The 40,924-nt window shown below is 39.3% G+C and carries 49 protein-coding genes and 1 tRNA gene; 30 read left to right on the top strand and 20 right to left on the bottom strand.

The window, feature by feature from the left end; translation table 11 throughout:
* Positions 1-625: 625 nt before the first annotated feature.
* The 3 genes from MVE01_RS08420 to MVE01_RS08430 are packed head-to-tail and all read right to left on the bottom strand — an operon-like array spanning position 626 to position 3,034.
* Positions 626-1,789, bottom strand: a complete 1,164-nt coding sequence (locus tag MVE01_RS08420) for a DUF819 family protein (RefSeq protein ID WP_472561739.1) — start codon at positions 1,787-1,789, stop codon at positions 626-628.
* 20 nt (positions 1,790-1,809) lie between these two features.
* Positions 1,810-2,247 carry a methyltransferase family protein gene (locus MVE01_RS08425; protein ID WP_472561740.1) on the bottom strand — a complete coding sequence of 146 codons (438 nt, stop codon included), beginning with the start codon at positions 2,245-2,247 and terminating at the stop codon, positions 1,810-1,812.
* Positions 2,237-3,034, bottom strand: coding sequence for a patatin-like phospholipase family protein (locus MVE01_RS08430; protein ID WP_472561741.1), 798 nt, complete (start codon positions 3,032-3,034; stop codon positions 2,237-2,239). Before MVE01_RS08430 ends, MVE01_RS08425 begins: the two co-directional genes overlap by 11 nt.
* A gap of 82 nt (positions 3,035-3,116) precedes the next feature.
* On the opposite strand from MVE01_RS08430, the gene cls (MVE01_RS08435) reads away from it, so the two are divergent.
* From cls (MVE01_RS08435) to MVE01_RS08445, 3 genes are all read left to right on the top strand, one after another.
* Entirely contained in the window at positions 3,117-4,502 is a 1,386-nt protein-coding gene (cls, locus tag MVE01_RS08435) for a cardiolipin synthase (protein WP_472561781.1), read from the top strand.
* Positions 4,503-4,540: 38 nt separating this feature from the next.
* A complete protein-coding gene (locus MVE01_RS08440; protein ID WP_472561742.1) occupies positions 4,541-5,248 on the top strand; it encodes an endonuclease/exonuclease/phosphatase family protein in 708 nt (235 codons plus the stop codon).
* A gap of 62 nt (positions 5,249-5,310) precedes the next feature.
* A complete protein-coding gene (locus tag MVE01_RS08445; protein WP_472561743.1) occupies positions 5,311-5,472 on the top strand; it encodes a hypothetical protein in 162 nt (53 codons plus the stop codon).
* Positions 5,473-5,484: 12 nt separating this feature from the next.
* Here MVE01_RS08445 and MVE01_RS08450 read toward each other — a convergent pair whose 3' ends face one another.
* Together MVE01_RS08450 and MVE01_RS08455 are read right to left on the bottom strand one after the other, a co-directional pair.
* A complete protein-coding gene (locus tag MVE01_RS08450; protein WP_472561744.1) occupies positions 5,485-6,342 on the bottom strand; it encodes an RluA family pseudouridine synthase in 858 nt (285 codons plus the stop codon).
* Entirely contained in the window at positions 6,343-7,617 is a 1,275-nt protein-coding gene (locus tag MVE01_RS08455) for a DEAD/DEAH box helicase (RefSeq protein WP_472561782.1), read from the bottom strand.
* Positions 7,618-7,729: 112 nt separating this feature from the next.
* Between MVE01_RS08455 and MVE01_RS08460 the strand changes: the two genes are divergently transcribed.
* Positions 7,730-7,903, top strand: a complete 174-nt coding sequence (locus tag MVE01_RS08460; protein ID WP_472561745.1) for a hypothetical protein — start codon at positions 7,730-7,732, stop codon at positions 7,901-7,903.
* Between the two features lie 14 nt (positions 7,904-7,917).
* Here the strand turns inward: MVE01_RS08460 and MVE01_RS08465 are convergent, their stop codons facing one another.
* Positions 7,918-10,752 (bottom strand): helicase-related protein, encoded by a 2,835-nt coding sequence (locus MVE01_RS08465; RefSeq protein WP_472561746.1) that lies wholly within the window; start codon positions 10,750-10,752, stop codon positions 7,918-7,920.
* A 39-nt stretch (positions 10,753-10,791) separates the two neighbouring features.
* Complete coding sequence (locus MVE01_RS08470; RefSeq protein WP_472561747.1) at positions 10,792-11,157, bottom strand: hypothetical protein; 366 nt, start codon at positions 11,155-11,157, stop codon at positions 10,792-10,794.
* Positions 11,158-11,261: 104 nt separating this feature from the next.
* Between MVE01_RS08470 and MVE01_RS08475 the strand changes: the two genes are divergently transcribed.
* Positions 11,262-11,405 (top strand): hypothetical protein, encoded by a 144-nt coding sequence (locus tag MVE01_RS08475; protein WP_472561748.1) that lies wholly within the window; start codon positions 11,262-11,264, stop codon positions 11,403-11,405.
* A gap of 13 nt (positions 11,406-11,418) precedes the next feature.
* Here MVE01_RS08475 and MVE01_RS08480 read toward each other — a convergent pair whose 3' ends face one another.
* Positions 11,419-11,889, bottom strand: coding sequence for an HAD family hydrolase (locus MVE01_RS08480; protein WP_472561749.1), 471 nt, complete (start codon positions 11,887-11,889; stop codon positions 11,419-11,421).
* 468 nt (positions 11,890-12,357) lie between these two features.
* On the opposite strand from MVE01_RS08480, the gene selD reads away from it, so the two are divergent.
* From selD to MVE01_RS08495, 3 genes are all read left to right on the top strand, one after another.
* Positions 12,358-13,392, top strand: coding sequence for a selenide, water dikinase SelD (gene selD / locus MVE01_RS08485; RefSeq protein ID WP_472561783.1), 1,035 nt, complete (start codon positions 12,358-12,360; stop codon positions 13,390-13,392).
* Positions 13,379-14,536 carry a tRNA 2-selenouridine(34) synthase MnmH gene (mnmH, locus tag MVE01_RS08490; protein WP_472561750.1) on the top strand — a complete coding sequence of 386 codons (1,158 nt, stop codon included), beginning with the start codon at positions 13,379-13,381 and terminating at the stop codon, positions 14,534-14,536. Before selD ends, mnmH begins: the two co-directional genes overlap by 14 nt.
* A 65-nt stretch (positions 14,537-14,601) precedes the next feature.
* On the top strand, positions 14,602-15,075 hold the full coding sequence (locus tag MVE01_RS08495) for a hypothetical protein (RefSeq protein WP_472561751.1): 474 nt from the start codon (positions 14,602-14,604) through the stop codon (positions 15,073-15,075).
* Here the strand turns inward: MVE01_RS08495 and MVE01_RS08500 are convergent.
* Complete coding sequence (locus MVE01_RS08500; protein WP_472561752.1) at positions 15,062-15,391, bottom strand: hypothetical protein; 330 nt, start codon at positions 15,389-15,391, stop codon at positions 15,062-15,064. The genes MVE01_RS08495 and MVE01_RS08500 overlap by 14 nt on opposite strands.
* 220 nt (positions 15,392-15,611) lie before the next feature.
* Here MVE01_RS08500 and MVE01_RS08505 point away from each other — a divergent pair, with 220 nt between their 5' ends.
* From MVE01_RS08505 to MVE01_RS08545, 9 genes are all read left to right on the top strand, one after another.
* A complete protein-coding gene (locus tag MVE01_RS08505; protein ID WP_472561753.1) occupies positions 15,612-16,163 on the top strand; it encodes an HdeD family acid-resistance protein in 552 nt (183 codons plus the stop codon).
* On the top strand, positions 16,156-17,502 hold the full coding sequence (locus MVE01_RS08510; protein WP_472561754.1) for an APC family permease: 1,347 nt from the start codon (positions 16,156-16,158) through the stop codon (positions 17,500-17,502). The genes MVE01_RS08505 and MVE01_RS08510 overlap by 8 nt, the downstream gene beginning before the upstream one ends.
* The gene (locus tag MVE01_RS08515; RefSeq protein ID WP_472561755.1) at positions 17,502-17,684 is read left to right on the top strand and encodes a hypothetical protein; all 183 of its coding nucleotides are present in this window, start codon (positions 17,502-17,504) and stop codon (positions 17,682-17,684) included. The genes MVE01_RS08510 and MVE01_RS08515 overlap by 1 nt, the downstream gene beginning before the upstream one ends.
* Positions 17,685-17,711: 27 nt before the next feature.
* Positions 17,712-18,638, top strand: a complete 927-nt coding sequence (locus tag MVE01_RS08520) for an EI24 domain-containing protein (RefSeq protein ID WP_472561756.1) — start codon at positions 17,712-17,714, stop codon at positions 18,636-18,638.
* A gap of 9 nt (positions 18,639-18,647) precedes the next feature.
* Positions 18,648-19,295: a MarC family protein gene (locus MVE01_RS08525; RefSeq protein WP_472561784.1), complete on the top strand. Its 648-nt coding sequence runs from the start codon at positions 18,648-18,650 to the stop codon at positions 19,293-19,295.
* Positions 19,292-21,136 (top strand): mechanosensitive ion channel family protein, encoded by a 1,845-nt coding sequence (locus MVE01_RS08530; RefSeq protein ID WP_472561757.1) that lies wholly within the window; start codon positions 19,292-19,294, stop codon positions 21,134-21,136. Before MVE01_RS08525 ends, MVE01_RS08530 begins: the two co-directional genes overlap by 4 nt.
* Positions 21,126-21,521 carry a YidH family protein gene (locus MVE01_RS08535; RefSeq protein WP_472561758.1) on the top strand — a complete coding sequence of 132 codons (396 nt, stop codon included), beginning with the start codon at positions 21,126-21,128 and terminating at the stop codon, positions 21,519-21,521. Before MVE01_RS08530 ends, MVE01_RS08535 begins: the two co-directional genes overlap by 11 nt.
* An 86-nt stretch (positions 21,522-21,607) precedes the next feature.
* A complete protein-coding gene (gene cls / locus MVE01_RS08540) occupies positions 21,608-22,978 on the top strand; it encodes a cardiolipin synthase (protein ID WP_472561785.1) in 1,371 nt (456 codons plus the stop codon).
* A gap of 104 nt (positions 22,979-23,082) precedes the next feature.
* Positions 23,083-23,787, top strand: coding sequence for a peroxiredoxin (locus MVE01_RS08545; protein WP_472561759.1), 705 nt, complete (start codon positions 23,083-23,085; stop codon positions 23,785-23,787).
* Between the two features lie 18 nt (positions 23,788-23,805).
* Here the strand turns inward: MVE01_RS08545 and MVE01_RS08550 are convergent, their stop codons facing one another.
* Positions 23,806-24,048 carry a DUF6858 family protein gene (locus tag MVE01_RS08550; protein WP_472561786.1) on the bottom strand — a complete coding sequence of 81 codons (243 nt, stop codon included), beginning with the start codon at positions 24,046-24,048 and terminating at the stop codon, positions 23,806-23,808.
* Between the two features lie 105 nt (positions 24,049-24,153).
* Here MVE01_RS08550 and MVE01_RS08555 point away from each other — a divergent pair, with 105 nt between their 5' ends.
* The 3 genes from MVE01_RS08555 (at position 24,154) to MVE01_RS08565 (ending at position 26,209) form a co-directional block, all read left to right on the top strand.
* Positions 24,154-25,059: a protoglobin domain-containing protein gene (locus tag MVE01_RS08555; protein WP_472561760.1), complete on the top strand. Its 906-nt coding sequence runs from the start codon at positions 24,154-24,156 to the stop codon at positions 25,057-25,059.
* Between the two features lie 46 nt (positions 25,060-25,105).
* Positions 25,106-25,333, top strand: coding sequence for a hypothetical protein (locus MVE01_RS08560; protein ID WP_472561761.1), 228 nt, complete (start codon positions 25,106-25,108; stop codon positions 25,331-25,333).
* A 90-nt stretch (positions 25,334-25,423) separates the two neighbouring features.
* Positions 25,424-26,209, top strand: coding sequence for a M90 family metallopeptidase (locus MVE01_RS08565; protein ID WP_472561762.1), 786 nt, complete (start codon positions 25,424-25,426; stop codon positions 26,207-26,209).
* Between the two features lie 6 nt (positions 26,210-26,215).
* Here MVE01_RS08565 and MVE01_RS08570 read toward each other — a convergent pair whose 3' ends face one another.
* The 7 genes from MVE01_RS08570 to MVE01_RS08600 are packed head-to-tail and all read right to left on the bottom strand — an operon-like array spanning position 26,216 to position 30,162.
* Positions 26,216-26,422, bottom strand: coding sequence for a hypothetical protein (locus tag MVE01_RS08570; RefSeq protein WP_472561763.1), 207 nt, complete (start codon positions 26,420-26,422; stop codon positions 26,216-26,218).
* Between the two features lie 10 nt (positions 26,423-26,432).
* On the bottom strand, positions 26,433-26,642 hold the full coding sequence (locus MVE01_RS08575; RefSeq protein WP_472561764.1) for a hypothetical protein: 210 nt from the start codon (positions 26,640-26,642) through the stop codon (positions 26,433-26,435).
* A 56-nt stretch (positions 26,643-26,698) separates the two neighbouring features.
* Positions 26,699-28,009 (bottom strand): APC family permease, encoded by a 1,311-nt coding sequence (locus MVE01_RS08580; RefSeq protein WP_472561765.1) that lies wholly within the window; start codon positions 28,007-28,009, stop codon positions 26,699-26,701.
* Positions 28,010-28,060: 51 nt separating this feature from the next.
* Positions 28,061-28,294 carry a hypothetical protein gene (locus MVE01_RS08585; protein WP_472561766.1) on the bottom strand — a complete coding sequence of 78 codons (234 nt, stop codon included), beginning with the start codon at positions 28,292-28,294 and terminating at the stop codon, positions 28,061-28,063.
* Positions 28,295-28,342: 48 nt separating this feature from the next.
* Positions 28,343-28,561 (bottom strand): hypothetical protein, encoded by a 219-nt coding sequence (locus MVE01_RS08590; RefSeq protein WP_472561767.1) that lies wholly within the window; start codon positions 28,559-28,561, stop codon positions 28,343-28,345.
* Positions 28,545-29,138, bottom strand: coding sequence for an HdeD family acid-resistance protein (locus MVE01_RS08595; protein ID WP_472561768.1), 594 nt, complete (start codon positions 29,136-29,138; stop codon positions 28,545-28,547). Before MVE01_RS08595 ends, MVE01_RS08590 begins: the two co-directional genes overlap by 17 nt.
* 25 nt (positions 29,139-29,163) lie before the next feature.
* Positions 29,164-30,162 (bottom strand): YfdX family protein, encoded by a 999-nt coding sequence (locus MVE01_RS08600; protein ID WP_472561769.1) that lies wholly within the window; start codon positions 30,160-30,162, stop codon positions 29,164-29,166.
* 159 nt (positions 30,163-30,321) lie between these two features.
* Here MVE01_RS08600 and MVE01_RS08605 point away from each other — a divergent pair, with 159 nt between their 5' ends.
* Both MVE01_RS08605 and MVE01_RS08610 read left to right on the top strand, forming a co-directional pair.
* Positions 30,322-30,801, top strand: coding sequence for a hypothetical protein (locus tag MVE01_RS08605; RefSeq protein ID WP_472561770.1), 480 nt, complete (start codon positions 30,322-30,324; stop codon positions 30,799-30,801).
* On the top strand, positions 30,794-31,516 hold the full coding sequence (locus tag MVE01_RS08610; protein WP_472561771.1) for a Crp/Fnr family transcriptional regulator: 723 nt from the start codon (positions 30,794-30,796) through the stop codon (positions 31,514-31,516). Before MVE01_RS08605 ends, MVE01_RS08610 begins: the two co-directional genes overlap by 8 nt.
* A 12-nt stretch (positions 31,517-31,528) precedes the next feature.
* Here the strand turns inward: MVE01_RS08610 and MVE01_RS08615 are convergent, their stop codons facing one another.
* The 3 genes from MVE01_RS08615 to MVE01_RS08625 form a co-directional block, all read right to left on the bottom strand.
* The gene (locus tag MVE01_RS08615) at positions 31,529-33,139 is read right to left on the bottom strand and encodes an oleate hydratase (protein ID WP_472561787.1); all 1,611 of its coding nucleotides are present in this window, start codon (positions 33,137-33,139) and stop codon (positions 31,529-31,531) included.
* Between the two features lie 61 nt (positions 33,140-33,200).
* A tRNA-Arg gene (locus tag MVE01_RS08620) sits at positions 33,201-33,276 on the bottom strand.
* Positions 33,277-33,297: 21 nt separating this feature from the next.
* Positions 33,298-33,603, bottom strand: coding sequence for a hypothetical protein (locus MVE01_RS08625; RefSeq protein ID WP_472561772.1), 306 nt, complete (start codon positions 33,601-33,603; stop codon positions 33,298-33,300).
* A 224-nt stretch (positions 33,604-33,827) separates the two neighbouring features.
* Here MVE01_RS08625 and MVE01_RS08630 point away from each other — a divergent pair, with 224 nt between their 5' ends.
* The 8 genes from MVE01_RS08630 to MVE01_RS08665 all read left to right on the top strand — a co-directional run.
* On the top strand, positions 33,828-35,285 hold the full coding sequence (locus tag MVE01_RS08630) for a DEAD/DEAH box helicase (RefSeq protein ID WP_472561773.1): 1,458 nt from the start codon (positions 33,828-33,830) through the stop codon (positions 35,283-35,285).
* Positions 35,285-35,593: a DUF6172 family protein gene (locus MVE01_RS08635; RefSeq protein ID WP_472561774.1), complete on the top strand. Its 309-nt coding sequence runs from the start codon at positions 35,285-35,287 to the stop codon at positions 35,591-35,593. Before MVE01_RS08630 ends, MVE01_RS08635 begins: the two co-directional genes overlap by 1 nt.
* A gap of 125 nt (positions 35,594-35,718) precedes the next feature.
* The gene (locus tag MVE01_RS08640) at positions 35,719-36,891 is read left to right on the top strand and encodes a BAR domain-containing protein (protein ID WP_472561775.1); all 1,173 of its coding nucleotides are present in this window, start codon (positions 35,719-35,721) and stop codon (positions 36,889-36,891) included.
* A 6-nt stretch (positions 36,892-36,897) separates the two neighbouring features.
* On the top strand, positions 36,898-37,809 hold the full coding sequence (locus MVE01_RS08645) for a DUF6384 family protein (protein WP_472561776.1): 912 nt from the start codon (positions 36,898-36,900) through the stop codon (positions 37,807-37,809).
* 9 nt (positions 37,810-37,818) lie between these two features.
* The gene (locus tag MVE01_RS08650; RefSeq protein WP_472561777.1) at positions 37,819-39,237 is read left to right on the top strand and encodes an AAA family ATPase; all 1,419 of its coding nucleotides are present in this window, start codon (positions 37,819-37,821) and stop codon (positions 39,235-39,237) included.
* 87 nt (positions 39,238-39,324) lie between these two features.
* Positions 39,325-39,834 (top strand): ORF6N domain-containing protein, encoded by a 510-nt coding sequence (locus tag MVE01_RS08655; RefSeq protein WP_472561778.1) that lies wholly within the window; start codon positions 39,325-39,327, stop codon positions 39,832-39,834.
* Positions 39,831-40,490, top strand: a complete 660-nt coding sequence (radC, locus tag MVE01_RS08660; protein ID WP_472561779.1) for a RadC family protein — start codon at positions 39,831-39,833, stop codon at positions 40,488-40,490. The genes MVE01_RS08655 and radC overlap by 4 nt, the downstream gene beginning before the upstream one ends.
* Positions 40,487-40,924, top strand: a 438-nt coding sequence (locus MVE01_RS08665) for a transposase (protein ID WP_472561780.1), incomplete at its 3' end; no start/stop codon positions are given. The genes radC and MVE01_RS08665, both read left to right, overlap by 4 nt.

Genomic DNA, 40,924 nt, shown 5'->3' on the forward strand with positions numbered 1-40,924 from the left:
GGGGCTTTGAGTGTATGGGTATGTATGTTTGTGATTTTCATAGGGTATTGTAACGCATTTTGGGTTATTTTTGAGCGTATGTCTATGTGTTTAAATATTTGGCACTTTTGATGATTTTCATATCTATCTATTGAGGATTTAGGGGGCTGTTTCCTAAATAATAAGTATGATTCTTATCTCGTTCCTATCTCTTTATCATACAGTCTATACAACGTGAAAATGAGTAAAAAGGTGGTATAATTTCTATACTCTTTTCCATCATCCTATATAGATTTGTATTATGGTCTATAATAAAGTCTTATTTTTTAGATAAAAGATACTTGTTGTGATGGAAGCTGTTATTTTTGAGGAATTACCATGCATAAAAAAGAACTAAAGACCTGTCCAAAATGTGGTGAACATTACTTCGGTGAGCATTGTGTAGGATGTCAGAGTAATCAGTACGCTCATTACAGCTCTAATACTTCAATTAAAAATAAAATACTCATCACTTTGGCTTTTTTAGTCATCGTTGTACTCGTTATAATCAAAAATTAATAAAATAGTACAAGACCATGGGTAGTGAAAGATATAAAGACTACTTCCCCTCGTTTGTATAATCAAAAATGTCTTGCTATTTGTAAAATTATCCTGCTATCATCTCCAAAATCTTCCCCACCATCAATCCGCCAAAGGTACCCAATATATACCCCATCATTGCCATAAGTACACCTATGGGGATGAGGGCTTTGGAGTAGGCTGAGGCGAGGATGGGTGCTGAGGCGACGCCTCCGATGTTTGCAAGCGATGCAACACCCAGGCTAAAGAGGTCAAGTCTGAAGAGTTTGGCAAAAATGACCATGACTGTGACATGAATGGCGATGATGACAAAGCCGGCTGCAATGTAGAGTGGAGCCTGGGTGAGTTCAGCGAAGTTGGCACGGCTGGCGATGAGGGCAACAATGAGGTAGAGCATGATATTACCCAGCTCCATAGAACCGGAGAGTTTGGAAAGCGGGCTCATTGCCATGGCAATCCCGGCAAGGGTGGCAAGTATAACCACCCATGTGGTGGTGCTAAGAAATGATGTCGTAGGCAGATACCCTGCAAAGTATTGGCTTAGTGCCGAGACAAAAAAAGCCGCACCAAGCAGAAGAAAAAGTGATTCGAAAGTGATGGGCTTTTTGCTCTCTTCTTTAGTGGCTAGTTTGCTACCCACTTCATCGATGATGCTTGTATCTGCCTTGCTCCAGAGATTGAAACGCTTGGCAAAAGGTACCAAAGCAAGGAGTACCATCACCCAGATGGCGTAGTCTATGGAGTCAATAAGCAGGGCATACCCCATTTTGGAGTCGGGTACGTTCAGTGCTCCCTGAATGGCGACCATATTTCCCGTACCGCCCATCCATGAACCGCTCAGTGCTGCAAATGCTTTCCATGCATCGACACCGAATGCGGTATGAAAGAGAGCGAACATCCCTACAAAACCCAAGGAAATACTTGTTGATGCCAAAAGAAAAGTAAGCAGCATCTTCTTGCCCAGTTTCAGGATCTCTCTCATGTCAGCTGAGAGAAGCATGAGAAAGATCATCGCAGGCAGGAGGTTTGATTTGACAGACTTGTATGCAGCCGTGACTGACTCTGTTTTGTGCCACAGTCCAAAGGTAGAAAAAAGCATCACTGCAAAATAGAGTATGACAATACCGGGCAGGTATGCAAAGAGTTTGTTATGTGTCTTCTTTTCGGTGTAGACGATGCCCGAAGCCAGCATCATTAAAACACTAAGGTAGGTAAATCCATTCTCGATCATCTAAAATATCCTTTTTGATATTATAAAATATATGGTATAAAGAGTTTTGTCTTTTTTCTGTACAGGGCATAGGCTTCATCATGATCCATCCAAAGTAACTCTTCTTTGGTTGCTTTGAGCACCAGTACACCTATGAGAAATGCAAACAGCAGGCTTTCGGTAAGTGTAGGTGTACTCACAAGCACACCCAACATCATAACTATGACCGAAGTGTACATAGGATGTCGTATGAATGCATAGATACCCGTAGTGACGAGTTTGGCATTCTTTTTAATGACCGGTCGCACATGAAAATTGCCAAGTTGGTTGTGGTTCAGTGCCCAAAGCCCAAAGCTTAGTCCCGCAAGGAAGAGAGGCAAAGCAATAGTATCGTGGATAAAAGCATGCAGACCTTTTGAAAAATAGACCATAAGAGCAATCAGTCCAAACTGCAGAAGCACTAAAAGTTTAGGATACATTTATACCCTCCAAAAGTCCAACTCCCAAGGCACGTATCTCATCAACTTTATGAAAGTGGTAGGTTTTGTAGTGTTTTGTTTCAGGCTCAAGAAGATAGATATTCTTATTTGCATTTCTTATGTGTGTCTGTGTCTGGTTGTAAATAAGCAGACGTATGGACTTTTCGAACATTTCAAGGACATTGGCTGTTTTAAAAAAGTTATCCGGCATCTCTTTTTCAAAAGAGTGTTCACCCAGAACATCCACTGCCAGTACTCTGTCAAAGGCCGCCTCGTTGATACCCAGATTTTCACAAAGAAATCCGTCACCATAGGTATTCCCGCCTATCACATGCTCATCAAATATACCTGGTATTGCCATCGTGGCAAGTACAGCATCCCTGATATAAACGTTATCGTTTGGAGCAAAAACCCTTTTATGCCCGTTGAGCAGGTTGGTTGCTATGAGCTTAAGGGGGATGATCGTCTCATTCATTTTCCTATCGCCGAAAAGTCTTTTGAATATGGCTTCTATCTTGCTGTTATCTACAAGGGCATTACCGGAAAATGAGAAGAGTATCCACTTTGAGACAGAGGCAAATGCTTTGATCTCTTCATGTATCTCTTTCTCTTTCATCCCCACAGCCATACAGGCACCGATGATACCGCCCATACTTGTACCGACAATTTCTTTGGGAGCAATAACATACTTTTCCAAGTCAGCCAAAACACCCAGATGGGCAATGCCCAATGCACCACCGCCTGAAAGTACCAATGAGAAGTTGTTTTCTTTGAGATTATGTATCATGAAGGTATTATAGCGTATCCCTTATGTTATAATTCATTATATTAAGGAGTCCACTATTAATGTTACGCCTTTAGAACAACTGATATTTACATATTTACTGATACTCATAGGCAGTATTCTCGTATTTTCTGCTGTGAGTCATATTCTCTACCAAAAACGTTCACCAAGTAGTATGCTCTCATGGATCATATCGGTTTTTTTTCTACCCTATATTGCAGTACCGCTCTATTTCCTTCTTGGTATACGCAAACGTGAATCCTCTCGTAAAAAAAAGTTTGTCACATTCCATGAGATTGACCAATATCGCCCCTATACACTCTATGATTCCCATCATGCACTGCAGAACATATTTAAAAAAAATGGTATTCCTCCTGCAACAAAAGGGAATACCTATACATTGATCACTGACAATACAGCAGCCTTTCATAGACTTTTAAAAGAGATAGAACAAGCCAGGCAGAGCATTGATATCTGTACCTACCTTTTTGAATTTGACAAAACGACTGAAATTATTTTAGATGCCTTGAGTAAAAAAGCAAAAGAGGGTGTAAGGGTAAGAGTGCTTATGGATATTGTAGGTTCGCTGGGTGCGTATTTTCACCAGAAAGGTTTCAAGGCATTAAAGGATGCTGGAGGAGAAGTTGCCTTTTTTACACCTATTTTGAAAAGACCGTTCCAAAACTATATCAATCTGAGAAATCATCGTAAGATCTATCTTTTTGATCAGCACAGTCTGCTTAGCGGCGGGATGAACCTCAGTGATGCATATATGGGAGAGGCTGACGGAACAAAGCGCTGGGAGGATCTTCTCTACTATCTAAAAGGTCCTGCCGTACATTATTTTTATCATATCTTTTATAATGACTGGGTTTATGCTACCAAAAAAGAGAAAATATCAGACAACCCTTCCAAAGAAGAAGCATATCATGGAGAGAGCATTGTGCAAGTTGTCCCTTCCGGTCCTGATATTCCTACTGATGCATTGTATGAATCACTGTTGAATGCCATCTATAATGCTAAAAAGCGCATATGGATCGTCACACCGTATTTCGTACCTGATGACAATATTGTTCAGGCGCTGGTGATCGCTCAGCATAAGGGGGTGGATGTAAAGCTTATCACCCCTAAAAGCTCAGATCATCTATTGGCAGATATGGGAAGAAGTCCCTATATGAGGGAACTTGATGAAATAGGTGCGGATGTCATGCTTTATGAAGGCAGGATGCTGCATGCAAAAGCCATACTCTTCGATGATGTAGGCGGTATGGTAGGGTCTGTCAATCTGGATAATCGCAGTCTCTTCCTTAATTATGAAGTTGTTGCATTTGTCTATTCATCACATTTTATAGAGAGTCTTGAATCATGGATGAATATATTGATGCAAAACACAACAAGAGGTATGAAAAAACCTTCCAAATTTCGTGAAGCCATGGAAAATATGATGAAAGTGTTTGCCCCTTTACTCTGATGTTCTTTCCTTCTATTCTTCATCATCGTTCATGTAGTTTGGCTTCTCATCGCACCATCCCAGACGTTTTTGGTGTACTTTGCTGGAATATTCACAAAAAGAACCGTAAAAATATTGGATTTAAACCTTATTTAAAACAACTCTTAGAAAAAAGTAAGATTGATCTTTTGCTTTTACAGGAAGCCAATTTTAGAGATGACAGACACTTTACACTGCCCGAACTCACCTTTGATGCTGCAGCCAATCTGGAATTCAGAGGAGAGTTCTACGGAGTACTGAGTGCGAGCAGGGTAGAGTCGAAGTATTCTCAGGCTTTTCTTTCAGAAGGCAGGGAGAGTCTTATCGGTCCGCACAAGAGTCTGCTTTTGAGTGCGTATCCTCTTACAGAGGGAAGTACACTTCTGGTACTCAATGTACATGCTATCAATTTTCGGGAAAATCAGCACTATCATAAGGAACTTGAACGTTTTTTGGAACTGATGAAAGACCATACAGGGCCGATGATCATCGCAGGAGATTTCAACAGCTGGAACAAGAAGCGTATGTCCAAACTGCATGAAGTACGAGAAAAACTTGGACTGCTTGCCGTACCATTCAGACAGACAGACAATGTAAAATCATTTATGGGAAATCATTTGGATTTCATTTTTTACCGGGGAATGGAACTACTGGAACATACTGTACTCCAGGAGCATGAACTTTCTGACCACAATCCTCTTGTGGCAAGATTTAAAAGAAAAAGTTGATTCTCTTCACATTTTCTTCACAATTATCCATTATCGTTAAAAAAACAGCAAAGGAGAATAGTATGAATGTCTATAGAAGAAAGTTTATGCAGTATCTATCAATATTAGGATTTGCAGGTCTCACAGGGGTGTCTCTTCAGGCACAAAGTCTAAAAAGTATAGAAGAGCCTGAGGTAGTAGAAGGGTACAATGACGATCTCTTTGATCCTGATGGTTGGCTTTAGAAAAGTAAACTACTATCTTAAAAGTCTGTAAAATTCTCCGGGAGCATCTACCTCAAAACATAAAGGTTTTTTGCTTTTAGGATGTACAATGCTCAGTCTTAGGGCATGAAGTCCCATCCTTACCCCTTTTGTTCCGTAGCGCTCATCACCCACAACACTGTGACCCAGCCACGCCATATGTGCACGTATCTGATGCTGTCTACCTGTCTCTAATTTCACTTCAAGCAAAGAGCTTTTGGAACTGCTCTGCTTTACGTTGTAGTGTGTTACTGCATGCTTTGCAAGAGGGTGATCCCCTACATGCATACGATACTCTTTTTCATCCAGTCTTAAAGGCTCACTGATCGTTCTTTTAGATACTTTAGGTGTTCCTTCTACAATAGCAAGGTATGTTTTTTCAGACTCTCCCCAGGTAGCCATCACCGCTTCTCTCATTTCTTTGGAGGTTGCAAAAAGCAACACCCCAGAGGTCTCTTTGTCAAGTCTATGCACAGGCCAGAGTTTTACACTGTGTTTTGGGCGTGAGAGTTGTGTACGGAGCAGGGCAAGCGCATGTTGTCTATTCTCTTTTGTCGTACCTACAGAAAGCAGTCCTGCAGGTTTGTTTACAGCAATGAGATCTTTGTCATGATAGATGATCTCCAGTTTGTTTGCTGTTTGTCCGGCTGTTGTACTTTTCTGTACCACACCCACTTCTATGATATCACCTTCATTAAGGAGGTAGTCATGTTTGGTTGTAACCACACCGTTTACAGCAACAGAAGCACCTTGCAGACGCTGCTTTACTTTCTTCTTCGACCAGCCAGACAGAGAGTCAAAAAGGAATACTAAAAGCTTTCCTCTCTCTTTTACAGTGTATCTTTCTGCCATTTATGATTTTTTCTTTTTGGACTCTTGTTTTTTCTTTTTCTGTGAAGCGTAGGTGAATTTTCTCTTTTTGTCGTAGTCGATATACCCTTTTTTCTCACGCAGTGATTTTTTACGTGGTCTAGCCTGACGAGGCTGCTTATCGGTAATTTCAAAGCCTTCCATGATTTCACGTTTTACATTGAGTTTAAGGTGTTTTTCTATGGTTGAGAAGTGGTTGTAGTCGTGGATGGTGAGCAGGGTGATGACCTGCCCTTTATGGTTGGCTCGCCCTGTACGTCCTACACGGTGGGTAAAGTCATCAGTCTGCTCCGGCAGGTCATAGTTGATGACAAGTGGCAGCTCGGGGATGTCTATCCCTCGTGCTGCCACATCTGTAGCAATGAGTACTTGTGATTTTCCACTCTTAAAAAGAGTCAGTGCCTTGGCTCGTCCGCCACGCTTGATGTCTCCATGAATGAGTGCTGTCCAGATGCCTTGCTCTTTAAAATACTCAAAAAGTTTATCTGCTGTCTCTTTTTTATTTACAAAAATAAGTACCTGACCTACACCCATATCTTTTACTAGCTTTGCAGCAAGTTCGGCTTTACGTTTTTTATCTACCTTGTATGCTCTGTGTTTAATGAAGTTTACTACATCACGACGGTTACTCACCTCTACAATGACAGGATCACGTAAAAATTCTTTAGCAAGTTTTTTAATGTTTTGAGAGATAGTCGCAGAGAAGCACATCATCTGTTTAGGCTTCGTACAGCTTTTGAGTATACTTTTTATCTCTGCAAGGAAGCCAAGGTCAAGCATGGTATCGGCTTCATCCAAGATCACTGTATTGACATATTCGAGGTTTATTTTTTTATCGGCAATGAACTCCTGTAAACGCCCCGGGGTTGCTACTACGATGTCCACACCTTCTTTTAACTTGTGTATCTGGTCTATTTTTTTAGAACCCCCCTGTACTTTGGCTGTTCTGATATCCATATATCTTGAAAAACCAATGATGGTACGGGAGACTTGGTCTGCAAGCTCAATGGTTGGTACTATAATAAGCGCACGCACCACTTTTTCATCTTTTTTAACGATTTTCTGAAGCTTGTGAAGCAATGGCAGTACATATGCAGCGGTCTTCCCTGTGCCGGACTTTGATGCACCCAAAATATCAAACCCTTTTAGAGCAGGGGGAATGACCTTGTTTTGAATGGCAGTAGCGTTTTCATATTTCTCATGAGCGATGGCTCTTAAAATATCCGGGTGTAAATTTAGTTTTTCAAATGCTTTGATGGTGGTTCCTTGATTGTAATAGACGTATTATATCAAAATGTAGATAGATGCACTTCACAATCATTTCACAAATAGATGATACGTTTTATTATCTTCTCTTCAAGGAATAATAATGATAGACAATGCAAGAAGAAATTTAATGAAATATATGGCACTTTTGGGGATAACAACCATAGTAAGTATAGCTGCACCGGTAAGGCTAACGCTAAAAGAACGTAAAGTTCAGTATGATGCAAATAATGCCCGTACTGATAATGGTTATTATGGATTTGGAGAAACCTGGTAAAGGAAAAGTAGAAATTACTTTCTCCTACGACCTCTATATCCACCACGGCTTCCGTTGGAACCTGAACCTCTTTTGTTTTTATTGTGGCAGGCATCACAAATAGAAAATCGATAAGAGAAGTCCAATACTTTTCCGCATCTTCTACATTTTTTAGTGAAATGCCCCTGCCTGAGAGAGTTTTCTATAAAGTTGTTCAGCCGTACTCTGGCTTGTAATGCTTTATTAACATCTTGGAAAATATCAGGAAACTTAAAACTGAGCCACAGGTAGAGTGATATTTCCCTTACTCTGTCTTCAGCATTTAGCAGCATATCGTTGGTCTGGGCAAATGCAGGAAGGTCACGTGGAGGGATGTAAAGTACTTTGCCTCCAGCTTCGATTTGTCTGATGTAACGGTGAAATACCGATTCAATGTAAGGTGAAGAGATGCTTGCAGGTGCACATGAAAGATAAAAACGTGTTTTCAGATCAAGTGTATATTCATCAACGATCGCAGCGATCTCAAGCATGGAGTCGATGTTGGCTGCTATAAATGGACCGTCAAATTCCATATTGTCGGCAAAGAAACCTAAAATAGTGGTGATATTTTCTGTTTCAAGTATCTCACCTATGAGCATCACATGTTCCAGGCTTGCCATCACTGAGACAGGAAGTGCTATATCAGGAAGAGGAGAGTGGAAGGCTTGGTCAATGGTTTGCAGGGCATTCTCATCCAGTGCCCCGACATAGCCTTTTTCTTCAAAACCGTAACGCCCGGCACGCCCGGCTATCTGTACCACTTCTGTGGGGAGAAGCTCTCGTCTGCGTAAGCCGTCAAACTTGTTGTCTTTGGCAAACAAAATGGTTTTGATAGGCAGGTTCAGCCCCATGGCAATGGCATCGGTAGCTACAAGTATCTCACTCTCTCCTTCTCTGAAACGTCTTGCCTCTTCACGTCTGACTTCAGGAGAAAGGTTACCGTACACTACAGAGACACGGTACTTTTCTGAAAGTTGTTGTTTAAGAGAAAGTACATCACGACGGCTAAAGGCTACTACGGCTGTTTGTGGCTCTATCTTCCTCATGGAGACAGGGTACTTCATCATCTGTAACTCATTTTTGCGTTCAAATGCTACGATCTCAAGATCTTCGCCCAGATACTCACAAAGCTCTTTGACAGCGGGCAGGGCATTGCTAGAACCGGTCAATATCACTTTTTTTGCAGGTGCTCCTATGAGTGCATTTGCCCATGCCCAGCCTCTATCTCGGTCAGAGATCATCTGTATCTCATCGATGACACAGACATCGACATCTACCGAGCTGTTCATCATCTCTATGGTAGAAGAGATATGTGTAGACTCCTCATCGATGATCTCTTCTTCACCGGTAATGAGTGAGACATGCACTCCCTCTTTTTTAAGATTCTCATAGCCCTCGAGTGCCAATAGACGCAAAGGTGCAAGATAATACCCTGTCGTAGCAGCTTCCAGGGCTTTTAGAGCACTATGGGTTTTACCGGAATTGGTTGGTCCTACATGAAAGACTATCTTTCGTTTTAGCTGTCGTGCAAGAGGGAAAAGGTTTTTAAAATCACGAATGGTTTTGGCAAGCAGCTCTTCACGTTTTTGTTTCTCAAGCAGAGGCTTGATATATTCTCCAAAGTGAAAGAGGATGCGTCTTTTACTTTTTTCTTTAAATTTTAATGTTGTAGATGCACGTATTTGTGGTTCTACAAACCGTACGATGAATTCATGGAGTGTATCTTCGGGAATATCCAGTTTTGCACTCATCTCTTCCATCTCGTCAAGCACATCATCTATAGCTACTCTAAAGTGTGCCAAAAGGTCATCATTGACTCGGTTTATGTCTTCCTTTACCGGAAGCTCAACACCTTTCCAAATGAGGTTGTAGAGATAAGGTTTTTCGTATGAAACTGACGTTTTATAGTAAAGAATCGTTCCAAACAGATCATGGTTTTTTTCTTTCTCTATCATAATGTGGTCTGTACTCTCAAAGACCTCATATTTATCACTAATATTAGTTAATATTTTTTCCACAATACCGAGAGAAACAGGTGTATGTAAAAGTGGAGAATCTGTTGGCATACTTTTAAGTGACTTAAAGACTTCATCATCTGACAAATAGGGATGTTCCTGCTCATTTAACTGTGTTAGAAAAGCAGTCAATTCTTCTTGCTTGTGTGTTATAGTTTCTTCTTTAGTAAGACGTAGTTCTTCTATTATTTTTTCATCATCACTGTCTGGCATACCATCCATGTCCAACGAGGCAGTTTTGCATAAAAGAAGTTTACTAAAATCTACCTCTTTTAATATAAATGTAAATCTGTGGTAAAATTCCATTTCATTGTTGGTAGTAAAGGTTGCATCAAGCGCTTTTTCTAACGTATGCAGTCTGTTTTTTATGCGTAGATAATGTAGTTTGTTGCGTATCTTGTCGGGTGTGATTTTAGAGTGTTTTGCATCGATAAAAGCTTCTAAAATGATGTTCTCTTCCTGAGTCGTATGCTCCATAGTTGAAAGTATGCTGAGTATTTTGCCGACTTTATCCGATGCTTCTGTGTCATCACCGTGTTTGCTGCGCGAAGCACCATGGATGGCTTTGTGTCCTTTGGTAAGGTAAGAGACAATCAGCTCTCGCGTACCCGCACCTTCCTCGCTCCAAACACGACGCAGGGCACGCACCATGTCATCGTGTTCATGAGAGGGGAGTTCAAGTTCTAACAGCATAACAAGCTCTATGAGTTTGTCTTCATCTATCGTAGCGATACCCTCATCAAAAGAGAGCCCGTGAAAGTAGTTTCGTATTTTATTGTTGAGTTTTATGAGGTATTTTTTCTTTTTCTTTGCCATGATGACAGTATACTGTAAAAATAATACTTTATTATGTATTTAGAGTCTAATACCTGAATGCTTATTCTGTGTTTTCTTTATTGGTTTTGTTACTTTATCAAAACATGTATATTTAAAGCTCGTAGTAATAGCTTTTTTACGTACACGTATAAGTTTTTCGCAATCATATTTCGTGTAAAGTCTATGACCATAATCACTATATCCACCTTTATTACGCTTTATAACATATATTTTTTTATCTAAATCTGTACAGACCTTACCTTTTTCATTTGGAACTAACCCCTCATAACCTATAAGTTTTTTATCATAATACCGTTGTGCTTGATTAGCAGTATTAAAGTAATCACAAGCCACATTGGCATGGCTATAAATAAAAACTATTCCTAAAATAAATATATACTTCATCTACTAAATCCTTATAATTTCTTAATATTGATTATAGCGTTTTAAATATTAGTTTGTATTACTTTTGGTATTATTATTATGTTTTAAGGTAGCAACTATCCCTTGTGGCAGAAGCATTTAAAGAAGAATTTGACGGCTATGTATGTGAAGTGGCATTGGCCATTGGTTACCATAAAGAGCCAGAAGACTTTAATGTAGCACTTCCAAAGTCAAGATTACGTCATGAGGATGTATTTGTGCACATGTAAAAGAAAATGATGACTACTTTCTCAAGGTAGCAATTAACCGTTTTTCATTGAGTAGAAGCCCCAACACATCCGCTATGTTGACACAAGAAATATCACTTTGCAGTAGCGTAGGGGTAGCACACCCCTCATCCCCAATGATAGCGATGCCGAGTATGGCATTTTGAAGCATATGAGCATCATTATTCCCATTTCCAACAGCAATACAATGTTCTTTCCCCAGCACATCAACATAGGCTGCTTTTTCTGCTATATGGTTGTCAGTTTGCAACACTTTTATTACAACATCAAAGCCTTCCATCTGTGCTTTCACACTCCCAAAAGTATCGGCAGTGATGATATGCACCGTGTAGTTCTCACAGAGTTCAGGAAGCAGGGCTTTCACCTCAACTTTCAGCACACCATCTTTGGCAATGGTACCGTTGTAGTCTAGTACAACGTGTTCTAAAATGAGTGTTTTATAGTAGGGGATTTCGATGGTTTTCATGAGGTTGCCTTAGTATGGTTTGGGGTATTTTAGCATTTATTTCCTTTTTGCAGACATGATTTTGTAGGTCGGGGTATCCTTACCCCGACATCAATTTGCATAAAATAATATTCACAATGGTTTTGTGGATTTGTATACAATTATGTTCATGTGATTTTGGTTTTTATCTCACTTTACATTATTGTCGGGGTTAGGGCACTCCGACCTACACCGTCATGGTATTTGATATGTTCTAATGGTTCAAAATTAACCTCCCTCTTACCAAAAAAGCACTAACATTTATTAAACCCAAATTATGTAATAGAAATTACCAAACTAGCAAAAGTCATTGCACCGTGGGCATTTACAAATAATCATCGATTAACCTAAGGGTTAACCTCAAATTCTTTGCAAACACCCACACTGCAAGCACTATCACTAATTTTGGCAATCCTATTGCATAATTTGGGTTAAAAATATAAAGAAGTAATTATGCAAGAAATAAAACTAACCCAATACAGCCATGGAGCAGGATGTGGGTGTAAAATCTCACCAAAACAGCTCGATAATATTTTAAAATCTGCCAGAGAAACTATAATGTATCCAGAACTACTTGTGGGCAACTCTACCAAAGACGATGCGGCGGCATTTGATCTTGGTAATGGTACTTCTGTACTCTCTACTACGGATTTTTTTATGCCTATTGTGGATGATCCTTTTACCTTTGGGCGTATTGCTGCTACCAATGCCATTAGTGACATCTATGCGATGGGTGGTAAACCACTTATGGCTATATCCATTTTTGGGTGGCCGGTGAAGAAGCTGAGTGATGAAGTAGCACGTTTGGTGATAGATGGTGGACGTTCTGTATGTGAAGAGGCAGGCATACCATTAGCAGGTGGGCATAGCATTGACTCTCCTGAACCCATTTTTGGTTTGGCGGTGACAGGTTTGGTGGACAATGAAAATTTGAAACAAAACGACACTGCCCAAGAGGGTTGTGAACTCTTTTTGAGCAAGCCACTGGGTATCGGTATCTTAACCACGGCACAAAAACAGGATAAAATCGCCGAGGGAGACATAGAACCAGCTGTAGAGGCGATGTGTACACTCAACAAGATAGGTGCAGAAATCTCTGCACTTGAGGGGGTGACTGCCATTACTGATGTGACAGGCTTTGGATTGCTTGGACACCTGACTGAGATATGTGAGGGGAGCGGCATCTCTGCGGTAGTACGTTTTGAGGATGTGCCACTGCTCCCAAAAGTTAAGGAGTATCTGGCTATGGAGTGTGTGCCTGGGGGTACACGGCGTAACTTCGAGAGTTATGGACACCACATCGGCAAGATGACGCCAGAGCAACAAGACATCCTCTGTGATGCCCAAACCTCAGGTGGACTGCTCTGTGCTGTGCGTAAAGAGAGTGTCGAAGCCTTTTTGGCACTTACACGTAAAGAGGGGCTTGAACTTAAAAGCATCGGTGAGACAGTAGCACGGGGAGAACATCTCGTTGAAGTCCTTTGAGACAGAAGAGTATACCCCTGTAGGTACGGCAGATGAGATAGAGGCGATAAAAAAGCTTGATCTGCCTTTAACGGACGATTTTTGCCGTATTGTGCTGGAGAACAGACCACTTATTGATGTGCGTGCTCCTGTAGAGTTTAAAAAAGGCTCGTTCCCTACCGCGGTCAATCTACCTCTTATGACAGACGAAGAGCGCCACCTTATAGGCATTCGTTACAAAGAGCAGGGCAATGCCTCTGCTGTACAGCTTGGCAAAGAGCTTGTAGGTCCCGTGAAGCAGGAAAGAATAGCAGCATGGATGGAGTTTTTGAAGGCTCATCCAGATGCATATCTGTACTGCTTCAGAGGTGGACAGCGCTCACAGATCTCTCAGGCATGGGTACAGGAAGCAGGTATCAGCATTCCGCGATTAAAAGGTGGGTATAAAGCTTTTAGGACTTTTTTAATGAAGGAGGGTGAACGTATCAGCAGTGAAGCTGATACACTTATCATAGGTGGTCGTACAGGCAGTGGGAAAACCTTGCTTATCCATCAGATAGACAACAGTATCGATCTTGAAGGACTTGCCAACCACAGGGGCTCATCTTTTGGACGCTTCATCTCTCCTCAGCCTGCACAGATAGATTTTGAAAATGACCTTGGGTATGCACTGATCAGACATGAGGCAAAAGGATATAAACATCTTATTATAGAAGATGAGAGCCATAATATAGGACGGGTATACATTCCCAAACCGATATTTGACAACTTTAGAAAAGGGAAACTGATTCTTTTAAAAACACCTATGTATGAGCGAGTGGAGATCACTTTTGATGAATATGTAACGCAGGCACTGAAAACCTATGAATCGAACTATGCAGACAAGGGTGCCAAAGTATGGTTTGACGATGCCAATGCCGGGCTGGATCGCATTAAAAAGCGTCTGGGGAATGAGCGTTATACTACCATTAAAACAGCGTTTTATGATGCTTATTTGGAACAAAAGCGTACAGCAGATACGACCCAACACAAAGAGTGGATAGAGATGCTGCTTAGAGACTATTATGACCCTATGTATGATTATCAGATAGAAAAGAGTGAGGTACCTGTTGTGTTTGAGGGAAGTGCCGATGAAATTTTGGGGTATCTTGGCAGAGAGAATTGAGGTAAATCATTTTTATGGTTAATCTATTCTACTATAATAAATGAATTAATTTTTTGGAGAAATAAATGAGACTTTTATCATTACTTGGCATCTTACTGCTTACTGCTGCAGCCTGGGCAACAGTACCTGCTACCATGCAACCTTTTAACCCGACCATACAAGTGAATGGAGACCTTAAGGTCGACAAGATGAGAATGCAAAATCTTAATGTAGTAAAAAAAGCGGTAGAAGGGATACGTGAAACACTGCCGCAAAAAGTAGATGCCTACACACAAATGGTCGGTGTTGACAGTAACGGTACGGAGCTCATCTATACCTTTGAGGTAGATGCCGGTCCCAAAAGTGACGAAACACTTAAAAAAGAGGGACAGACACGTATGACACCAGTGATACGAAAAGGTATCTGTACCGATGCCAAACGTTTTTTACAATCAGATATTACCATCACCTACCGCTATCTTAACAAAGCTACCCGAAATGAGATACTTAAAGTTACGATGGATAAAAAGGCATGTGATTACAATACTATGACTCAATAGTCACTATATTTACCAACTCCACCCCGTCACACTCTTTTTTAAAACGTTTATGTTTACGGGCATCCTCTTCTGCAAGTTCAAGCAGATCTGCAAAATCATTTTTGCTTGCAGTAAATGCAAATACCTCTTTTTGTGTCTTGATGTAAATCTCTGTATTTTCCTTACCCGAAAGTGTAAGATTCCGTAAACCTTTTGCAAATTCACTCTTGATGGCTTTGGCGACTTTTTCATTGTCAAGCAGTTCTGAAAGTTTTACCTCTGCGCTTACATCATTTTTACACATTACTGTATAACTCACTTCTATCAATCCTTCCATGATTCACTCCTTAATGTTGTTTATTGTCTAATGATAGTCTATTTTATGTGAGTTTCATAAAAAAATGTCATATTGTAATATTTTTTATCAGTGTTAGCCAGTTGACAGATAAAAAACATAGGATTAGTAGATAATGCTATAGCAGAAAGTAGAATTGCAACCTAAGTATCATACAGCAATTATATGATTCTGCTAGAATAAAAAGAAAAAAGGAGTCAATATGTGGCAATACCCAAAAGATTTTGATCTTTTTGATCAAATAGGAAAATATGCAAAAATAGCGGGGATTATTTTTATGATATTAGGATTGATTGGAGCCATATACCCCATATATGCGTCTTTTGCAACTGTTGTCTTTGTTGCCTGGCTGATGCTTATCGCAGGTATGTTTGCAGCCTATTTTACGTATGTAACAGACCGCACTGACTGGGCAGGCTGGCTTAAAAGTGTTATTTTGATAGGTGTAGCACTCTATATGCTGTTCTCACCGTTGGGAGGGGTTGCAACATTGGGCTTGCTCTTTTCTATCTATTTTTTTATGGATGCATTTGCAGGCTTTACTATTGCTTCTTCCATGTACCCAAACAAGGGGTGGGGAATATGGGTATTTAATGCAGCACTCTCTTTGATCATAGCAATACTTTTCGTCATAGGCTGGCCGTTCTCTTCCCTCTATCTCATTGGACTGTTTGTAGGATTCAGCCTCTTTTTTGATGGACTGGCACTCTTAATGGGTGGAAAACTTTTCAAAAAAATGGGAATAAATGAATAATAATGCAAAAGCCTTTGGACTCTGGAGTGCGGTCTTTTTAGGCATTGGTTCCATGGTCGGGGCAGGAATTTTTGTCCTTTTGGGTGAAGCAGGAGCAATAGCAGGCAATCTGGTATGGATCTCTTTTGTATTAGGTGGGATCATTGCATTGCTCAGTGGTTACTCTTTGGCAAAATTGGCAACTGCATACCCAAGCCGTGGAGGTATAGTAGAATATTTGGTTCAGTGTTATGATGAGGGGATCTTTTCAGGTTCACTTTCCGTACTCTTTTATCTCTCTGCTATGGTTGCCATAGCGATGGTAGCTAAGACTTTTGGTACCTATGCTGCAATGATGAGCGTAGGAGTAAATAGTCCCCTTTGGGCAAACAGTTATGCCGTAGGAGTTCTACTTCTTTTTATGGTTATCAATCTTGCAGGAAGCTCTCTCATTGCCAAAAGTGAAAATATTATTGTGATCATCAAGCTAACTATTATCATACTCTTTACGGTTGTTGTATCTTTTTATATCAATCCGGCACTGCTTTCTCTTAAAGATGCCCCGCCTGTGATGAATGTCTTTTCTTCTGTAGCACTTACGTTTTTTGCTTTTGAAGGTTTTCGTGTCATTACCAATACCGCAGAAGATATGGAAGATCCAGGGAAATTGATGTTAAAATCTATGACAGTAGCGATATTGTTTGTAATGATTCTATATGTTGCTGTTACTTTTGCGGTATTTGGAAACTTGACGTTACCCCAAATTATAAAAGCACAGGATTATGCACTGGCAGAAGCAGCCAAGCCTGTTTTTGGACACATAGGTTTTACTGTCATGGCAGTAGCCGCGCTCATTTCAACAGCATCATCTATCAATGCCAATCTCTATGCGGTAACCAATGTTACCTACCAGATGGCAAAGAACGGTGAACTTCCAAAGGTCTATGAACGTAATGTCTGGCACAGTAGTGAAGGGCTTGTTGTAAGTACCGTTATCTTAATAGCCTTTGTGCTTTTTTTTGACCTGACAGAAATAGCTGCTATTGGATCTATCTCTATTTTATTTATTCATGCTTTGGTACACATAGGACATTTGCTTAAAATCAAAAAAACAAAAGCATCTAAATTTTTAGTCATCTTGGCAATTATTACTATTACACTGGCAATTATTTTGGCATTACAATATACTTCAAAACATATACCTGATGTAGGATATTTTATTGCCGGAGGTTTTGTATTGGCTTTTATTATTGAGATAGGACTTCGTTTATTAACCAACAGAGTCGTTACGAAGCAAACAAATAAAAATCTACTTAAAAATGTAGAAAATGAAATGAAAAAAATTATAGGAGAAAAATAATGGAAAATGAAGAAAAAAGAATTGTAATCAAGGGGATTGACATTCCTTTTATGGATTTAGTGGTATTATTGGTCAAATTGGCTTTTGCCTCCATTCCGGCAATGATCGTTATATTTGCAGTGTTTGGTATTTTATCAGCACTCTTTGGTGGTGTATTTAATATGTTTATGTTTAGAATTTAATTTGGTAGAGAGAGGTAGGAAAAACAGATGAAAAATACAATACAGGCAATCCTTTTTGGATTTAAAGAGCTCTTAAGTTGGAACACAATGAAGTATGCCCTCATAAGCGGATTTCTTGTAACTCTTTTATGGGTAGGTATAGGGACGATGCTGTGGGAAACCCTCATAGGACTCAGTAGTCATATACTGGAGATGGTTCCTTTTTCCATGGTACGTTCAAACGGTGCATGGATGCTCTCTTCTTTTCTGTGGCTTCAGTTGGTACTGCTCACTTTTGCTCTAATATTTGCTTTTTTCGGTAATATTATTTTACGTAGTGTCTCTAAAGAGAAATATACTTCTTTCTCTTTACTTGTGATTGCAGGAAGTGCTATTTTTTGGGGGATAGTCTGGATATTTGAGGGTGGGTACATCTATCAGCAGTTCCTTAAACTTCTGACTTGGCTTCCATTTGAGACAGTAGAGAAGGGGATCGCATTTCTTATAGGTTTCTACCTTATCTACAATGCTATTGTAGTTACGATGGTGTTTGTCACGAGTTTGTTCAGTGAACCACTGATCACTACAGTGGAAAAACACCATTTTAAGGGAGATGAAGTACGCAGAGACCATGTTTTCAGTTCTGTAGGCTATACGCTAAAAGACAGTATCATTTTTATTGTTGCCTCGCTACTCGCTTTTCCTTTACTTTTTATTCCAGTACTAAACATACTCGTACAGGTTGCATTATGGATGTGGCTGATTAAAGATACCATGAGTTACGATGCCGCTGCTTTGACTTATGAAAAGGTTAAAAAAGAAGAAATTAAAAAACATCGGTTCGCACTGTGGAACATCAGTTTTGTTACCGCACTGTTCAACTTTGTACCCCTACTCAATCTTTTTGGTCCCTATTTTGGTGAGATTGCAATGTTTCACTATTTTAAAGCAGGAACAAAAAATGAAAAGAATTAAGTGATCAAGATGTTACTGACACCTTATATTTCGCTACTTATGCATGATACGATAGCACTCATCACAATACTGAACCCTTTAGCGGCTGCAAGCATTATGATCTCTCTCATCGGGAGCGAAGCAACGTCTTTAACGGTACGCCCCATAGCATTTAAAACAACATTGGCAATCATTATTGCAGGGCTTGTTACACTCTATTCTGGTGAATATATTTTTAAGTTTTTTGGTATCAATGTGATGTCCATTAAAGTTATTGGTGGAATTTTATTGATGATGATTGCTATCAATATGGCATCAGGAAACTCGAGTAAATCAAGACATACACCTAAAGAACATGAAGAGGCAGAAGAGAGTGAAGATATATCAATTGTTCCTTTGGGTATTCCTATTTTATTTGGACCAGGAGTCATCGCTACTATCATTGTTTTAAACAATACAGCTATGAAAACACTTTCCCTGCTAGATAGTTATATAATAGTCAGTCTATCAATTCTTCTTTCCAGCATTACAACCTATTTTATCTTGGTAAATGCCACGTATATTAATCGTATTTTAGGTGTCACCGGGATGAAGATACTGACACGTATTATGGGACTTGTCGTAGGAGCGATTGCTGCACAATTTATGGTTTCAGGTATTAAGGGGTTATGGGGATGAAAATCTTCATGAAAATCTTCTTTATTGTATGCTTTAGTGTTGGGATGCTTCAAGCCTATGATCTCAACAGTACCATTATTGATGGTAATACCACTGTCTACAATACACTACTTAAAAAAGTGGATAATGAAAAAAATGTAACTTCAGAAATATTACTTGAAAAGTCATTGATTCAGCTTCTTCTTGAAGATGAAAAAAAGAGTTTAGTGAAAAATGATTTAAACATCACCATGCCTAAAAAGAGTGATGATTATAAAATGATTTTTCAAAACTATCTTGACTTACTAACACGTAGAGACAAGGTACAAACCGCATTAGAGCAAAACAAAGAAAAAATAAATACGATAGAAGATGAAATCCAAAAACTAAATAAAAATAGTACAAAAATACTGCCTCTTGAACTTCAGGATGCCGTATATCATAAGAATATATACCTGTACAAGAAACAAATTACTGCGTATACAAACACCATAAAAAAGATTGAACAAATCGTGATGAATACATTGGGTCAACTACAAATTGATACTTCTGCCATTAAGAAAAGTATAGAGAAAAGTAAGTTACAAGAAGAGCATATATCCAATAAAATCAATGCTCTTCAAATCAATAAAGAACAAGCAGATTTACTAGACAATACGAAGGAGTCATTGGCACTTGAAAAGAGCATCAAGAAATTAGATTTAAATCATCAGAAAATTGTTCAAGATATTGTCTCTTCCCAATTTCTTCTTTTTACGGCAGCATTAAAAAATAAAGAAAAAGCTGCTTTTACTTTAGAGAATGAGCTATTAAAAGAGGAAGAGTCATTAAAGATGCTTTCTTCTGATGTTAGAGACACCTTAACACTTTTACTTCATACGATGGAAAACAAATATCTTGGGACACTTCAGACACTCACTGGATCAGGAGAAGAAGAGATTAAGACACTGTGGTATAAAGTATGGAACCTTATTGCTCAACCAATATTTAGTATCAACGAAACCCCAATCAGTATTTTTAAACTTTTTATTACATTACTTATTTTTATAATAGGCTTCATCCTTGGTGCTCTGTATAAAAGAAAAATTAAAAACATGACATCCAATCGGCGTTCATTTACAACTTCTACACGTACATTGTTGGCAAATATGGGGTATTATCTTATCATTCTTATTGCATTTTTTATTGCTTTGAATGTACTGGGGATTAAGCTTTCTTCTTTGGCCTTTGTTGCAGGTGCACTTTCTGTGGGTATTGGATTTGGCTTACAAAACATTGTCTCAAACTTTGTATCTGGGCTCATCTTAATGTTTGAACGCAGTATTAAGATTGGAGATTATATACAATTGGATGATGACCTTCGAGGGTATGTCAGTGACATTCGCATGCGATCTACAACAGTAAGTACCAATGAAAATATTGATGTCATCATTCCAAATCAGAAGTTGATTGAAAACAATGTGATAAATTGGACAATGAGTGACAATATACGACGGTTTTCCATCCCTTTTGGTGTGGCGTATGGTACGGATGCTCATAAAGTGATTGACCTTGTGACAGAGGCAGTACTCCATAGTGAATTAAAAGTAGACATTGTTGAGAATAAACAGCGTCAAACTCGTGTGATCATGACTGAAATGGCAGACAGCAGTGTGAACTTTGAACTTCTTGTCTGGGTGAGGGGTGATGAACTACATAAACCAAAACGTACTGCATCGGCATTTTTAATTGTCATTTATGATGCACTCAATAACAATCATATTGAGATTCCATTTCCTCAACGAGACTTGCATATTCGTACCGTAGAAGATACTTTTACGATAAAACAAACAAATAGAGAAAAAGAAAACAATGAAAAATAATTCTAAAACTCCCATAGACCCTAAAGATTTAATGGCAGTGGAACGGGCAACGACTTCACTGATAGGTACTGCTATTTCTCTCATTATTTTAGGATTTGTTGTTGAAAAGTTTGAACTTTTTCTTCACCTTATTGAGATTGAATTAAAAGGTAAAGCCGGGAGTAGTTTACCACAGTTAGCACATGCATATTTTTATAACTATATTGGTATAGCTATTGTCAGTGCAGGTATTATTCTTGCATTATATACCTATCGTTACTATACAAAATGGATTCAACATTTACAAAAAGGTCAGCTTGATACCGATAAAAATATCTACTTTATTTTATCAATGTTTGTAGCCTTTATAGGTGGATTACTTCTGGCTAGTATGATTCTTATATAAAAAGTTTTGATACTAAAATAAACAATTATCAAAAGTAAAAGGAATATTTCATAGACATTACATTTTTTGATATTATAATAAACTATCTGTTTGTTGTTTTTGGTGGTATTCTACTTTTTCTTGCATTGGGACATATCCTTTATCAAAAACGCTCATCATCCGGAATGCTCTCATGGATTCTAGCTATTATCCTGCTGCCTCATATTGCAGTTCCACTTTATTTTTTTATAGGTATACGTAAACGCCGCTTGAGTGCAGATAAACGATATATTGCATTCAGCAGAATGGATGAGTATACCCAATATGAGATTGAACCCTCTGAATATCCACTGACACGTTTACTTGAGAAAAATGGTATTCCTCCTCCTACGAAAGCAAATACCTTTGAACTAATCACTAAGTCTTCAGTTGCCTACGAACGTATAATGTATGAGATAGAAAATGCGCAAGAAAGCATTGATATCTGTACCTATGTATTCAAATTTGACATAATGACAGACTCTCTATTGGATGCATTGAGAAAAAAAGCTTCAGAAGGAGTAAGAGTGCGCATACTTATTGATCTGGTAGGTTCTCTAAGTGTAGCTTTCGATAAAAAACGATTTTCTCAGCTAAAAAAGGAAGGAGGAGAAGTAGTTTTTTTTCGACCTTTTACCCTTAAACCTTTTCAAAATTATATCAATCTCAGAAATCACAGGAAAATATATCTTTTTGACCAAAAACGTCTCTTAAGCGGTGGAATGAATTTAAGTAATGAATATATGGGACAGGAAGATGGAAGCAAGCGCTGGAAAGATCTGCTTTACTTTATGCAGGGACCTGCGGTGCATCACTTTTACTCCATTTTTTATAATGATTGGATATATGCCACAGGTAAAAAGATAAAAATTGATTTTATCGAACCTCAATATCATCATGGAACAGATATCGTACAGGTAATACCTTCGGGTCCGGATCTTTCTATAGATGCACTTTATCAAACACTGATTGATCTTATCTGCTCGGCCAAAGTACGTATCTGGATCGTAACACCGTATTTCGTTCCTAACGACACCCTGATGGAGGCATTAGTGATGGCAAGTAACAAGGGGGTTGATGTGAAACTACTCACACCCAAAAAATCTAATCATCTTTTAGCAGATATGGGAAGAAGTCCTTATATGAGAGATTTGGAAGAAGCAGGGGTTGATGTAATTTTATATAAAGGGAATATGCTACATGCAAAAACCATACTTTTTGATTCCAATGTTTGTATGGTTGGGTCAGCTAACTTTGACAATCGAAGTCTTTTTCTTAATTATGAAGTAGTTAGTTTTATTTATTCATCCAAGCACACCCAAATACTTGAATCATGGATAAAAGATCTAATCCAGTACTCAACAAGAGGTCTTGATAAACCATCAAAAATACGTGAAGCCACTGAAAATATCATGAAGATATTTGCTTCCATACTCTAAAAGAGTATCTTTCTTTCTCGTTAAGCTAAAGTAAATTTATTGAAGAGTATAATTATCAAAAGATAAAAAATATCTTTTGATATCCTACTATTTAAGGAAAAATAATGGCTTGCGATACAAAACAAACAGTCAAAGAAAACAAAGAGGTCGTTTCAAAAGAAACTGATACAATAAACACACAAAAGGAAAATAATATGAGCTCAACATTAGTCATGCAAAAAGCACCGGAATTTACTATGGAAGCGTATAACGCTAAAACAGGTCACTATACAACAGTAACAAGTACTGATTATGAGGGAAAATGGCATGTAGTCTGTTTCTATCCTGCCGACTTTACTTTTGTATGTCCTACTGAAATTGCAGCGATGAATGCAAAATATGATGAGTTTCAAGCGATGGGAGTAGATATATTAGCCGTTTCAACAGATACAAAATTCTCTCATAAAAGATTTGTAGAGACTGAACCACTTTTAAAAGATCTTAAACTAACTATTGGTGCTGATGGGACGAAAGAAGTAAGCCGTGCCTTTGGTGTACTTCTTGAAGATGAGGGAATCGCACTTCGTGGAAGATTTCTTATTAATCCCGAAGGTGTTGTTGTAGCACAGGAAGTACAGGCTCCTTCAGTAGGAAGAAATGTCAATGAATTCCTCCGACAAGTAGAAGCATGGCAACATGCTACAAAAACAGGTGAAGTTTGCCCTGCAGGATGGAGACCGGGTAAAAAAACACTGCCGGTAAATACCGATGTAGAGCAAATGACTGGTAGAGTTGGTGACTATATCACTATTGAAGAGATCTTGTCATAAAGATCTCTTGTCCCTTTTTTAACGTTTCAACGCTTTTATCCACGACTGCATCCAGGCATTGACCTCCGGTCGTGGTGTCTCTAGAAATTCTAGAATAAAACTCTCTTTTGTTTCACATATTGCAATAGACTTTGGACGAAATGCAAGTATTTCTATATTTTTGATGGTATGTCCAAAGCAAAACAGCAAATTTTTAGCATCTAAAATACTTTCTAAAATTTCTCCATTTAACTCTTTAGTATGTTTGTAGTGAGCATCTATTTCGAGATTTGGACTAAATGATGAATATAATTAAGCTTATTGTGATATTGTAAAATTTGGTTATACTGCTTTTTCATTCAATGAAAACTTACAAAAGGAAAAGAGATGCAACACTACCAGAGCCTAAAAGAACACTATCATTTTACAGAAAAAGAAGCATCAATCTTAAAAGGGCTTCAGCCTCGTATGGAAACCTTGGCAGATGAATTCATCGATGGTTTCTATGATTATATCTGGGGTTTTGGTAAGACAGCAAAATTTTTAAAGAACAAAGAGATCATTGCCTACCACCGTAGTAAAATAAAAGAGTGGTTTATCAATCTTTTTTGTGGAAAATACGATTTGCCCTATTTTATGTATCTATATAAAATAGGGGAGATTCATGTCAAAATAGGTCTGCCGACACATTATGTTAATTCAGCTTTTACATATGTACGTACTTTCATACTTACCAGTATTGAGGAAAATTTTAAAAATAAAGAGCAACATATAGAAGAGATAAGGGCAGTAGAAAAGATTGTCGATATAAATCTTGATGTTTTGACAAGTTCATATCGGGAAGAAGAGTTAAGTACATTTTTATCTTTATCCAAAGTAGAAAAAGGTATTTTGATTGGATTAAAAAAATTTAACTCCTATATCAACTATTTTCTTGCCGGAGCATTGGCTCTGGTAGCATTTTTTGCTATTGTACTTTTTGGCTATGATATTTATTTATTATTTTTTTCCGATAAAGGTATTGAGAAAGGTATTTTAACAGTACTGGGAAGTTTGTTGGTTTTATGGGCAGCAATAGAGTTGATCCATGAAGAGATAAATCATTTGCAGGGTAAAGGATTTGCCATAGGTGCTTTTATTATGTTAGCAATGGCTGCATTGATTCGTAAAGTGCTTATTTATTCACTTTCCGCTGAAAAATCTGAAGAGTTACTTATTATTGCTGTAGTAATAGTAGGATTAGCAATAGCATATTGGCTTGTAGGTGCAAAAAAACGTACAACAATCGATTAAATCTTACGTCTATGATTGAGCAAGATTTGTATATATGGAGAGGAAAATGAAAAAAAAATACGTAAAACATGCAACAATGTTAAATTTTAAAGGAATGTTGTACCTGATAGCATTTTCTATATGGGTTTATGTCATGATGGATATAGCAGATACACTGCATTTTTCAAAAGATGCGATCTTATCTTATGGAGGAAGTACAGCCCTCATTATTTTTGCTGTATATATTATTTTTCTCTTGTTGGAATTATTCGTTGATATTGAAGATATTGACTGATCTATCATATATATATAATTTAAAGGAAATACTATAGAAGCTTATTATATTAAATTTATTTACTTTTTGTTTTTGGGTGGATTATTGTTTTTGGGTATCACTCTTTTTCTTGACTACCGAAAAAGACAACGACTTAAAGCTTTGGAAAAAATACCTTTTAAGGAGGAACATAGAAAAGTATTACTAAAAGTACCACACTATAAAAATCTCTCGGACATAGACAAGAAAAAAATTGAAAGATCCATGATTCGTTTTGCCTACACGAAAGAATTCATAGGTATCAAAATGCAAATAACAGATGAAATGAAAATAGTTATCTCATTTTATGCCTGTTTACTCCTTTTGCATATAGAGACTGATAATTGCTATGATAACTTAAAGACAATTATTGTGTATCCTGCACCGGTGGTACTTAAAAATGTAAGAGAGAGCGGAGGTATTTATACCAAAGAAGATTTTATGATAGATGGACAGTCTGCCAATGATACGGTTGTACTTGTCTGGCATGATGCAAAGTTTGAGGCATATCATTTACGACATGACAATGTCATAGTTCATGAGTTTGCACATGAAATAGATTTTATGGATGGGGAAATAGACGGGGTACCACCACTTGAAAGATCAAAATACAATGAGTGGACTTCCGTACTGTATAAGGATTATAAAAAACTTCAAACGGTTGCTGCAAAAAATAGAGAATGGGGTAAATATAAACTGCTTGGAAGTTATGCAGCTACAAATGAAGCTGAATTTTTTGCAGTAGTTACAGAGAGATTCTTTGAATCACCCCATAGTCTGAAAAGTCATTTTCCTGAACTCTATAAAGAGTTGAGAGACTTTTATCATATAGATACGCTTTCATTGGTATCGAAGTAGGGTGTTCTAAATAAGCCCGAGATCTGCCAAAACAGTTTTTACTTTTGGTGAAATTTCGCTGAGTTCCGCCATAAGTGATTCCCAGGCCTTGTCTTCGGCATACCACTCTTCTATACGTTTAAAGGAATCACTTTTCTCTTCTTCACTGAGTGTATTTGATTTATCTATATTCTCTTTAACTGTTTCCAAATGTTTTAAATTGCTTTTACTCATGGTTCTTCTCCTAATAATTGTTATATTTTCCGGCTTCAACTTCTGTCTTTAGATCATCCAGAGCTTTTTGCATTGTCCCAATGATAAGTTCAGCAGATTTTCTGTCATCATTTTCAGGAATATCCCAGTCAAATATCTTCATATTCGCTTTAAAAATGAGGCGTAATTCTGTAGTAATACTTGATTTCATTTTTTCTATTTCCTGTTCTTGTGGTGTCATTATTTCTCCTCAGTAAATTAATTGTTACATTGTACATTAGAAATATTAATTGATGATTAATATTCTTTTTTCTTATACGGTTGTGTTTTGTATTTTCTTTGAAAAATTTGACCTCTTACATAACGTCCGTATATGAGTTCAAACAGCAGTGATATAATGATAAATGATCCAAAAATAATCATTGCATGTGGATTGGAATCATACGTATGCAACATTAAGGTAATTAGTGCAAACAGCGCAAAAACTGAAGAGAGGATAGTAACAATAGGTGAGGCATTAATTTCAGTATGTAGTTTATAGGCACTGACGTTCACAAGAAAAAAGATTAGAAGAAAGCCTGCACTTCCTATAATGGCAATTTCAGTGAGATCAATACTGTTAGCCAGAATAAGACTGAATAATGTAGTATAAAGAACCCCATTGAAAGGTACATTTTTTTTTGAATCCATAAGCGTATGCGGAAGCTTTCCATCTTTTGCAATTTTGTAACCCAGCCGTGCATTACCATAGAGCGTTGCATTGATGGCCGAAAAGGTTGAGAGTAAGGCTGCAGAGGAAACAATGACAAAGCCTATATGTCCCAAAGCTGGTTTGGCAGCTTCTGCCAAGGCATAATCTTTTGCTTTCATAAGTACTTCATAACTGACGCTCCCTACCGTAATGATAGAAATAAGTACATAAAGCAGTATTACAATACTGACAGAAAAGTAAAAAGCACGTGGCAGATTTTTATCCGGATCTTTAATATCTTCGGCTGCATTGGCTATGAGTTCAAAACCTTCATAGGCAACAAAAATGATCATACCTGCTACGACAATAGAAAGAGGAGAAGACCAATGGTCTGGAGACATTCTGCTGGTCTCTACATAGGGAGCCCCGGCAACAATAACCAGTATAAGCAGTGATACCTTAATAACAACGATCACAGTTTCAGATTTTCCTACAAAAGAAGCACTCACAAGATTGATGATTGCAGGAAAGACAATAGAAATGCTGATCAAGGTGTGTGTAAGTAAAGTACTCTGCTTGGAAAAGAATGTTGTACCATAAGATGCAAAGGCTGTAGCATAAAGGGAAATAGTGACAAGATAACTAAGCCATAACATTAAATTGACTGAACCAGAAAGAATATTGTCTCCAAATGCCTTGTCAATGAACGTGACTGTACCTCCGCTACTTTGGTAGGCAACAGAAAGTTTTGCATATGAGTAGGCGGTAAAGATAGCCACTAATCCTGCAATGGCAAAAGCAATTGCCGTTGCACCATCAGCAAGCGATACTGCTTCACCCAGTACAGCAAAAATACCACCACCTACCATGCCACCAATACCTATAGAGATGGCACCTAGTAGTCCTATGCTTCGCATAAAATACCTGTCTTATTGTTATCCATTTATATTATATCTACTTCTATTTGATTATTTTTTATCGGTGTGACACTTCAGTGATTCTGCTTTAATAAAATGTAATTTGTCCAAAATATGCTCCAACTCTGCTACATTTTCTTTATACTGTTTTTCAAGTGCTTCTTTTTTCTTTTCTATCATCGTGATCTGTTTCTCAATATCTTCTGGTTTTGCATGACAGTCTTTCGCTGCATCTGCCTCTTTTTCCAAGACCCAGTCCATTGCTTTTTTCATAAATTCTACCATTTGTTTTTCCTTTTCTTTTTTAAATAATTATACACTATCTCTTGTTAATCAGAGTATTTCTTCTATATCATGAGCTAATTCATCTGCTTTTGACCTTTGATGGCTTTTTGCATGGACAGCGACTGCCCATATTGCACCCAGAAAACTCAAAATAATGAATATCCACGGATTGATCTCATCATAGGCATAGTAGTCCACCATAGCTGTCAATGCAATGAAAAGTACAAAATAGACAATAAAAAGTGAAATTTTACGCTTTAGTGTCATGGGTACTCTCTTCTTCTGCTTTATCAACCAATATACCACCTGTCAAAAGAGCAATTCCGTCAAACAGAAGACTTATCCCTACAAGCAAGCCGACCATGAACAAAGAGCTGAAAGGCCAGTCGACTACGAAGATCACACCCAGTGCAAGAGAAGTAATGGCATTAAGAAGCCATAAAATCCAGTTTTTTTGAGGTCTCATTGAAAATGCAAGACCAAATCCTGCAAAGGCATCCGTAAAGAAGTAGATCGCAAACAAAAGCCCCAACGTTGCAACACCCTGCATTGGATAGAAGAGCATAAACAGCCCTACTAAAATGAGCAGGAAGCTTTTCAGCCATCCTGCCCAGTCCTCTTTGTTACTTGTCCAGGTGAACCAGCCTGCAAAAACACCTGCAAACAGCATGAGATAAGCGACAAATGCCAATGTTGTTAAGGACATCACTGTAGGAAAAAAAATCCCTAGAACACCCAATATAATAAATACGATACCACTGATCTTTGAATATTTTTTAAAATTGTCTACCAAGTTTTTATTAATATTCATTTCCAAATTTAACTGATCGTTCCATTTCCACATGATCTATCCTTTTTTAATTATAATACTATTGTACCGTCTTTTTTTCATCCGTATGTGCTTCTTTTTTGAATGTATTTTGCTCATCTATTGCTTTTTTACCCTCTTTTTGCTCAAAATGTTCTACCTTTTCTTCGGCTTTATTGTGCACAGATGAAGGTACTTTCACTCTGGATATCTTGGTATGCGCCACAATATTTTTAAAATCTGTTTTAAGAGTATCATAAAGTTTTTCTACGATATTTTTCCCTTTGATCTCTTTTTGGATTGCTTCAATACTTTCATTGAGATGCTTGTAGTCTGCATCATGTTTTTTTGTATATCCGAGAAGTTCTGCACGTTTCAACTCTTCTTTGGCTGCATCTAGTAGCTTGTTAGCCTCTTTCTTTTTGCTTTTATCCAGTTTTGAAGCTTCTGTAACAAGATCTTGTGCTGCCAGGAGCGGTGTAGGGAGAACTGCCTTAAAGACAACCAAACTGTTCATTGCCTCTGCAATAGCAGCTAAAGCCTCTTTTTCTTTACCTTTATTAAGAGCATCAAGCGCTTTTTTTGCTGCAACAGGATAGAGTTTCATAGGTATAGCGATCGTACTGATATCCATCTCATCTTTAAGTGGTGAGATCACATCAATAGCAGCTTGGGTATCATGTGCTTTCAAGAGCTGTTGTGCAACTTTTAGTCTGTCTGCAATCACTTCTGAAGTCCCCATAAAGGCATACGCCTGAAGTCTCTCATCGATAGGTACAAGGTCTAATGACGGATCTGCTTTCAAAGCTTTGTTAAAACTTTTCATAGCTGCTTCCAAGTCTTTTTTCGCTTCTTTTTTGTCTTTTTTCCCTAAAGCCTGCAGAGCATTAAATGTATTTTGCATACCCTCAACGATCTCTTTTGGAGCTTGTTTATGGTTTTGTACCTGTTTTTGCATTTCATGCTGAACCAGCACTTTTTTATCTGTTTTAGCCTGAAGTGTTGTCACACCAAGTAGTAACCCGCATGTAAGTGCTGAAAGTAAAAATCTTTTTTTCATCGTAAATCCTTTTGTGTTAATTTTTTATTTCAACCAAATTATGAAGTAGTAAAAATAACCTGTCTGTTAGCTAACTAACAGAAGTAAAAATTTCACTGCTATATGATTATAAATATAAAGGGAACCTATTATTAGAGATTCCCTAAAAGAGGAGTACCTATGTCTTATAAAGAAGAGATCATCATCAGACTTGCAAGAGAGGAAGATGTCCTGAAGAAAAGTGTAGCAGATATTTTTGAAAAAGCACTTTCACATACCAAGCAGACAGGGCAGTCTCTGGAGAGTATTGTCTATGAGATCCTTGAAGGGGTAGAAGAGAGTAAAAAAGGTGAAGAGTCACTCATTCAAAGTACCGACAATATTGCACATATACTTTTGGAAAATGCCAAAGACGAGATGACATTTTCTTATAAAAAATATATGAAAGCAGAAGCAGTACACAGTGAAAATATTGCCAAACAATATGCTTTGGCAGATGAACTTATGGAAACGGTGGCACACTATGCAAAAGAGCATAACCATAAGAAACTCTTAAAACGTTGTCGTGAAAAAAAATCATTATTCTTAGAGCATATAGATGAAATAATTGAAAAAGTTGGCTATAATCATGGACTAAACAATAAGGATCACCATGGTTAAAACATCATCACTCTACGACAAAGCATTTGAAGTACTTAAAACCTCCGATCTTTTTGGAGGGCTCTGCGAGACTGTACTCTATGATATGCTTGATGAGAGTGAAGAGGGGAGTTGGAACAAAGCCGAGGTTATAGACCCTGATCTGAGTACAAAATATCTGCATATACTTCTCAGCGGTCGTTTGAAAATTTCTCAGGTAGATCCTGAAACTGGCAGAAGTATTGCTATTTTCTTACTTGAGAGCCAAGATATTTTTGATGTTTTTTCTCTGCTTGACGGCAAAGAGCATATTGTTCAGCCTGTGGCACTGGATCATGTAGATTTTTTACGTATTCCTTTGAAACGTGCCAGAGAGTGGATTAAAGAACATCCGGAATTCAATGAAACCTTTCTGCCTTATTTGGGAGATCAAATGCGTGAACTTGAAGCCTTCAGCGAATCTCTGGTTTTTCATGACACCACCACAAGACTGGCCAAACTCATCTTGAAGCATGTCCATAGCTGTAAAGAAAATAATGATGAACACTACCCTGTAAAACTCATTAACAACCTCTCTCATGAAGCCTTGGCAGAGATGATAGGCTCTGTCCGCTCTGTGGTCAGTACGCAAATGCATAAGCTTAAAGAAGAGGGCGCTATCGTTAGTAAAAGAGGACATCTGGCTGTGACCAACCTTGACAAACTGATGAAAAAATGTGATCTTTTTCATCGTTGAGAAAGATCTTCCTTATCTGCTTATCGCTTTGGCTGCTTTGATAAGTACAAGAGGATTGTGAATGGAATCATAGATCGGATTTACTCCTCTGTCTGCTTCAAAATGTCCAAACACTGCCATCTGTGCCGTACGTACTGAATATTCTACAGTAAATACACAGTCATCTTCTACTTCTGCAAACTGTCCCAAAAAGGCAAAGTTTGCTGCTCCTTCAGGGATGACCTCCGGTCTGTCCCCTAAGGTGCGGGGCATGAAAAGACTGTCTATGAACGGCATTGCCACAGGGATACAGTTGATCACTTTTCCTGCTTCGACCACGGGTTGCATAAGCTCCTGTATTTTTAAGTGATACCATAGCTCTTCAAGGATCTCTTCTCCCGTACATTCAGACATTTTTTTCTTGACGAAATTGCCTTCTCTGTCAGGATAGAGCCCATAGCCCCAGAAGATCTTCACATCTTTAGGCTGGTTTGGAAAATGCGGTTGTCTGGCAATAACAATGGACATGAGCCAATTTGAGTCGGTCATCGTCACCAACCCGCCTGTACCGTCAACATTACCCGAAAAGTTTTCCATATAGTCATGGAACGTATCATCCTTGAGCGTAGCTGTAAAAGAGTACCATTTTTGCAGGTCAATGTTGTCAGAAAATACTCCAGGATTCCCGAAGGCTTTGTCTTTTTTGGCTACACGTTCCCAAAGCATCCATGCACCTGAACTTGCCTTGTCTTTAAGAGTAGGGGACTTGTTCCATGCACCGTTGTCTGTACTCTCTGTGATGGAGCCATTGGTCATGAACACATAATCATTCTTCCCAAGTACGATCTCATCTTCTTTCCCATTTCTGTCAATAATTTGCAGCACTGTTGCTCTTTTCTCATCGGCAGAAAGATCAAAGTCAATATCTACTACCTGTGTATGCATATCGAAATGTACCCCTTTGGCTTCGAGGTATCTTTGTGTAGGCAGGATAATAGAGTGGTACTGGTTGTATTTGGTACGCATCACACCGCCAAGCTGATGCAATCCGTCTACAAGATGAATAAAGCGTTTCATATAACGTCGCATTTCAGCAACGGAACTCCATTTTTGAAAAGCGAAGATTGAAGTCCAGATGTACCAGAAGTTAGTCGTAAAGAACTCTGCAGAGAACCAGTCCTCTATACGTTTATTTCCCAATGAACTTTCAGAAACGAATGTCAACTTTAAAAGATCTGTCTGGTCTTTTAAAGAGAGCCCGAATGAGGAGACATCCAGTTTCTTTCCCTCTTTCAGCAAACGTGCCTGAGCATGGGAGACAAAACGTTTATTGAATTCAAAAGACTCATCTCTGACTGAGATGTTCGGGTCTTCAAGCGAGGGAATATTTGAGAGTAGATCCCAGTAACACTCATAGTGCTTTTCATGCATACGCCCGCCGCGTACCACGAAGCCTTTTTCAGGATCACCCGCACCGTCACAGGCTCCACCGGCAATATCATCCTGTTCTAAAACATAAATGTTCTCTCCTGGTACACCGGTATCTTTTTCCAAATAAACTGCTGCCGCCAACGAAGCGATCCCAGAACCAATAAGGTAGACTTTACTTTGTTCAGAGTCAGTATTCTTTTTTCTTGACATGATGTTTTCCTTGCTATCATAATAATGTTTATTATACTATAGAATTGATTTATGTAGAAATATATGGTGTCCCCACGAGGACTCGAACCTCGAGCTAGGCCTTAGGAGGGCCCTGCTTTATCCAGTTAAGCGATGAGGACACTTTTGAGGAGAAAGAGTGACTACTTTCTCTTAAGTTGCAGTGCTTCTGCAACAATATTTGATTGTTCTGTCTGCTGATTGAGATAGTTCCCGTTATCCTGGTTGTTTTTAAGATTTTTCTGTCTTGTTGCATCTACGTTATCATATACATAAGGAAGTTCTTCCGGATTGACTTCAGTTTTATTGTCTTCAACAATGAGATCGGCATCCACAACTTGATTTACCTGTGGTCTTTTGATCTTTTCTGGTTTGACTTCACTGCTGCTGCATCCTGAGACAAGAGATACAATACAAATAGAGAAGAAAATATGATAAAGATATTTCATAGATTATGCCTTTCATTTTATTTTCGGGATTATACCAAAACAAAGATAACAAAAGAGAAAATTACGCTATAATTCTGCTACAAAAGCATCCATCGGTCGGATGTATTTGGTGTTGTTATGGAACAAGTATTAAAATAGAGTGCAGGTTAAGCACCAAATACTGAACCATGCAACACCCTACAAAGCCTAAGACCGAAATACTTATAGGTCATACTAGGAACATCATGAAATTTACAGATTTAGGACTCAGGGAGTCTCTGCTTAAAGCAGTCAAAGAAGAGGGCTATACTACGCCTACACCCATTCAGCAACAGGCTATCCCTGTTGTTCTGCAAGGTAAAGATGTCCTCGCAGCTGCGCAGACAGGAACAGGAAAGACAGCAGGATTTACCCTGCCTTTACTCCAAAGACTCTCTGAAAAAAAGATACATACTAAAAAATATAAAATTAGAGCACTTATCCTTACACCTACCAGAGAACTGGCAGCACAGGTAGCCCAGAGTTTTAAAACTTACGGTAAATATTTGCACTTTACCCAACGAGTCATTTTTGGCGGTGTCGGCATTAACCCACAGTTGGCAGACCTTAGAAGAGGGGTGGATATTGTTATAGCTACACCCGGTCGTCTGCTGGATATTGCCGGGCAAAAAGGTATAGACTTTTCTGCTGTGGAGACTTTGGTGCTTGATGAAGCTGACCGTATGTTGGACATGGGATTCATTCATGACATTAAAAAACTTCTTAAAATGATGCCCAAAGAGAAACAAACACTGCTTTTTTCAGCGACATTTTCCAAGGAGATCAAACAACTCGCTTCAGGACTTTTAAAAGAGCCGGTACTCATAGAAGTAGCCAGAGAGAACACCACAGCCGAACAGGTAAGTCAAGTGGTGCACTATGTGGATAAATCGCGAAAAAGAGAACTGCTTTCCCAACTCATTAAGAGTAAAGATTGGCGACAGGTACTTGTCTTTACCCGTACCAAACACGGTGCCAACAGACTGACCAAGCAGCTTGAGGAAGCAGGCATCAGTGCAGCTGCCATTCATGGGAATAAATCTCAGGGTGCCAGAACCAAAGCTCTTGCAGCTTTCAAAGCCAATGAAGTACGTGTATTGGTTGCTACAGACATCGCGGCACGCGGTATTGACATAGACCAGCTTCCACATGTGGTCAACTATGAACTCCCCAATGTTCCTGAAGACTATGTACACCGCATCGGGCGTACAGGGCGTGCAGGGCAGAGTGGTGAGGCGGTCTCTTTGGTTTGTGTAGATGAACATAAACTGCTTTTTGATATTGAGAAGTTCATCAAATCCAAGATAAAAAAAGTACACATAGAAGCATTTACGCCAGACCCAAATATTAAGGCAGAGCCTATACAAAACGGCAGAGGCGGCGGACAAAAACGTGGTGGTAATCGTAATAAACAAAATACACGTAAGAAGAAATCTAATGTAGGGGCAGATTCTATATCTGCCCATGGCAAAAAGAAAAATAATTCATCAAAAAGGGCAGATATGGAATCTGCCCCTACAGAAAACCAACAAAAAAAGAGGAAACCTAAAAATCCTCATGCAGAGAAAATAGGCTCAGATCTACAAGCAAAATTAGATGCACTGGACAAAAAGAAGCCTTCGACAGGCGCAGGCAGCAGACAAAACAACCGAAGGAAAAAATAGTGAAAAAAGTATTTAAACTCACAGACCCAAAAAAACATGAAGACAGAGTGCTCGAAGCAGTAAAACATGAGATACGCAAATATGTTAAACGTGAAAAAAAGAAAACACTCTCAGATAAAACGACGATGTACTGGGACTTTGACTGTAAAGTGGGGGCTACTGCTGACGATGCGAAAGTTGTTGTTTTTGAGGAGCTTATTAAAGCATTGGATGCAGTCAAAGAGAGTGGTGCAAAAGAGGTCTATGTGGAGATCTTGGCAAAAGAAGTTGCCAAACCTGTAAAAGAAGAGGTAACAGACGAAAAATAGATCAAAAGCTCATCTTTTGTGACAAATGTGAAGTGATTTAGTGGAAAAACCTTAACTTCTAGCAAATAAAAATTAAGGATTTGCATCCTATAATGGTATACATTAGTAGGAAAAAGGAAAAAACCATGCAAAACCAGATAACGAATTATCTCGACAAAGCAATGACACAGATACGCGATCTTGGACTCGTTCCCCAGAAGACAGAAGAAGCACCGGTGGTAACACTTATCGACAGGATCGCTGATATTGATGAGGACAAAGCAGTTGCAATCGCGCGGACACTTTCTCAGGCTTCTACTTTCAATGAGCTTGTACGCAACGAGATTTCGCAGATGAATATCGGTGAACGCTACAAAGAGATCACCAATGCGTTCAACTCTATTCGTGATGATGCCAAACGTATGGTAGAACAGGTAGAAGATGGCAAGATCGATACCTTTGAGCGGATCGGAAATGTCTGGATGAAGGTCACACGGGGTGACATAGCGACACGTTTTGAAGATATCAAAAAGACCTATCTTGATGTTGCACACGACTCTAAAGACCAGATAGAAAGAGAGGCACGTATTCTCAATGCCTATCAGGACTTCAGGGGAGCCATCAAAGAGGCAGAGATACTCTCACTGGATATTCTTAAGCAGGCAGAAGCCCAGTGGAACAGTGCCAAAGGCAAGCTGGAACAGGCAAGCGAGGCGGTAAAAAGCTATCAGGGTGATGACCTGGCTGCTCGTGCCAAGCTGGAGCTGGCACGTGACGAACGTTTGCGTGAACTCCAAAGTGCCGAAGAGCGTTACCAAATCGCCAAAGACCTTGCAGACAATCTGAGCATCAACTATAACACCTCCGAAGTGATCATGACCCGTTTAATGCAGACGACTTCTATTAAAAAACGTGTCTATCAGCAGGCGGTGACTTTTTTCGGTACCAATGAGACAGTGTTGACTGCTTTGAGTGCCTCTTTTACAGGTCTTTTCGGCTTGCATGAGAGTACGCAGACGCTTGAAGCAATGAAAGAGGGAGTCTCCAAGAGTCTGGAAGATCTCGCAGATATCGGTGGCAAAGTACAGGATGCTGCTATCAAGGCGGGGTATGGACCCACCATTCGTGCCGACGCGGTTAAAAAACTGGTTGATTCAGTCGTGAACTTTCAAGAACGCACTGTAGAAATGGTCGATGAGATGCGAAAGCTCTCTACAAAGAACAGTGAAGAGATACGTGAAGCAGTCGAGGATGGCAAGCAGCGTCTGAGCAAGATCATCAACCGGGGCGATTCACTGGCACTGCCACACAAGGTATAACACACCATGTCCCCGAACAAAGACAAAAGAATACCGTTGGATGAACTGATGGTTGCGATGGATGCGGTCGATGCACTACGCCATCAGGAGCATGTCGTACAAAAAGAGCTAAGCGGGGAACAGAGACGTGCCAAGGTGATTGAAAAACTGCGTGAGATCTATGCCAAACAGGGAATAGAGGTAACTGATGAAATGCTCGAAGCCGGTGTCAAGGCACTTGAAGAGGAGCGTTTCAAATATCATCCGCCCAAGGCAGGCTTTGGTACCTCTCTTGCAAAGATCTATGTGAACAGAGCTAAGTGGCTTAAACCACTGTTTATCTCTATGGGGCTTCTTACAGCAGGTGCTGCAGGGTATTATGCTCTGGCAGTCTATCCTAGGCATGCTGCTGTAGCACAGATGCCTAAAACCCTACATCAGCTGTATACACAGATTACAACGATCAGCAGAGATGAGCATGCCCAAAAAGAGGCAAATCTTCTCATCTTGGAAGCTAAAGAGGCACTGCAAGAAGGTAAGATAGAGACGGCAAAAAGTAAGCACAAAGCACTTCAGAATCTACTGGAGAGACTCAAATCCCACTATACTGTCCGCGTTGTACAGGGAGCCGGTAAACGCTCAGGAATCTGGCGTATTCCGCCACATAATCCCGTAGGCAGGAATTACTATCTCATTGTTGAGGCCATTGACAGTAACGGTAAGAAAATAAAGGTTCCCATACACAATGAAGAGAATGATGCCATGGAGAATGTCAGTGAGTGGGGACTTCGGGTAGACAAAGAAACCTATGAGCGTATCAAGCAGGACAAACTCGATGACGGGATCATACAAAACAGATCCGTAGGTAAAAAAGAGCGTGGTAAACTTGCACCACAATACAGTGTGCCAAGTAACGGCAGTACGATCAGCAAGTGGTAGGAGCAGCAGATGATACGAGGTATTGAAACCCTGGCGGAACTTGAAGGAACCATCCGATCCATACGTGCGGATGTCACATCGCTTGATGCAGAAAAAGAGGCACTTTTTTCTGCTTCTCAGGAAAATAAACGCCAACAGTTAAAGATACTCGAGCGGATTGCCCAACTGCATTTTGAAGCACTCGCTGAAGGTAAAGACGAAGCAGGATACACCACAAAAGATTATCGTATTGACGAGGTGCTATCTCAGCGTCAGGATGCCTTTGAAAGGCTCAAAAGAAAGATCGGTACACTCTCCAAAAATATAGAAGACAAAGAGCAGGCACGCACGCAGGCTCATCATGCCCTTGAGGAGGCGCTGACGCGCCTGGCTCAGGTACAGCAAAAGGTACAGACTGCGCTTAAAAATGATCCACGCTACCAGGAGCAGTTTGAAAAGACTGCCAATGCCAAAGAGATTGCCCAAAGCACCGCCAAAAAAGCCAAAGAATCTATCCAGAGCTACCGTGAAAAAATGCAGCCTTTTGAGCAAGATATGCTCTTTTGGTATCTTTGGCAGCGTCACTATGGCACGTCACAGTATAACTCGCAAGGTCTGAGCCACCTTCTGGACGGATGGGTAGCGACCCTGAGTAACTATGAGTCAAATCGTACGACTTACTGGACGCTTTCACAGATCCCAACACGACTCGAAAAACATGCTGAACACAAAGAGGAGCGCTACCAGAATGAACTGAAAAAGCTTATTATGCTTGAAAAAGCAGAATCAGAGGCACAGGGAATGAAAGATGTTAAAAAAGAAGTGCAGCAGAAACAGAAGATCGTTGATGGACTTGATGCAGATATTGCGTCACTTGAACAAGATCTTGATGAAGCACTCGAAGAACAAAAGCATTATCTGCAGGAGAAAGATACCTATGCCCGGCAGATCACCAAGCTTATAGAGTCAGTACTCTCACGCTATGGAGCAAAAAATATTTATGAGATCGCTAAAAAGACCGCTATGGTACAGGATGATACTCTGGCGATGGAGCTACGCACCCTGGAGCAAAAGGCGCAGAAGTTACAGGAGCAGATGAATCAGAACAGAGAACGCTACGATGCACAGCTTAAAGCACTGCGTGAGACCGAAGCACTGCGCAGACGCTTTAAAGCAAGCCGATACGATGATATTCATTCCGGTTTTGACAATAATGTTGGAATGGGTACCGTGCTTGGAGAGATCCTCGGCGGTGCACTCAGTAATGCCGGTGCATGGGAACGTATGAGTCGCCATCAGCGTCCTATGAATAGCGGCTGGCTCTCAGATTTTGGCAGTGGCAGTTTCTCACAAGCTGACTCTCCATGGTACACCCCTACAGATTCGGGAGGTTTTACTCTTCCTGACTTGACCGGTTCCGACACTTTCCGAACCGGTGGAGGCTTCTAAATATCTGGAAATATGACAATATGACATATTTTTAATCTTTCTCTCTTTTTTCTATTAAAATACTTCTATAAACTATAGGAGTGTTCTATGCAAGCGTTAGTGATACAAGGGGAAATAGGTTCCAAGATATTGACGTTACGTGCTCAGCAGGTGATGCTAGATAGAGATTTGGCGAAGCTTTATCAGGTTGAGACAAGAAGACTAAATGAACAAGTAAAAAGAAATCAAGATAGATTTCCAAGTGATTTTATGTTTCAGTTAAATAGTGATGAGTTAGAAAATTGGAAGTCGCAATTTGCGACATCCAATAAAGAGATTATGGGGTTGCGTAAAGCACCTTATGCTTTTACAGAAGAAGGCATTTATATGTTGGCTACTGTACTGCGTAGCCCTGTTGCAACAGATACAAGTATCAACATCATCCGAACCTTCAAAAAATTAAGAGAATTCTCTAAACATTACAACACTTTAGCCAAACAAATCATGGCAGTTGAACGTAAGTCAGACAAAGAGTATAAAGAACTCAAAAAAGCACTTGATGAGCTTATAGCCTCTTCAGAAGTGGCAGATGCAAAAGTGATGGGGTTCATCAAATGACTGCACTTCGAGACTTACATAAAGACGACAAACCCAGAGAAAAACTGTTAGCCAAAGGTGTGGAAGCCCTTAAAAATGAGGAACTCCTTGCCATACTCCTTGGCTCTGGTGTCCAAGGTAAAGATGTGCGCAAGCTCTCTAAAGAGATTATCATGATGATGAACAAAGGCATAGATGAACTCACCCTCAAAGGTCTTTGTGACATTCATGGTCTAGGCATCGCCAAGGCTTCTCAGATATTGGCTTCGATAGAACTCTCCAAACGCTATCTTATCAAAAGTAACAAGCGCATTACCGATGCCAAAGATGTGTATGATGAACTCAAAGCCTTTAGCACCAAAAATCAAGAGTATTTCCTTACCATCACGCTTGATGGAGCATCTCACATCATCAACACACGTACTGTTTTCATTGGCACACTCAACCAGTCACTCGTCCACCCTAGAGAAGTTTTTGCTGATGCTATTGCAGATAGAGCCGCAGGTATCATCATCGCCCATAACCACCCCAGTGGCACACTCGAAGCGAGCAGGGCAGATGTGCAGATAACACAGAGATTGAAAGAAGTTTCTAAATTGGTGGGTATTGAGTTGCTTGACCATGTTATCTTGGCAAAGGGTGGGTACTACTCTTTTTCGGATGAGGGGTTGTTGTGATAGAAAGGTATGAAACCGTAGGGGCAGACCTATGTGTCTGCCCTTCAATATGGATAACAAATCAATATACCACGGCATTCAAAGTTAAAGGGCAGACACACGGGTCTGCCCCTACGGGGTATAAATATAACCGTAAATCATTGCGGTTGAAACATTATGATTATGCACAAGCAGGGTATTATTTTATCACTATTGTGGCACAAAATAGAGCGCATCTTTTTGGTGAAATTGTGGAGGGTGAGATGGTTTTGAATGAAGCGGGGAGGATGGTTAAAAAATGGCATATGAAATTGGAAGAGAAATTTCAAAATATATGCAATCATGAAATGGTTATCATGCCCAATCATATTCATTTTATTGTCCAATTGAAATATGGGCATCAAGGGCAGACACATGGGTCTGCCCCTACGCAAAACAATATTTCAAATCCCGTA

Origin of the sequence: Sulfurovum sp. (genome assembly GCA_026990595.1) — a bacterium.
Lineage (GTDB): Bacteria > Campylobacterota > Campylobacteria > Campylobacterales > Sulfurovaceae > Sulfurovum.

Bases quoted from the DNA above. Each gene is read 5' to 3' on its own strand.
- MVE01_RS08420 (WP_472561739.1), bottom strand. From the start codon at position 1,789: ATGATCGAGAATGGATTTACCTACCTTAGTGTTTTAATGATGCTGGCT.
- MVE01_RS08425 (WP_472561740.1), bottom strand. From the start codon at position 2,247: ATGTATCCTAAACTTTTAGTGCTTCTGCAGTTTGGACTGATTGCTCTT.
- MVE01_RS08430 (WP_472561741.1), bottom strand. From the start codon at position 3,034: ATGATACATAATCTCAAAGAAAACAACTTCTCATTGGTACTTTCAGGC.
- MVE01_RS08445 (WP_472561743.1), top strand. From the start codon at position 5,311: ATGAATGTCTATAGAAGAAAGTTTATGCAGTATCTATCAATATTAGGA.
- MVE01_RS08450 (WP_472561744.1), bottom strand. From the start codon at position 6,342: ATGGCAGAAAGATACACTGTAAAAGAGAGAGGAAAGCTTTTAGTATTC.
- MVE01_RS08460 (WP_472561745.1), top strand. From the start codon at position 7,730: ATGATAGACAATGCAAGAAGAAATTTAATGAAATATATGGCACTTTTG.
- MVE01_RS08465 (WP_472561746.1), bottom strand. From the start codon at position 10,752: ATGGCAAAGAAAAAGAAAAAATACCTCATAAAACTCAACAATAAAATA.
- MVE01_RS08470 (WP_472561747.1), bottom strand. From the start codon at position 11,157: ATGAAGTATATATTTATTTTAGGAATAGTTTTTATTTATAGCCATGCC.
- MVE01_RS08480 (WP_472561749.1), bottom strand. From the start codon at position 11,889: ATGAAAACCATCGAAATCCCCTACTATAAAACACTCATTTTAGAACAC.
- MVE01_RS08495 (WP_472561751.1), top strand. From the start codon at position 14,602: ATGAGACTTTTATCATTACTTGGCATCTTACTGCTTACTGCTGCAGCC.
- MVE01_RS08500 (WP_472561752.1), bottom strand. From the start codon at position 15,391: ATGGAAGGATTGATAGAAGTGAGTTATACAGTAATGTGTAAAAATGAT.
- MVE01_RS08505 (WP_472561753.1), top strand. From the start codon at position 15,612: ATGTGGCAATACCCAAAAGATTTTGATCTTTTTGATCAAATAGGAAAA.
- MVE01_RS08510 (WP_472561754.1), top strand. From the start codon at position 16,156: ATGAATAATAATGCAAAAGCCTTTGGACTCTGGAGTGCGGTCTTTTTA.
- MVE01_RS08515 (WP_472561755.1), top strand. From the start codon at position 17,502: ATGGAAAATGAAGAAAAAAGAATTGTAATCAAGGGGATTGACATTCCT.
- MVE01_RS08520 (WP_472561756.1), top strand. From the start codon at position 17,712: ATGAAAAATACAATACAGGCAATCCTTTTTGGATTTAAAGAGCTCTTA.
- MVE01_RS08525 (WP_472561784.1), top strand. From the start codon at position 18,648: ATGTTACTGACACCTTATATTTCGCTACTTATGCATGATACGATAGCA.
- MVE01_RS08530 (WP_472561757.1), top strand. From the start codon at position 19,292: ATGAAAATCTTCATGAAAATCTTCTTTATTGTATGCTTTAGTGTTGGG.
- MVE01_RS08535 (WP_472561758.1), top strand. From the start codon at position 21,126: ATGAAAAATAATTCTAAAACTCCCATAGACCCTAAAGATTTAATGGCA.
- MVE01_RS08545 (WP_472561759.1), top strand. From the start codon at position 23,083: ATGGCTTGCGATACAAAACAAACAGTCAAAGAAAACAAAGAGGTCGTT.
- MVE01_RS08555 (WP_472561760.1), top strand. From the start codon at position 24,154: ATGCAACACTACCAGAGCCTAAAAGAACACTATCATTTTACAGAAAAA.
- MVE01_RS08560 (WP_472561761.1), top strand. From the start codon at position 25,106: ATGAAAAAAAAATACGTAAAACATGCAACAATGTTAAATTTTAAAGGA.
- MVE01_RS08570 (WP_472561763.1), bottom strand. From the start codon at position 26,422: ATGAGTAAAAGCAATTTAAAACATTTGGAAACAGTTAAAGAGAATATA.
- MVE01_RS08575 (WP_472561764.1), bottom strand. From the start codon at position 26,642: ATGACACCACAAGAACAGGAAATAGAAAAAATGAAATCAAGTATTACT.
- MVE01_RS08580 (WP_472561765.1), bottom strand. From the start codon at position 28,009: ATGCGAAGCATAGGACTACTAGGTGCCATCTCTATAGGTATTGGTGGC.
- MVE01_RS08585 (WP_472561766.1), bottom strand. From the start codon at position 28,294: ATGGTAGAATTTATGAAAAAAGCAATGGACTGGGTCTTGGAAAAAGAG.
- MVE01_RS08590 (WP_472561767.1), bottom strand. From the start codon at position 28,561: ATGACACTAAAGCGTAAAATTTCACTTTTTATTGTCTATTTTGTACTT.
- MVE01_RS08595 (WP_472561768.1), bottom strand. From the start codon at position 29,138: ATGTGGAAATGGAACGATCAGTTAAATTTGGAAATGAATATTAATAAA.
- MVE01_RS08600 (WP_472561769.1), bottom strand. From the start codon at position 30,162: ATGAAAAAAAGATTTTTACTTTCAGCACTTACATGCGGGTTACTACTT.
- MVE01_RS08605 (WP_472561770.1), top strand. From the start codon at position 30,322: ATGTCTTATAAAGAAGAGATCATCATCAGACTTGCAAGAGAGGAAGAT.
- MVE01_RS08610 (WP_472561771.1), top strand. From the start codon at position 30,794: ATGGTTAAAACATCATCACTCTACGACAAAGCATTTGAAGTACTTAAA.
- MVE01_RS08625 (WP_472561772.1), bottom strand. From the start codon at position 33,603: ATGAAATATCTTTATCATATTTTCTTCTCTATTTGTATTGTATCTCTT.
- MVE01_RS08630 (WP_472561773.1), top strand. From the start codon at position 33,828: ATGAAATTTACAGATTTAGGACTCAGGGAGTCTCTGCTTAAAGCAGTC.
- MVE01_RS08640 (WP_472561775.1), top strand. From the start codon at position 35,719: ATGCAAAACCAGATAACGAATTATCTCGACAAAGCAATGACACAGATA.
- MVE01_RS08645 (WP_472561776.1), top strand. From the start codon at position 36,898: ATGTCCCCGAACAAAGACAAAAGAATACCGTTGGATGAACTGATGGTT.
- MVE01_RS08650 (WP_472561777.1), top strand. From the start codon at position 37,819: ATGATACGAGGTATTGAAACCCTGGCGGAACTTGAAGGAACCATCCGA.
- MVE01_RS08655 (WP_472561778.1), top strand. From the start codon at position 39,325: ATGCAAGCGTTAGTGATACAAGGGGAAATAGGTTCCAAGATATTGACG.
- radC (WP_472561779.1), top strand. From the start codon at position 39,831: ATGACTGCACTTCGAGACTTACATAAAGACGACAAACCCAGAGAAAAA.